This is a genomic window from Ureibacillus massiliensis 4400831 = CIP 108448 = CCUG 49529, from assembly GCF_000772965.1.
Taxonomy (GTDB): Bacteria; Bacillota; Bacilli; order Bacillales_A; family Planococcaceae; genus Ureibacillus; species Ureibacillus massiliensis.
Genome location: NZ_JPVQ01000003.1, coordinates 1 through 57,671 on the forward strand (window position 1 = coordinate 1; position 57,671 = coordinate 57,671).

Consider the following 57,671-nt stretch of genomic DNA (forward strand, 5'->3'; position numbering starts at 1 on the left):
TAGAAACGTTTAATTCATTAACGTTTTGTTGTTCAGTTTTCAAGGTTCAATGCGTCACCTCTTGGCGACTTAATTATCTTATCAATTTCCAATTGAAATGTCAACATATTTTTAAATAAAAATATTATTTTCTTCTTAATTATTTAAAAAGTTTTAAGATAATTTCTCGAATAAAAACCCAACAAATAGGCTGTTGGGTTTATAATTCTATATTATATTTATATAAAAATCAATAACATTTTTCAATTTGTTAAGATTCTTTCTATATATATTCCTCTGTTTTGAGATAAATCAATGATATTACCGGTATTAAGTAATTTTACTAAAGGGCGCGTCGGTGAAAATTGATTCACAAACATTACCTCGCCACGCTCAAAATTAGATAACTCTACTTTTGTACCAATCGGTAAATCAACAACAATATTCATTAAAGCAGATACTACTTTAATATTGAACTTACCAAATTCACTTTCTTTAATCATCTCTACAACTTTAAATGGTGATTCTTTTGAACGATATATACGTTCGCTTGTCATAGCGTGAAATGTATCTGCAATAGCAATTATTTGAGAATAAACTGATATATTATCTAATTTCAATCCTCTAGGATAACCACTTCCATCTAATCTTTCATGATGTTCTATAATCGCTTGCTTCATATCTTCTTTTAAAGCAGGTAAATCTTTTACTAATTGAAAGCTATAAATTGGATGTTTACGTATTTCATTAAATTCAGCTTGGTTTAGAGCTTGTTTTTTATCTCGAATTCGGGCTGGTATTTTTGCCATACCGCAATCCGCCAAAGACCCAGCTGTGGCCATTTGAAGAATTACTCCTTTATCAAATCCAAGCTTTTGAGCTATTACAGATGAAATTAGACCCGTTGCAACACAATGATGATACATATAATCTTTAGGATTTGAGTAACTATTTAAATCGAACATTATACTTCGATCAGCAAGTATTTTTTCGATTAATGGTAAAATAATTCCGCGAATTTTTACGATGTCAATTTTAGCACCAGATTCCCAATTCGAGAACTCCTTTTTATATTGAGAGACTGCTTCTTCATACTCTACTTGAAAAGCGTTCGTTTGAACCTCAAAAGTTTGCTTTTCAATCTCCTCTTCTATATTCTTTTTTGTGTTCTCTATTGAAACTACTTTTTTTCCGAAATCTTTATAAAGGAGTACCCTTGAAATTTGGAATACTTTTAATATATGAAAATGCTCTTCTGTTATAACAGTATCCTTTTTTAAAATTGGATATTGTGTATTGGCAAATATATCTTGGGCAACTGTTTTTCCTATATAACTCTCATCTATATTTACATATGTAGCTTCCAATTTATAAACCCCCTTCGATTATTTTTAATATCATGAATATGGAAATGTAAAATTTATACTTTATAGATAATTTTAAATTATGTTTTGTAAATATTAAATACAATTTAGTAAGTCTTTAGAAAATGATAACAAAGTAATAATAAAATTTCACTTTAAGCAAAAAATAGCACAAACCCTTTTTAGATTTGTGCTACTTTTATTAATTATTCTTCATTATCTTGGTTTTCAGTTTCTAATTCTTGAATATTTTCTGATGTTTCAATTGATTCACTTTCTTCATCTTCATCTAAGGAATCGTCTTGCTCATCCTTTTTCACTCTAGCAACTGTCGCTACAAATTCATCTTCACCTAATCGAATTAATCTGACACCTTGTGTAGATCGGCCAATTACTGAAATATCATTAACATCCATACGAATGAGGATACCATTAATCGTAATCAACATGATGTCTTCAGTTCCATCAACTGTTTTCACAGCACATAATGGTCCATTTTTCTCAGTGATATGGATTGTTTTAAGACCTACGCCACCACGGCTTTGCAAACGGTACTCTGACTCTGGTGTACGTTTACCATATCCTTTTTCAGTGACAACTAAAATTTCTTGACCTTCTTCTATAATTTCCATACCCACTACATAATCGCCTTCACGGAGTTTAATACCGCGTACTCCTGCAGCTGTACGACCCATAGAACGAATATCTTCTTCTTTAAAACGAATAAGCATCCCTTCACGTGTACCAATAATAACATCCTTATTGCCATCTGTTAGACGAACTGAAATTAACTCATCATCATCATGCAGACTAATAGCAATCAGACCATTTTTACGGATATTTGCAAATTGAGAAAGAGGTGTACGTTTTGTAATACCTGTTTTTGTAGTAAAGATGAAATAAGCATCTTCTTGATATAACTCTGAACGAATCATTGCAGTTACTTTTTCTTCTTTATCTAAATTTAACAGGTTAACAATTGGTAGCCCTTTTGCTGTACGACCGTATTCAGGAATTTCATAACCTTTTGTTAAGAATACTTTTCCTTTAGAAGTAAAGAATAAAATAGCATCGTGCGTTGAAGTGAATAGTAAATGTTCTACGAAATCATCTTCATGTGTGCCCATACCTTGCACACCACGACCTCCACGTTTTTGGCTTCTATATGTATTAGAAGCTAGTCTCTTAATGTAACCATTATGGGTTAATGTTACAACAGAGTCTTCCCGTGGTATTAAATCTTCATCTTCAATCATTTCGAAACCGCCTGCAGCAATTTCTGTACGGCGCGTATCATTATATTTCTCTTTTATTTCATTCATTTCATCACGGATAATTTGAACTAACTTTCCTTCATCCGCTAATATTGCTTTTAATTCACCAATTAATACTTGAAGCTCATTATATTCGTTTTCAATTTTTTCACGTTCTAGTCCACTTAAACGTACAAGGCGCATATCTAAAATCGCTTGCGCTTGTCTTTCTGATAAACTAAAGCGTTCCATTAATATCGGCTTTGCTTCTTCACCAGTTCTTGAAGAACGAATAATACTGATAATCTCATCAATGTGATCAAGCGCAATACGTAAACCTTCTAAAATGTGCGCACGATCTTCAGCTTTTTTCAATTCAAATTGAGTACGACGAGTAATCACTATTTTTTGGTGTTCTAAATAGTGATATAAAACTTGTTTTAAACCTAATACTTTCGGTTGCCCATCAACTAATGCAAGCATATTAACACCGAAGTTTGTTTGCATAGCTGTTTGTTTAAATAAGTTATTTAAAATAACATTTGCATTAGCATCTCTACGTACTTCAATTACAATTCGCATTCCTCGACGGTCAGATTCATCACGTAACGCAGTGATTCCATCAATTCTTTTATCACGTACTAATTCAGCAATTTTCTCTATTAGTTTTGCTTTATTTACTTGATAAGGAAGTTCACTAACAATAATTGTTTCTTTCCCATTAGATTGTGGTTCGATTTCCACTTTTGCACGAACAATAATAGATCCACGACCAGTTTCATAAGCACGACGAATACCACTGCGTCCTAAAATAACTCCCCCAGTAGGGAAGTCGGGACCAGGGATAATTTCCATTAATTCCTCTGTAGTAATATCAGGATTTTCTGATAATGCTATAACTGCATCAATGGTTTCCCCTAATTGATGTGGGGGAATGTTTGTTGCCATACCTACCGCAATACCAGAAGCACCATTTAACAAAAGATTAGGAATACGTGCCGGTAGCACAAGTGGTTCTTTTTCATTGCCATCATAGTTTGGTTGATAGTCAATGGTATCTTTATTGATATCCCTTAACATTTCCATCGCAATTTTAGACATACGGGATTCCGTATAACGCATAGCAGCGGCTCCATCACCGTCTACAGAACCAAAGTTACCATGACCATCTACAAGCATATAACGATAACTAAAATCTTGAGCCATACGTACCATCGCGTCATATATCGAAGAGTCACCATGAGGGTGATATTTCCCCATTACGTCCCCTACGATACGCGCACTCTTTTTGTATGGTTTATCAGAATAATTCCCAAGCTCATGCATTCCATATAAAATACGACGATGTACTGGTTTTAAACCGTCTCTTACATCTGGTAATGCACGGGAAACGATTACGCTCATTGCATAACTTAAAAATGATTTTTGTACTTCATCACTAATTTTTATTCCTTTAACGCCTTGTTGTTCACTTTCAGCCAAAATAGAAACCTCCCTTCATCACACGATTAAATATCTAATTCAGCATAAACGGCATTTTTTTCGATAAATTGTCTACGAGGTTCTACCTCATCTCCCATTAATTGTTGGAAGATTTGATCTGCTCTCATCGCATCATCTAATTCGACTTGAAGAAGTGTACGATGTTCAGGATCCATTGTTGTTTCCCAAAGCTGTTCTGCATTCATTTCCCCTAAACCTTTATATCGTTGGATTGCAGGTTTCGGGTTTTGTGGTAAACGTTCTAAAATTTCTTGTAACTCTTCATCAGAATAACAATATTCCACATGTTTACCTTGTTTGATTTGGTAAAGTGGCGGTTGAGCGGCATAGACATATCCTGCTTCAATTAACGGTCTCATAAAACGGAAGAAGAACGTTAAAAGCAATATACGAATATGTGCACCATCCACATCGGCATCGGTCATAATAATAATTTTATGGTAGCGAGCTTTTTCTAAATCAAATTCCTCACCAATACCAGTACCAAAAGCTGTGATCATTGCTCGTATCTCTGCATTAGATAAAATACGATTTAAATTTGCTTTTTCGACATTTAAAATTTTACCGCGCAATGGAAGAATTGCTTGGAAATAACGGTCACGCCCAGACTTTGCAGAACCACCCGCAGAGTCACCCTCAACGATATAAATTTCAGATTCTGCTGGATTTGTTGATGTGCAATCCGCTAATTTACCAGGGAGACTCGATACCTCAAGTACAGATTTTCGTCTTGTAAACTCACGTGCCTTTTTCGCAGCAACACGAGCTCTTGCAGCCATCAGACCTTTATCGATAATTTTCCTTGCAACTGTTGGATTTTCTAATAAAAATCTTTCAAAGCCATCAGAAAATAAAGAATTCGTAATAGCACTTACTTCCGAATTCCCTAATTTAGTTTTTGTTTGACCTTCAAATTGTGGATCTGGATGTTTTACAGAAACGATAGCCGTTAATCCTTCACGAACATCTTCACCAGTTAAATTTGCATCATTATCTTTTAACAGATTAGATTTACGAGCATAATCGTTAATCACACGAGTTAAGGCTGTTTTAAAGCCTGATTCGTGGGTACCACCTTCATAAGTATTAATATTATTAGCGAAGGAATATATGTTTGAAGAATAGCCATCGTTATATTGCATTGCAATTTCAACAGAAATGCCATCTTTTTCGCCTCTTATATCAATTGGTTCATGAATTGGTTCTTTTGATTCGTTTAAATGCTCAACATATTCACGAATTCCGCCTTCGAAATGGTATGAATCTCTACGGATTTCTTCTTCACGTTCGTCCATAATCGTAATTCGAATGCCGCGATTTAAGTAAGCTAACTCACGTACACGAGTAGCTAAAATATCGTATTCATAAACAGTTGTTTCTTTAAAAATTTCAGGATCAGCTTTAAAGCGTGTTGTCGTTCCTGTTTCATCAGACTCACCGACAATTGTTAGTGGCTGAACTGTTTTACCACGTTCAAATTTAATCGAATGAATATGACCATCACGTCTTACATAAACCTCAGTAAATTCTGATAAAGCGTTTACTACAGATGCACCAACACCATGTAGACCACCAGATACTTTGTATCCGCCACCGCCAAATTTACCTCCTGCATGTAAAACAGTCATGATAACTTCAACAGCTGGCATTCCCATTTTTTCTTGGATATTTACTGGTATTCCTCGTCCGTTATCCTCTACTCGGATCCAGTTATCTTTTTCAATAGCAACTATAATTTCAGAACAATATCCCGCCAAAGCTTCATCAATACTATTATCTACGATTTCCCAAACTAAATGGTGTAATCCTTTAGAGCTTGTTGATCCAATATACATCCCTGGACGCTTACGCACTGCTTCTAAGCCTTCTAAAACTTGTATCTGTTCAGCATCATAAGCATGTTGAACTTTTCCCTCTTCTAAAGTCACCATGTTCACCTACTCTTTCATAACTTCAGTATGTGTTAAATTTACAAAGCTTTATCAATATAACTAAAACTTTCTATTCTGAAATCAATCCCATTTTATTGTTCGATTGTCCCATGTTTCACATGGAACATTTTTGCATGTTTAATTGTATCGTGATGAATGCCATCGACGCTTGTTGTCGTAACAAATGTTTGTACTTCACCTTGAATGGTATTTAACAAATGAGATTGTCTATAATCATCCAATTCAGATAAAACATCATCCAAAAGTAAAATGGGTGTTTCTTTTGTTTCTTGCTTGATTAATTCAATCTCAGCAAGTTTTAAAGAAAGTGCTGTTGTACGTTGTTGTCCTTGTGAGCCATATGTTTGAACGTCGTAATCATTTACAAGAAATTGTAAATCGTCACGATGCGGTCCAACTAATGTTACGCCTCTTTCCAATTCCTTTTGTTTAACTTCACTTAGTTTTTTTTGCAAATATGTAGTCATTTCATCTTGAGTCCAATTAGAGTCTAGACCAGATATAGGTTGATACTTTATCTTCAATTTTTCAAGACCACGAGAAATACCCGAATGTATAGGTTCTGCCCATTCTTGCAAAAGTTCAACAAATTGAAACCTTTTACGAATAATTTGAACAGCTGCCTGAATATATTGCTCAGTATAAATATCAAATAACATATCGTTCATATTTGATTTACCTTGATTCATCTTTAACAAATGATTTCTTTGTTTTAAAACTTTTTGAAAAGATAATAAATCATGTAAATAGACAGGCGAAATTTGACCAATTTCCATGTCAATAAAACGTCTTCTCACTTGAGGACTTCCTTTTACAACATTTAAATCCTCTGGTGCAAACATGACGACATTCATTTGGCCAATATAATTACTTAATTTTGTTTGTTCGATATGGTTTACTTTTCCTTTTTTACCCTTTTTAGTAATTGTTAATTCCATTGGAAAATTTCCGTAACGATTTTGTACAACACCTTCTATTTTACCATAATCAGCAGTCCAACGTATTAATTCTTTATCATTGCTTGTGCGATGGGATTTTGCCATCGCTAAAACATAAATGGACTCCATTACATTTGTTTTTCCTTGTGCATTTTCACCAATGAACACATTTATTTTTGAAGAAAAATCAAGTGTTAACGACTCATAATTCCGATAATTCGTAAGGGATAAATTGTCAATGAACATCAGTTGTCACCGTTCGTATTTACAATAACGTATCGCCCAGTACCAGGAATATTGATAACGTCTCCATGATATAATTTCCGTCCCCGTCGATTATCAATTTCCCCATTCACATATACATCATTTTCTTGTAAAAACCATTTGGCCATACCGCCTGAACTTATGGAATCAGTTAGCTTTAATGCTTGACCTAATGTAATAAATTCAGTATCGATTACTAATTCATTCAAGGTTGTTTCTCCTCCGATTACAATACATCTATCTATATATGATACCTAATTTTATAAAAATTCGCCAAGATTAGCTTAAAACAAAAAAATCCTGCGTATTAGACTAAACTTTCTAAACGGCCTTCTTAAAAGGATTTTAACTAAAAAAGGTGTCCAGAAAATAATAATTTCCTGACACCCTTTTTAACGATTTATTCAATTGCACAAATATTATTCATTCACAGCTAAACGTGAATTTATCACCATTGTTTATAACTTTATTTTTACTAATTTATCCACATGTTAATAAGTTCTAACTGGTAAGATCAATTGTAAAATTGCATCATCATGAACTGAACGTAAAATAAATGGTCTCATTGCTCCAGTAAATTCAATTACAACATCTTGACCATCAATTGCTTTTAGTGCCTCCATCATATATTTTGCACTAAAGGAAATTTTTATATTTTCACCAGTTAAAGATTCAACTTGAATTTGCTCTTCAACTTTACCAATTTCCGGTGAATTAGATGAAATTTCAACAATGTTACTTTCTAATGTTTCAAATCGAACGACATTATTACGATCTTCGCGAGCAAGAAGTGATGCACGGTCGATCGCTTGTAATAATTGTTTACCGTTTATCGTAATATTTGTTTTAAATTCTTCAGGTATTAAACGTGAAGTGTCCGGATAATTGCCTTCTAATAAACGTGAGAAGAATAAGATATTTTCGGCTTTAAATAGCACTTGTTGACTTGTAATCACAATTTGAACAGGTTCAGTTGTTTCGCCAAGTACTTTGTTTAATTCATTTAAACTTTTACCAGGAATAACAACTGAATGTACATCTGTAGGAAGTTGTTCAAGTTTCGTTTTTCTTTGAGCTAAACGATGACTATCTGTTGCAACACAAATCAATTCTTCATCTTTAATTTGCCAATTAACACCTGTTAATACTGGGCGACTTTCAGATGTTGCCACAGCAAATACGGTTTCACGGATAATCGATTTTAATAAATCTGCAGGAATAGCAAATTGACGGTCCATTGCAATTTCAGGTAATGATGGATATTCCGTTGGATCTAAACCAATTAAGTGGAATTCTGATTTTCCTGAACGAATATGAGTTTGGAAACCGTTAGATACTTCTATTTCAACATCATTTGTAGGTAATTTACGAACGATTTCATTGAACATACGAGCTTGTAAAACGATAGATCCAGTTTCAGCAATATTTATAACTTGATCACCATTTTCTTCAATAGGGATAAATGTTTGAATCGTTATATCAGCATCGCTACCTGTTAAACGCATTCCTTCTTCAGTCACGTCAATTTTAATACCAGTTAAAATAGGAATAGTCGTTTTTGAACTTACTGCTTTCATGACATCATTTAACCCATCTAACAATCGGTCTCGCATAATATCAAATTTCATTAATAATACCTCTCTTATTATTATATTATTTTAAAAGAATTTAATAGATATAGTAATAGGCGCTGTGGATTTGTGGATAAATGTATTTTTCTATTGATAAATCTATCTATCCACATGTTGATAAGCTGTGTGTAAACCTGTGCGAAATTTTCGCATTTATCCACAGTTTTATTTTCCTAACATACTACGTATTTGTTTAATATCTTGTTGCAATTGTTGATCGTCTTTTAATAAAGAGGCGATTTTTTCATGTGCATGAATTACCGTTGTATGATCACGCCCACCAAATTCCTCTCCTATTTTCGGTAAAGAGAAGTCTGTAAGTTCTCTAGATAAATACATTGCAACTTGACGTGGGAACGCGATTTGCTTCGTTCGTCTTTTTGCCGAAAAGTCCTCAAGCTTAATATGATAATGTTCTCCAACAGCCTGCTTAATATCAAGAATTGTAATAATTCTCGGTTTTGAATTAGGAATGATATCTTTTAATGCTTCAGCTGCTAGTTCTGTTGTAATATCTTTATTTACCAATGAAGAATAAGCAACTACTCGAATCAATGCTCCCTCTAATTCACGTATATTTGTATCGATTTGATTAGCGATATAATGCATCACTTCATTAGGGATATCAAGGCCATCTGCTTTTGCCTTTTTTCTTAAGATAGCAATTCGAGTTTCTAAATCAGGAGGAGTAATATCCGTGATTAGGCCCCATTCGAATCGGGAACGAAGGCGATCTTCAAGAGTTGGAATTTCCTTAGGTGGTCGGTCACTTGAAATAACGATTTGTTTTGATTCTGTGTGTAATGTATTAAAAGTATGGAAAAATTCTTCTTGTGTTGATTCTTTTCCGGCCAAAAATTGAATATCATCAATTAGTAGAACATCTACATTTCGATATTTATTACGAAAATCTACTGCTTTATTGTCTCGAATAGAATTTATAAACTCATTTGTAAATTTTTCAGATGATAAATAAACAACCTTTGCATCTGGATTATGCTCAAGAACATAATGACCTATCGCATGCATTAAATGGGTTTTACCTAATCCAACTCCACCATATATAAAGAACGGATTATAGGCTTTAGCTGGAGCTTCAGCAACTGCTAGCGATGCAGCGTGGGCGAATCTGTTACCAGAACCAATTACAAATGTATCAAAGGTATACTTTGGGTTTAACATTCCTGCCGAATTATCATAATGCTGTGTATCTTTTGCTTGGATAATCGGTGCTGGTAATTCAAAATCATCATCGTCCTGATCCTTTTGAACAACAAATTTAATCATCAAGTCTTCGCCAGTTAACTCAGTTAAAATGCCCGCTATTAAATGTACATAGTGGTTTTCTAACCAATCACGAGCAAATGAAGTCGGTGCGGCAATAATTACATTAGATCCTTTATAAGAAAGTAATTTTGTCGATTTTAGCCACGTTTCAAAGCTTGGTTTTGAAATTTTTTGTTCTACTTGAGCCAGGACATTGTTCCATAATTCTTCTAAATGTTCCAAGCTTTAGTCTCCTTTACGTATTTTTATCTTCATTATTTTAATGATAGAAATTTAAAATTATTATATATTACACATAATCACAAGTTGTGGATAAATGTTATCCAACCATAGTGTAAAACTTTGTCCACAGGTTATTAACATCTGTGGATAATTTTATTTCAAGTAAATAATTCCACAAGAGAAAACACATTAATCGTAACAAAAAAATATTGTCATTTCAATAGCTCATGAAACTTATCCACACAATGTATATTTATACACTTTAAACTTTTCCACAGCAAGTGATTATGTGCAAAAGTTGTCGATAACTGTTGTGGATAGAAAAAAATATTAATTTCATTATCCACAGTGAGTTTTAAAGTTGAAAAAAATTTGTGGATAATTAGATTCGTAGCATTTTTCATGGAATTAAATCAGTGATTGACATTAGCAATAGAATTTATATATAATATTTAGGTCTGTATGTTAAATAGAGATTAACTTTCATCTGGAGGTGTTATATATATGAAACGCACATATCAACCGAAAAAACGTAAACATAGTAAAGTACATGGTTTCCGTGCACGTATGAGTACTAAAAATGGTCGTAAAGTTTTAGCAGCTCGTCGTCGTAAAGGAAGAAAAGTATTATCAGCATAAGTCCACTGAGCTTTATCAGTGGTCTTTTTTTCTTTATTATGGTTTAACTTAGTAGAGAAAACGTTTTCAGTTTTACTTGAAGATTGAGTAGGGTGATCGAATGAAAAAAAGTCAGCGTGTTAAGAAAAACGAGGATTTCCAAAAGATTTTTAAAAAGGGAAAATCCTTTGCGAATCGCCAATTTGTTGTTTATTTACTGCAAAAAGAGGGACAAGCTGAATTTCGTATCGGATTATCTGTAAGCAAAAAAATCGGTAAGGCGGTTACCCGAGTACAAATAAAACGATATATTAGGCAAGCGTTCCTTGAACTAAAGGATCAAATAAGACAAGATATGGATTATGTTATCATCGCCCGAAATCCGGCGGCCAATTTAGATTTTCATGAAACAAAAAAAAGTATAGAACATGTGTTGAAAATAGCAAAAGTGTTAAAAAAATAGCTATTTTTAAGACTGAATAAAGAATCTATAGTAGAGTGAATTCCATTCACATGGTAAAATAGCTAAAATAAACAAACTGAAATTGAATAGTTGCTTTAGGAGGAAGAAGGTTGAGGAAAAATCTTTGGGTTATTCTGTCACTTGTATCAGTAGCACTGCTGCTATCTGGGTGTACAGAATTTAATAAGCCGATCTCGGCTGAAAGCACAGGATTTTGGAACGAATTTATCGTATGGCCATTAGTTTCAATTATTAAATACTTTGCGGATTTATTAGGATCTTATGGTTTGGGAATTATTGTTGTTACAATTATCATTCGATTAGCAATACTTCCATTAACAATTAAACAAGTTAAAAGTTCTAAAAAAATGCAAGAAATACAACCTAAAATGAAAGAATTACAACAGAAATATGCATCGAAGGACGCTATTACACAGCAAAAGTATCAACAAGAAATGATGACTTTAATGCAAACAGCTGGTGTTAATCCACTTGCAGGTTGTTTACCAATTTTAATTCAAATGCCAATATTAATCGGTATCTACCACGCAATTAGCCGAATGGATGCTACAGGTCCAGAAGTGTTTAATTTAGGTACATTTATCATTTTCCCGTTAGCTGATACAAGTATTGTATTAGCGGTTATCGCTGGTTTAATGCAATATGTTGTATTAATGACAGGCCCAGCAATGGACAACCCACAAATGAAAGTGATGATGTATATTATGCCGTTAATGATTGTTGGTTTTGGTGCAGTAGTGCCAGCAGCATTATCATTATATTGGGTAGTAGGAAATATTGTATCAGTAGTACAAAACCTTTTGATTTACAAACCTTGGAATAGAAATAAAGAAGCTGCTACTATAGGAGGAGCGAAAAAGTGAAACAAATTACGCAAATAGGAGCGAGCGTTGATGAAGCGCTTCACTTAGCGTTACAGAAACTTGGAGTTACTAGACAACAAGTAGAAGTTGAAGTTTTACAAGAAGGTAAAAAAGGATTTTTAGGTTTTGGAGCAAAACAAGCAGAAATACGCGTTACTTTAAAAGAAGAACAAGAGCAATCAAATACACCAAATGTTGAAGCAACTGAAGTAATAGAGTTAGTAGAAAATTTAGCGAATGCTTCAGACTTAAAAGAAGACAAAGAGTTCCAACAAGTTGAAGGTAATGACAATAATGAATTACTAGAAGATGTAAACGTCATTCAAAATGTCGATCCAATTGAAAAAGCGAAGGAATATGTAACAAATATTGCAAGAGAAATGGGTATACAAGATTTAAAAATAGAGGTTGAAAATAAAGGAAAACGTCTACTATTTAAGCTTGATAGTGAAAAAGCTGCTCTCTTAATAGGAAAACATGGGGCTACTTTAAATGCTTTACAGCAATTAACTCAACTTGTAGTAAATAATACAGCTAAAACCTTCATCTCAGTTACTCTGGATGTTGAAAATTATCGTGATCGTAGGCAAGCAACATTAGAACAACTAGCAGACCGTATGGCAGATAAAGCGGTGCGTACTGGACGAAAAGTTGTGCTTGAACCAATGCCATCCTACGAACGAAAAGTGATTCATAATGCGTTAGCCAATCGAATTGATATTGAAACATACTCAGAAGGAACTGAGCCAAACCGCTATTTAGTGATTGAACCACTTAAGTAAAACATATAGCAACCATAAAAGGCAAAATTACTTGTTTTTAAGTAATTTTGCCTTTTTATTTTATAAAGAATGGCTAGTAATTCAATGGTTTTTCACTTTAAACAATATGAAAAATTAAATCCTAGTTCACATTAAAGTAAGTTCGTTTTCGATTGTGTATAACAAAGTAAATAACAAAAAAAACTGTTATCCACATGTGAATAACTCAATTACTTTCGTATTTTATAAAAATATGGTACCCTAAATTGTTAGTAATTATTGTCCGATGAACTTATTCCGTTGTGGATAAAAATGACGATGAAAATTAACAATAAAGAAAATGAAAATTCCTATTGTGGATTTTAATAGATACCGGATGTAGAGGAAGTAGATTTAGGAGGAGCAAATAATGGATTACGATACAATTGCTGCGATCTCCACTCCGATGGGTGAAGGAGCCATTGCCATTGTACGATTAAGTGGTGATGAAGCGGTTCAAATAACGGATAAAATATTCCAGTCGCCAAATGGAAAAAAGCTAAGTGAAGTAAAAACCCATACAATACACTATGGTCATTTAATCGATCCAAAATCTGATGAAGTGGTTGAGGAAGTAATGGTTTCATTAATGAGAGGACCGAAAACCTTCACTAGAGAAGATGTTGTTGAAATCAATTGTCATGGTGGTATCGTATCAGTAAATCGAGTATTGCAGCTTGTATTAAGAAACGGTGCAAGGTTAGCAGAGCCAGGAGAATTTACAAAACGAGCATTTTTAAACGGACGCATCGATTTATCTCAGGCTGAAGCAGTAATGGACTTAATTCGTGCGAAAACGGATAAGGCGATGAATGTTGCACTTGGTCAAATGGATGGGAAATTATCGAAATTGATTGGCCAATTGCGACAAGCCTTAATTGAGACATTAGCACAAGTTGAAGTTAATATAGATTACCCGGAGTATGATGATGTAGAAGAAATGACAATTCCTGTACTTTTAGAAAAATGTACATGGGTAAAGGAAGAAATAAAAAAACTATTACAGACTTCCTCACAGGGTAAAATTTTACGTGAAGGCTTATCAACTGTAATACTAGGAAGACCAAATGTAGGGAAGTCTTCATTATTAAATAGCTTAGTTCACGAAAATAAAGCCATTGTAACTGATATAGCAGGGACAACACGTGATATTATAGAAGAGTATGTCAATGTGCGCGGAGTACCATTAAGGTTAGTTGATACAGCTGGTATACGTGAAACGGAAGATATCGTTGAACGAATTGGTGTAGAAAGGTCACGACAAGTATTAAAAGAAGCAGATTTAATTTTACTTGTGATAAATGCTTCAGAAGAATTGTCCGAGGAAGATGAAAGACTTTTTGAAACCATTCAAAATATGGATTTTATAGTTGTCGTTAATAAAACAGATTTACCTCAAAAAGTGGATCTAGAGAAAGTAAAAGAATTAGCAAATGGTCGACGGGTCGTAACAACTTCCTTATTAAAAGAAGAAGGTGTTATTGAACTTGAAGAAGCAATTGCTGCATTATTCTTTGAAGGACAAATAGAAGCGGATGATTTGACGTATGTTTCAAATTCACGACATATTACATTGTTGCACCAAGCATTAGATACAATTAGTGATGCGATTGAAGGTGCTGAAAATGATGTGCCAGTCGATATCGTTCAAATTGATGTAACAAGAACGTGGGAAATACTAGGTGAAATCATCGGCGATACAGTTCAAGAAAGTTTAATTAACCAGTTATTCTCCCAATTCTGTTTAGGAAAATAACTTCCATATTTATTAGTGCGATAGATTGAAATGATAATGATAATTTAGAGAGGAAGATAGGCATGACAACAACAACATATGAAGCTGGCACGTTTGATTGTGTAGTAATCGGTGCCGGTCATGCTGGTGTAGAAGCAGCGTATGCTTCCGCACAAATGGGTGCTAAAACCCTAATGTTAACAATAAGTCTTGATATGATCGCTTATATGCCATGTAACCCATCAGTTGGTGGTCCTGCGAAAGGGATAGTAGTACGTGAAATAGATGCATTGGGCGGATTAATGGGAAGAGTTATCGATAAAACACATATTCAAATGCGAATGTTAAACACAGGGAAAGGTCCTGCAGTACGTGCCCTAAGAGCACAAGCAGATAAAGTACTTTACCAACGTGAGATGAAGCGCGTATTAGAAGAACAAGATAACTTAACCATTTATCAAGGAATGGTTGAAGAGTTAATCGTTGAAGATGGTATTGTAAGTGGCGTAATTACCCAAACGGGAGCAATATATCGTGCAAAAACAGTTATCGTAACAACTGGTACGTATTTGCGCGGTGAAATTATTATCGGAGACTTGAAATATTCAAGTGGTCCAAATAATCAAAGACCGTCCATTAAACTTGCTGATAATTTAAAGGACCTTGGTTTTGATTTAGTACGATTTAAAACAGGGACACCTCCACGGGTAAACAGTAAGTCAATCGACTATAGTAAAACAGAAATTCAACCTGGTGATGATGAGCCTCGTGCATTCAGTTTTGAAACAACGGAGTTTATTATGGATCAAATTCCGTGCTGGTTAACGTATACAAGTGCAGAAACACACCAAATTATTAATGATAATTTAGATAAAGCACCAATGTTTACAGGATTAATTACTGGTCCAGGACCGCGTTATTGTCCGTCTATTGAAACAAAAATTGTGCGCTTTAATGATAAGCCACGACATCAGCTGTTCTTAGAGCCAGAAGGTCGTGAAACAGAAGAAGTATATGTTCAAGGACTTTCTACAAGTTTACCTGAACATATCCAACGTGAAATGCTTCGTACAATTCCAGGCTTAGAAAATGCGGAAATGATGCGTGCGGGATATGCGATCGAATATGATGCAGTAGTACCTACACAACTTTGGCCAACTTTAGAAACAAAACGTATTAAAAACCTATATACTGCTGGTCAAATAAACGGAACAAGCGGTTATGAAGAGGCGGCAGGGCAAGGAATCATGGCTGGTATTAATGCTGCTGCAAGAGCACTAGGAAAAGAAGAAGTAATATTAAAACGATCTGAAGCGTATATCGGGGTTTTAATTGATGATTTAGTAACAAAAGGAACAAATGAACCATATCGATTATTAACTTCACGTGCAGAATATCGTTTATTACTACGTCATGATAATGCTGATTTACGTTTAACTGAAATTGGCTATAAATTAGGTTTAATTTCAGAAGAACGTTATCAAAAATATTTAACGAAAAAAGAACAAATTGAAAATGAAATTGCCCGACTTCGTGAAGTGATTATTAAACCTAACGAAAAAACACAGGAAGTAATACGTTCTGTAGGTGGAACAGAATTAAAAGATGGAATTCGTGGTGCTGATTTAGTTAAACGAACAGAAATGACGTATGATTTAGTTGCTTCGTTAACACCGCCAGGAATTGAATTAAGTGATGAAGTAAAAGAACAAATCGAAATTCAATTGAAATATGAAGGTTATATTCAAAAGGCATTAAGCCAAGTAGAGAAGCTTCATAAAATGGAAGATAAAAAAATTCCTGAGGATATTGATTATGATGAAATTTCAAGCTTAGCTACCGAAGCTCGTGAAAAATTAAAAGAAGTTCGACCATTATCTATCGCACAGGCATCTCGTATATCTGGTGTAAATCCAGCAGATATATCAATACTACTTGTTTATATAGAGCAAGGTAAAATTGCACGTGTAAGCAACGATTAAAAATTGAGCGTTCGAGTGCTATTTCGTTACTCGGGCGCCTTTTTTTAATTATAGTAATAATAAGTAAATCTCTTATTAGTAAAAGGAGAATAAAATGAACGAACAACAGTTTATCGAAGCTTTAAAAGAAAAAGGTATCGAACTATCGGAAACACAAATAGCACAATTCAAAACATATTTTGAGCTTCTTGTTGAATGGAATGAAAAAATGAACTTAACTGCAATAACGGACTTAGAGGGAGTTTATTTAAAACATTTTTATGATTCCATCAGTGCTAGTTTTTATTTTGACTTTACGAAGGTTTCATCTGTTTGTGATGTAGGGGCAGGCGCTGGTTTCCCAAGCTTGCCAATTAAAATTTGCTTCCCAGATTTACATGTTACGATCGTGGACTCGTTAAACAAACGTATTACATTTTTAAATCATCTTAGTGAGCAATTAAATTTAAAGAATGTTGAATTTGTTCATTCTCGCGCAGAGGAATTTGGTCAAAATGTAAAATATCGTGAAAAATTTGATGTAGCAACAGCGCGCGCGGTAGCCCGTTTATCTGTACTATCAGAATTTTGTCTTCCTTTAGTGAAAAAGGGAGGTAATTTTGTTGCATTAAAAGCAGCCGCAGGTCCAGAGGAGTTAAAGGAAGCAAATAAAGCAATTAACACTTTAGGTGGATCACTGAAAGAAGAGTTTGCTTATCAATTACCAATTGAAGATAGTGAGCGAACAATTTACATTATTAATAAAATAAAGGAAACACCTAAGAAATATCCTAGAAAACCAGGAGTGCCAAATAAAAGTCCAATTCAATAACGGATAAGCATGTCCTAGAAATTGTTTCACGTGAAACATTAATTGAAAATTCAAAAAACGTTTCGCGTGAAACTTCATAATTATTCCCGATTATATAAAATGTTTCACATGAAACATTTTATAGGAAAAAACATCAAATAAATTTGCTTTTCTTAACATACATATTTTATATTAAAAACAGTTTAGTAGATTTAATATTTAATAGAGTACTGTACATTTTCTATTTTATATTTAATAATAGAATATAGTGAGCAAGAAAGTTTCAAAAAGGTGGTGCCATTGGATGAAAAGTCCTTTTTCACGTTTTTTCGGAGGCGGGGATAAACTAGAATCTGAGGTTAAAAGCGATGTAGGTGTTGCAGAGAGTAGGGCAACGGAAGAAGTCGTAAAAATACCAATCGAAAAAATCGTTCCGAATCGTTACCAACCTCGAACTGTTTTTGATGAAGAAAAAATTGAAGAATTAGCTAGAACAATTCATACCCATGGTGTGATTCAACCAATTGTCGTTAGAAAGTTTGACGAAAATCAGTATGAGATCATTGCCGGAGAACGTCGATATAGAGCAATGAAAAAACTGAATTGGTCTGAAGTTCCTGCTATTGTGCGTAGTTTAAGTGATAAAGAGACTGCTTCAATTGCTTTAATTGAAAATCTTCAACGAGAAGAATTAACTGCAATAGAAGAAGCAATGGCTTATCAGCAATTATTAGAACTCCATTCATTGACACAAGAAGCACTTGCTCAACGTCTAGGAAAAGGTCAGTCAACCATTGCAAATAAGATAAGATTATTAAAACTACCACAAAATGTACAAGATGCTATATTAAATAGAGAAATATCTGAAAGACACGCACGTGCATTAATTACAGTAAAAGATGAGGCAACTCAAGGGAAGTTAGTTGAATTAATTAAAGAATATGATTGGAATGTTCGTCAGCTTGAAGATTATATTCAACAGTTATTAACTCCTAAAGAAGAAGAAAGTGTCAAAAAGGAAAAATCAAAACGTAAAGCAATTAGTAAAGATATCCGAATTGCTGTAAATACGATTCGTCAGTCTTTATCAATGGTTTCGAAAAGCGGTATTAACGTGAAAACAGAGGAAGAAGATACTGAAGATTTCTACCAAATCACTGTAAAAATACCTAAGAAAAAGAATTAACAATGAAAATGGTTCCTTTTTTCAAAAATAGGAACCATTTTTTCTATCAATATTTTAACTTTATTTATTATTTTTTGTTAGAATAGTAGAAGTAGATGAAAAAATACAATCTCTTTTTATTTTAATGAAAATAATAGCTACGATGATGATTGAAAGCAGGTGCAAAAAATCTTGGGAAGAATTATTGCTATTACTAACCAAAAAGGTGGTGTTGGTAAAACGACAACATCTGTTAATTTAAGCGCTTGTCTTGCATACTTAGGAAAAAAAGTATTATTAATAGATATTGATCCACAAGGTAATGCGACAAGTGGAATTGGTATAAACAAAGGGGAAACTCAACATTGTATTTATGATGTGTTAATCGATGATGAGAGCCTTGAAAATGTTATACAACAAACAAAAGTTGAAAACTTAGATGCTGTGCCTGCAACAATCTCATTAGCAGGGGCAGAAGTAGAACTGGTTTCAACTATTTCACGTGAAGTCAGATTAAAGCATGCAATAGAAAATATTAAAGAAAAATATGATTACATTATTATTGATTGTCCGCCATCACTTGGGTTATTAACAATTAATGCATTAACGGCATCAGATGCGGTAATCATTCCTGTACAATGTGAATTTTATGCATTAGAAGGCTTAAGTCAGCTTTTATCAACAGTGCGATTAGTTCAAAAGCATTTAAATCAAGAATTATATATTGATGGTGTTGTATTAACAATGCTTGATGCAAGAACAAACTTAGGGATTCAAGTAATTGAGGAAGTAAAAAAATACTTCCAAGATAAAGTATTTAAATCAATTATTCCACGTAATGTTCGTCTGAGTGAGGCTCCAAGTCATGGAGAGCCTATTATTATTTATGATCCAAAATCAAGAGGTGCGGAAATCTATTTAGAGTTGGCAAGGGAAGTGATTAAAAATGGCTAAAGGATTAGGTAAAGGAATAAGTGCATTGTTTCCAACTGAGCCGTTGAAAAATGATGATTCTATAGAAAAAATTTCTATCCAAAAACTAGTAGCCAACCCTTATCAACCACGTAAATTATTTGATGATGAAGCAATTGAAGAATTAGCTCAATCTATAAAAGAACATGGAATTATCCAGCCAATAGTCGTCCGTAAAAAAGGCTCGAAATATGAAATAGTTGTAGGTGAAAGACGCTATAGAGCCGCAAAACTAGCAAATCTTGAAGAAGTTCCAGCCATTGTAAAAGAAATGTCTGATGAACAAATGATGGAAGTAGCTATTTTAGAAAACTTACAGCGTGAAGATTTAACACCAATTGAAGAGGCTGAAGCATATCAAAGTTTAATTGAAAAATTAAATTTTACTCAAGAAGATTTAGCAAAAAGATTAGGGAAAAGTCGTCCTCATATTACAAATCATATTCGATTGCTACAATTACCAGAAGAAGTGAGAAAACTAGTAAACGATGGATCTCTTTCAATGGGACACGGAAGAACTTTGCTTGGTTTAAAAAATAAACGAAGAATACCAGAATTAGCAAATAAAGTGATTAAACATTCATTAAATGTTCGTCAATTAGAAAATTTAATAAAAGAGTATAATTCAGAAGTTTCACGTGAAACATCAAAAAAAGTAAACAAAGATATATTTGTACAAGCAAAGGAAACTCAGTTAAGAGAGTACTTTGGTACAAATGTACAGATCAGAAAATCGAAAAACAAAGGTAAAATTGAAATTGAATTTTATTCTGAGGAAGATTTAGAAAGAATATTAGAAATATTAAAAGTTGAAGAGGAATAATATAACGAGCGCCATAACTTGGCGCTCGATTTTAATGAGTACGAAAAATAATGTGAAAAAAATAGGATGACCATTTGTATACAGTCTTGGATATTACATAGGAATTATCTTTCCTTCAATTGATTTAAGGAATATTTTCTGTGAATTAGTGGGTTAGAAAATGACTAAGTGTATATATTGAAAACAGGTGGATTTGAGTTTAAAAGGGGTAGAATGGTGGCTTTAATTAAAATTTGAGTAATTTATTCTGTCACCAAAGTGATCGTAGCTGTTATGATTGTTTGTATTATATTTTCCTTTCAATGAATAACGCTGCCAAGCTAATAATAATGCTCTAGCAATTTTATCACTCATTGAATATGTTGTTTTTAAACGAGTATTTTGTAAGACAAGCATTTCCATAAAACCGCCAACATTTACAATGCCCTTCACAGAAATATTTCCGATTGCTGGTAATTCCTTTTTTACTGCTTTTCCTGGTAAAAGGGGACCTTGATGAACAATAATTTGTCCAATATTATCTTCAGCCCCGAGACAAGCATCTATTGCTACTACAAAAGGAGCTGTTCTTGATTGTTGTAACTCTTCTACTGTTGATGGTAAATTGACAGCGTGAAGAGGGTTTTCTAAAGTTCCAATTACTCGAAACGGAAAAGAATGATAGCTGGCTAAAAAGCTTCCTGTCAATGGACCTAGGGAATCTCCAGTGGAACGATCTGTTCCGATACAACAAAAGATGATTTGTTCATGATCAAATGGAATATGGTTTAAAAATATATCGCTTAAACGCCAAACCGCACCAGATTGCTCATGATGAACAAATGATTTTTTTACAGTTTCATTAGTTTCATTAATATTTTGCATACGAAATCTCTCTTTCTTTTAGTTTAAAAAAATTTGAATAAGAAAAACTAAAGTTATATTTTTATGCAGTATATTCAAAATTTTAGATACTTATACAAGAGGTGGGAAAATGACTGAAGAAAATATTGAAATTAATCCAGAATCAATAGCTAAAACTACTGGAAGGTTTTGGAGTTACTTTACAAGTGAAGAATTATGGGATTATGTCATTGCATCATCGATTAAGATTATTTCTATTCTTCTTATATCCTATTTAGTCATTTTTATAGGAAAAAAAATTATCACAAGATTATTTACTTTAAGGTTTAAAACACCTTTAAAACAATCCGAGCGACGTCAAACGACACTCGTGAAGCTGCTTCATAGTGTGCTTACCTATGTAGTTTATTTTTCAGCTATTATAGCTGTCTTATCTGCATTAAAAATAGAGGTAATGGGGTTATTAGCAGGAGCAGGAATTGCAGGGTTAGCCATCGGTTTTGGTGCACAAAGCTTAGTGAAGGATGTTATAACAGGATTTTTCATTATATTGGAGGATCAATTTGCGGTAGGTGACTATGTGAAATTAACGACATCCAATGTTGCCGAAGGGACAGTTTCAGAAATTGGATTAAGGACAACAAAATTAGTTGCCTTCACAGGAGAATTGTATATTATTCCAAATGGTCAAATTATGGATGTTGTGAACTATTCTATCAATAACTCAAAAGGTATTATTGATTTACAAGTAGGTATTGAAGCGGACATTGAGAAAATAGAGAGACTTGTAACGGATTACTTGCAAACATTACCTGCAAAGTATGAAGAATTAGTGAGTGTTCCTATTTTTGTGGGGGTACAAAATATTGTAGGAACCGAAGTAACCGTTCGAATTGTTGTCGAGACACAACCATACCAACATTTTGCAATCTCAAGAATTATTAAAAGGGATGTAAAAGATATTTTTGAGAAAAATGGTATACCTATGCCATATCAAAAAATGATGGTTTATAATCAAGATAGTAACAAAAATGGGGGAGATGATGCATAGTGGAATCTAAAACATTTCATTTAAATGATATCGTTGAGATGAAAAAACAACATCCTTGCGGGACAAACGCTTGGAAAATCATAAGATTGGGTGCAGATATCCGCATTAAATGTGAAGGGTGCGGCCATAGTGTTCTAATTCCTCGAAGAGAATTTGAAAAGAAAATGAAAAAAATCATTGTAAAAGCAGAAGCAGAATAGAAATGAACAATTTTAACATAGATAGACTTTTATATGACTTATCCATATAATAAACACGGGTCTAATATAAAGAAATAGTTTGAATTGAAAAAGAGAAAGGTCGTGTCAACCAATGTCACTAACAGCTGGTATCGTAGGTTTACCGAATGTAGGGAAATCTACTTTATTTAATGCAATAACAAAAGCAGGCGCACTTGCAGCCAATTATCCATTCGCAACAATCGATCCAAATGTAGGTGTTGTAGAAGTACCAGATGCACGTTTAGCAAAATTAACAGAATTAGTCGTACCAAAGAAAACAGTACCAACTGCATTTGAATTTACTGATATTGCAGGGATCGTTAAAGGCGCTTCAAAGGGTGAAGGATTAGGGAACAAATTCCTATCTCATATCCGTGAAGTAGATGCAATTTGCCAAGTAGTACGCTGTTTTGAAGATGAAAATATTACACACGTGTCAGGCTCTGTTAACCCAATTGATGATATTGAAGTAATCAATTTAGAGTTAATTTTAGCTGATATGGAATCTGTGGAAAAACGTCTTCAACGAGTAAGTAAAATGGCGAAACAAAAGGATAAAGAAGCACTAATTGAAGAACCGGTTCTAATTAAAATTAAAGAAGCATTAGAAAATGAGAAACCAGCTCGTTCAGTCGATTTATCAGATGATGAATTAAAAGTAATTAAGGGCTTGCACTTATTGACAATTAAGCCAATGCTATACGTTGCAAATGTTTCGGAAGATGAAGTTGCCGATGCGGAAAATAACGAATATGTTAAACAAGTAAAAGAATATGCAGCAAATGAGGGTGCACGAGTTATTACAGTTTGTGCAAAAATCGAAGAAGAAATTTCGGAGCTTGATGATGAAGAGAAAACAATGTTCCTCCAAGAATTAGGTATTGAGGAATCTGGTTTAGATCAATTGATTAAAGCCTCATATGATTTATTAGGTTTGGCAACATACTTTACAGCAGGTGTTCAAGAAGTTCGTGCATGGACTTTCCGCAAAGGGATGAAAGCACCACAATGTGCTGGAATTATTCATACTGATTTTGAACGTGGTTTTATTCGTGCAGAAACGGTTGCATACGATGATTTAGTGGAAGCCGGTTCAATGGCAGCTGCAAAAGAAGCTGGAAAAGTCCGATTAGAAGGTAAAGAATATATCGTACAAGACGGAGATGTTATGTTATTCCGTTTTAATGTATAAATAAGCGAAACTGCTATCATTTTTTTGGTAGCAGTTTTTTTGTTATTGATTTTATCTTTAAATTACGCAACTATATTTTAAAAGGGGGAATGGAAATGTTTACAGAAAATGAAATGAAAAGAATAACTCAGTTGTCTAAACAGATGGAAGAGGCGCAAACTATCTTACCTGAAATATTAGAAATTCTTTACGAGCATAAATTATTTAAAGTATTTGCACCGAATGCTTTAGGTGGATTAGAGCTTTCACTTATTGATGGATTAAAAACATTTCAACAAGCAGGTGTTATTGATGGAAATGTAGGATGGGCTGTGACAATTGGTTCTGGAGGGAATATGTTTATCCCACTTTTTAATGAAAAAGTTTGCGAGTCATATTTTATACATAAAGAAGCTGTCATAGCGGGAAGTGGTAAGTTTGGTGTTGCGAAAAAGGGGAATGGTGGCTATTTTATTGCTGGGCAATGGAAATATTGTAGTGGAGCCGATTATGCTACATTATTTACCATGAATTGTCGTGTCGAGGGAAATGATGAAATCGTGACTTGTAGTGTTCCACGTGAAATGGTAGAAGTTATTCCAGATTGGAATGCATTTGGCTTAAAAGCAACATCTAGTCACTCCATGAAGGTGGAAAATGTATTTGTAAAGGAAGAAGAGACATTTAAATTTGGTAGCTTTCAAAATAAGTATGAATTACCTGTTCATAGCTTCCCATTTATGACTTTTTCAGAAGCATCTTTTTTCTCACTTTGTTTGGGATTAACAGAGAATCTCATGCATGAAGCAAAAACGACTCTAGAACGAAAAAAAGAACAATTAACTTTAGAACGATATAAAGTAGTAAAGGATAAGTGGACTTTCTTTTACGAAAAAGAAAAGAATATTGAACAACAGTTTTATCCTTTGGTTTCTGATTTATGGGAAAAACATAAAAAGGGTAGCGAGCTTCAAGAAGATGAACTAACTCATTTTACTGCCTTTTGTAAAGAACAATCAGGTGAGTTATTACAGTCTGCCCATATCCTTATGCGTTATTTTGGTATGGAAGCAATTATGGAAAAGTCCCCATTAAATCGCGCATGGCGTAATTTATGTACGGCAAGTCAACATGCAATGTTAACACCTTAATATAAAATACAATACTAGAACCTATTTAAAAACACCGTAAATGAAAGAAAAATGACTCTCATTTACGGTGTTTTTATTTATTTGTGTCAGTATAAACATATAGCCTAGGTAAATTAGGATCATCTTTTATAAGTGCATTTTTAGGAAACTTTAAAAGCTCTTTGTACATATATATATCACCTGCTGCACCAGCAATAAGAAATGCGCCTAGAAGAACGACTAAATTTGAGTCTATGATAATGCCTAAAATTGTTGGTAAAACACCAGTTGTCCATAAAGGTAATAATAAAGCTTTCTTCATCGCACTGTTTTTTAAAGGTTTAGTTGTTGTAGCATAAGCAACACCAAGCTTTAAATTTACACCATAATCAAGCTCTTTGATTTTTACTTTACCAAATATTACGAAACCAATCAGATGAAAAATTTCATGTAATACAATTAAAAAAATGTAACCAATGATAAAGATAAGGAAACTCCAAAATGTAATGGTTATTGTTAAATGTTGATGAATAAGACCATTGGCAATGATGAAAAGTACAGAAAGTAATAAAGTCGCCCATAAATTAACTTTTGCAATTTGTTTCATATTTAATTCGATAATGATTGGATTAGTATGATTTTCCAAAAAAATCACGTCCTTTTTTCCATTATATCTGAGTTTATTAGGAAAGTGGAAGGGATATTCTTTGTTGCAAACATTATAGAATTATGATACAATTCAACGATGTGAGTAATAGAATTATTCACTCCTTGCTCGCTCATGAAGTGAGCCAAAGTCCATAAGGAGGTGCAAAATTAGATGAGAAAGTATGAATTAATGTACATCGTTCGCCCAAACATTGAAGAAGAAGCTAAAAAAGCTTTAGTTGAACGCTTCAACGAAGTATTAACTTCAAATGGTGCTGAAATCATCGAGTCAAAAGAATGGGGCAAACGCCGCCTTGCTTACGAAATCAACGACTTCCGCGAAGGTTACTACCAAATCGTGAAAGTAAACGCTGGTACAGTAGCAATCGATGAGTACACTCGTTTAGCTAACATTAGTGAAGATATTATTCGTCACATCGCAGTTCGTGAAGAAGAATAATAATAAAAATTGAGATAAAAAAAGCTGAAAAGGAGGTTGTATTTGATGATTAACCGTGTTGTATTAGTTGGAAGACTAACAAAGGATCCAGAGCTTCGCTATACACCAAGTGGCATTCCGATGACTCGTTTTACAGTAGCTGTAAATAGAGCATTTTCGAATCAGTCAGGTGAACGTGAAGCTGATTTCATAAGCTGTGTGGCATGGAGAAAACAGGCTGAGAACTTAGCAAACTTCATGAAAAAAGGAAGTTTGATTGGTGTTGATGGTCGTATTCAAACAGGCAGTTTTGAAGGGCAAGACGGCAAACGTGTCTATACAACAGATGTAGTAGCAGATTCTGTGCAGTTCTTAGAGCCGCGCAGTGGAGGAGCTTCTCAAAACCAACAGTTTGGAGCACAGCCATCATATGGAAATCAGCCTGCATACAGTACAAGCCAACCACAGTATGGAAATCAACAGCAGGATTCGTTTGGTTCTTATCAACAACCTCAAAATCAGCAAAATTATACACGTGTAGATGAGGATCCATTTGCATCAAGCAAAGGTCCAATAGAAGTCTCTGAGGATGACTTACCATTCTAAAAAGCGTTAGAACGAAATAACGCTAAAAATAAACAAAAAGGAGGAGACTGTAAATGGCACAACGTCGCGGAGGCCGCAAACGCCGTAAAGTTTGCTACTTCACTTCAAACAACATTACTACAATCGACTATAAAGATGTAGATTTACTTAAAAAGTTCATTTCAGAACGCGGTAAAATTTTACCACGTCGTGTAACTGGTACAAGTGCAAAATATCAACGTAAATTAACTACAGCTATTAAACGTTCACGTATTATGGCATTATTACCATTCGTAGCTGAAGATAAATAAGCTATTAAAATAAAGCGCAACAAGGGTTTAACGACCTTTGTTGTGTTTTTTTATTTTTGTGAAGTTTGTATAATTACTTTAAAAATATTCAAAAAAGTTAGTGAATATTGCATATTAAAAACTTGGAATATATGTTCCTATCAGATACATTGACAGTAGAAAAACATCAGAGAAAGTTTCGCCAGCTACACTTATAGCTACCTTGCCATCAAAAGTTCATTTTTCAGACATTTAGAAGCTATTGGAGGATTTTTAGAAGAATCACCATTAGTTAATGCCTTTGAAAATTTAGCTATTGCTATCGCTTTTGGTTGTGCTATGGATAGTCCTTCTAGTAACCAGCACAATTCTTGTTGTGTTAAGTTTTGAACTTTTACTTCATTTTTCGGCCATTGTAGCTTCCCATTATCAATAAGTTTATAAAGTAATGCGAATCCATCACGATCAAAATATAAACACTTATAGCGATCACGACTCCATCCAGAGAAAAGAAAAACTGCATCGCTATATGGATCAAGTTGAAATGTATCCTGTACAAGTGTTGCTAGTCCATCAATGCCTTTTCTCATATCCGTTCGGCCACAAATGATGTAGATATTTTTTACCTTAGTAAAATCATGAATCATGATTACGCAATTCCTTAATAACCGTTTGAATGACGTAATTCTTAACGTCAGGGTAGAAGGAGATTTTTAAATGATTTGCTTGAATAACGCAAATAGGTTTTGCTGGTGTACGACCAGAAGAAGTAGTTTGAATGGCTTCCAATTTGACTGGAACGATTGATACTTTGTCCGTTGACATCAAAAAGCACCTCCCTTTAATTTGAACTGCACCCCGTCAAGTAGACAATGGAAATAATAAAAAGCTTTAGGCGGCTGGAGCTCTATATTCTAAAGGGCTTAAGCCGTTTAATGTTTCTTGATAACGTTCGTTATTATAGAACGTAATGTAGGTATTAACCGCTTCTTTTAACGCTTCGTATGACTCGAATTTATGTAAATAATACTTCTCTACTTTCAAAGTACCCCAAAATGCCTCAATTGGTCCGTTATCAATGCAGCGGCACACTCTTGACATACTATGACTCATTTTTGCTTCTTCCATGATTCGCTTAAACTGCTTTGATGTATATTGATAGCCACGATCACTATGTAAATTTTATTGTATCGCGATGAACATTAAAAATTTCCGCTACTTCATTTAATGTATAGCGCCCCTCGTGGTAAAACTTAATAATCTCTAATTTCTCTTCTTTAGAGAAGAAAAACTTTGACATAAAAAACTCCCCATTTGATAAACAGATTTTATTTTTTAATCTGTCTACCTAATAGGGAGCATATCAATTGATACCTTAATAGTACCGAGAGGTGCGATTAGAAAATATGCGTTATTTGATTTCGGGCTTACCTCCGATTTTTTAGTTAAGTATTTTATAATGTTATATAAATTTTGGAGGGTTATATTCTTTTCTTTAGTACTCTTTCCAATTGGAATCCCTTTACTAAAAAAAGATAGGAATATTGACGAGCCTATGAGGATTATATTTTTTACTATTAAGCGGCTATTAATTCGCTTTTTAAAAGATTCTTATTTCAACTAATAACAATTTAGTTTAAAAACGAGTAACGTATAATGATATTTCACGTCAAATTGTAAAGGGGGATATTCAATGAAAATAATCTTCTTGTTTTTCGGAATACTAATTTGTTCCTTACTAATGACTTCTTGTAATTCAGAAACAAATGAACAAAGAATCAGTGAAATAACAGCTAACGAACGAATAATTATTAATGGGAACCCAACTCCTGAAGAAATATTAGCAAACGATAAGGACGCAGATATTTTTCTAATTGGTGATGTTGTATATAAAAATGCAGAAGATATTGAGTGGGTTAGGGAACTCGATTTAACTTTAGGTGAGAAGTCGGGTGAAATTAGGGAAATTACAAATATTAGTAGTGAATTTGAGAGTTATACTGCTACTAAACTTCCTATTGGTACAGTTATATATACACCAGTTGAATCAAAAGGTCCGATAAAGATAGTGTTTATTGATAATAAAGAAATTCGTTATTTAGGAATGATAGAAGGATAATAATTTATTATTCAACAAACTGGACCTTTATCTGCTACGAACTTTCCCGACTCAAACAAGATGTGGTTAACACAATCTTGGTAAAGGCTAGGCAATTTATGATTTAAGGATATTATCAAGAAGTTGAATGAGGAGGTAACGCTATGAAGACCTCCCAATGGGGTGATGTAAATCATGGCACAAAAAAATGAAAAATAGGATAATTATAGAGTTATTAGAGAAGTGAATGTGGATTCTATTTATTCCACTTTCACAAATGTTTAGAAAAGTACTATGATAATTTTAAGAAGAAGTCTATAAATGTCAAAGGCTATGTTTAAGGAGATACTAATGACAAACTATACCCACCTAGAAGATGAAGAAATTATTTACTATGTATTTAATCTCAATTGGTTCCTTCCTAAGGAAATCCAAGAAGAGTCTATAGCAATCCTTTCCCAACTACCACCTGATAAAGTAGATATGTTGATTCCAAAGTATGGTAAAGAATGTTGGAAAAACGCAGTATCGATATTAATTAAAATGGGTTATCCAAGAAATAAAAGGGCTTTACCAAAGTTAGCACGTTTATTACAGGATAGAAATTGGCCAGGCGCGTTAGAGGCAATAGAGATATTTAGGAGGATAGGCAAGGAAATAAGCACTCCTTATATTGAAAGGGAATGTAAAGAGGCATTACGATGTAAGGATATTGATTGGCTAGAACATTTATCTTTTGCTTGCAATAGTTTGGGTTTAACGAAAGAGGACTTTAACAATGAGAGTATTTATGAACAGATGGAAAAGGTAGTGGAAGAATAATCTCATCTAAGGCATAGAAAAATGATTCCTCGTTACATAAATCGTAATAGTCAGCAAGCAAGTAATTAGCTTGTCTTAAAAATAGGGATTCATATTATAGGGTAATTACTATCAAAAGAAGAGATTGAATACAATTGTTAAAAAGTCGACAAAAACTAAAATAGGTTTGTCGGCTCTTTATCTTTTATTAACTTTTGAGTTTTTACATTAAAAATGCCCCTTTTATGTCTTACTGCTTTTTTGTCCAATAGACCAAAAAATGATACAATAGACGAATGAAAACATTTCTGAACTAGTATAAAGGAAGGTTACAGATGCCGAATAATCAAACAAAAGCTCTTGCACATGGTGCAATGATGATAGCACTATTTGGAGTAATCATGCTGATTATTTTATATGTACCACTGCTAAGCCTGATTGCAACAATATTTGCACCACTTCCAATTGCGTGGTATAGCGCTAATTATAATCGTACAATGTCTATTTTCGTGGCATTACTGGCATGTGTGATAACATTCATTTTTGGCGGTTTACTTGTTATACCAGCTGCCTTAATATTTTCCGCAATGGGTTTAGTCATCGGGATTAATATACAGCTCAAGAAAAGCAAGTTGTTCTTATTAATGACAACTGGACTCACAATGCTATTAGCATTTGCTGTTCTGTATGTTGTATCATTGCAGTTATTTGGAATAGATTTTATTAAAGATTCGATTGAATTCACAAGGACTAGTTACGATAGCTATTTGGAACTCACAAAAACTCTAACAGGGCAGACGCCACCAGTAAAAATGGAAGATTTAGAATTAATGTTTGCTATGATAGAGTCAACAATTCCAGCGGCAGTGACGCTTGGAGCCTTTGGGTTTGCATTTCTCATCATTTCAGTAAACTTACCAATTTTAAAAAGACTTAAAGTAGACGTACCAAAGTTTAGTGCATTTAAGGATTTAAGAATGCCGAAATCCATTCTTTGGTATTATTTAATTGTATTAACGATTAATTTGTTTGTAAGACCTGAAATTGGTACGACATTATATGTTATTATTTTAAATTTCTCTATGATTTTATGGGTATTATTAACAATACAAGGGTTATCGTTTATTCATTATTTCTTAGACAAAAAGTTTAAATTATCAAATTTTGTAAAAGTACTTGTCACAATTATGGCTATTCCGATATATTCCTTTGTAATTCTAATAGGAATATTTGATTTAGGATTTAATATTCGCTCACTAGTGAAGGATAAGATTCAGAAGTAAGGGGCTGATAATATGGATACTTACAGGAAAAGACCAATACGACATCCACTTTTGTATCTATCGATTATTGGACTAGTGGGGATTTCACTATTATTCATTTGGAATATCTGGCTTGGTTTAGGCTTTGCACTAGTCATGATGATTGGACTCGTGTATGCGTGGAAAGTGGAAAGAGCCTCATATATCCAAATCGAAAAGTATATCGAAACACTCTCTTATCGTATGAAGCGAGTTGGCGAAGAAGCATTGCTGGAAATGCCTATAGGGATAATACTTATTAATGACAAATTTATCATTGAATGGGCCAATCCGTTTATGTTACAAATTCTAGGTGTCGATAGTTTGTTAGGTGAGGAACTATTTGTTTTATCGGATGAGTTGTTTGAATTAACAAAATCGGATGAAAAAAGTGACCTAACCATTACAATTGGCGAGAAAAAATATCGTGTAATATTTAAACAAACTGAAAGACTTCTTTACTTTTTTGATGTAACTGAACAAGTCGAAATTAAAACACAATATTATGCTGATCGAACGGTTGTAGCCATCCTGTTTATTGACAATTACGATGAAATCACACAAGGTATGGACGACCAAACAAGGAGTTTAACGAATACACTTATCACTTCAATCATTAATGAATGGTCCGAAAATCATGGGATTTTTTCAAAACGTATATCCTCAGATAGGTTTTTATCTATTTTAAATGAATCGATTTTAAGTGAACTTGAAAAAGGGAAATTCGCTATTTTAGATGATATCCGTGAAAAAACAGCTCAAAAAAATCTCTCTTTAACACTTAGTATTGGCGTAGGAGCAGGTTCCTCTTCACTTATTAAGCTTGGAGAACTGGCGCAATCCAGTCTAGATCTTGTTTTGGGACGTGGTGGAGATCAGGTTGCCATCAAACAACCTGATGGGAAACTGAAGTTCTATGGTGGTAAAACTAACCCTGTTGAGAAGCGTACTCGAGTAAGAGCGAGAGTTATTTCCCATGCATTACAAGATTTAATACAAGAAAGTGATCAAGTCTTTATTATGGGACATAAAAACCCTGATATGGACGCTATTGGAGCCGGTATCGGTGTCCGTAAAATGGTTGAAAAAAACAAAATTAAAGGCTACATCATTGTCGACTTTAACGAATTAAATGGTAGTGTAAGCCGCTTAATGCAAGAAATTGAGAAAAATTCTGATATCTATCAATATTTTATAACGCCTGAAGAAGCGAAATTGAAAATGACAGAGAAATCATTACTTGTTATAGTGGATACACATAAACCATCCTTAGTCATTGACGAGCAACTATTAAATATATGTGACAAAATTGTAGTAATCGACCATCATAGACGAGGTGAGGATTTTATATCGAATACAACGCTTGTCTATATGGAACCATATGCATCTTCAACCTCTGAGTTAGTAACAGAGTTAATAGAGTATCAGCCAGAAAATGATAAAATTTCGAAGCTAGAAGCAACAGCTCTTTTATCGGGTATTATCGTTGATACAAAAAGTTTTACATTGCGAACGGGAGCAAGAACCTTTGAGGCCGCTTCGTATCTGCGAACTTACGGTGCTGACACAATATTAGTTCAACGGTTATTAAAAGAAGATATAAATACTTATATAGAGCGATCGAAAATTATTCAAACAGTGGAATTTGTACAACGCGGTATTGCTATTGCCCATGGTGAAGATCATCGACAATACGATTCCGTCATCATTGCACAAACTGCTGACATCTTACTAGCAATGAAGGATGTTTCAGCTTCCTTCGTCATTGCACATCGTCCAGATGGTTTAATTGGAATTAGTGCAAGGTCTTTAGGCGAAATCAACGTTCAGTTGATAATGGAAAAACTAGGTGGTGGTGGGCATTTAACCAATGCAGCATGCCAAATAGAAGCTGATACAATTTCAGAAGCTCAACAGATGTTGAAAAAAGCAATTATGGAAACGTTTGAAGGGAGTAATGAAGAATGAAAGTAGTATTCTTAAAAGATGTTAAAGGTAAAGGCAAAAAAGGTGAAATAAAAAATGTCGCTGACGGATACGCGCAAAACTTTTTAATTAAAAATGGTTATGCAGTCGAAGCATCTAAACAGGCATTAAGTCAATTAGAAGGACAAAAGAAATTAGAAGAAAAAAATGCAGCAGCTGAATTACAAGCAGCAAAAGATTTAAAAGAAAAAATTGAACAATTAACAGTGGAAATTAAAGCTAAATCAGGTGAAGGTGGAAGATTATTCGGTTCTGTATCAACAAAGCAAATTGCAGAAGCTCTTCAAAAGGCTTATGGTATTAAAATCGATAAGCGTAAAATGGAGAGTGAAGGAATTAGATCCTTAGGATATTCAAATATACCTGTTAAACTTCACAATGAAGTAAAGGCAACTTTAAAAGTACATGTTGTTGAAGAATCGTAAGGAGAGAAGGCCATGACTGATAACATCATGGACCGTGTCCCACCCCATAACCATGAAGCTGAGCAATCCGTTATTGGAGCCATATTCTTAGAACCAACTGCATTAATCACAGCTTCTGAAATATTATTACCAGATGATTTCTATCGTGTAAGTCATCAAAAGATATTTCAGACGATGCTTGATTTAAGTGATCAAGGAAAGCCAATTGATGTAGTAACCGTAACGGAAGAGCTATCGAGTAAAAAAGAGCTTGAGGATGTTGGGGGTCTATCCTATTTAACAGAATTAGCGAATGCTGTGCCAACTGCTGCAAATATTGGCCACTATGCGAAAATCGTAGAAGAAAAAGCAATTTTAAGACGTTTAATCCGTGTAGCAACAGGTATTGTTGAAGACGGATTTACAAGAGAAGATGAAGTCGAAGCTTTATTATCTGAAGCCGAGAAGAAAGTAATGGAAGTTTCCAATCGAAAAAACGCGGGAGACTTCAAACATATTAAAGATGTCCTTGTTCATACCTATGATAATATTGAACAACTTCAAACTCGTAAAGGTGATGTAACAGGGATTCCAACAGGCTTTAGAGATTTAGATAAAATGACTGCTGGTTTCCAACGAAACGATTTAATTATTGTAGCAGCCAGACCATCTGTAGGGAAAACAGCATTTGCATTAAATATTGCTCAAAATGTAGCGATAAAAGCACGAGAAAACGTAGCAATCTTTTCTCTTGAAATGGGTGCAGAACAGTTGGTAATGCGTATGCTTTGTGCGGAGGGTAATATTGATGCACAAGTATTACGTACAGGTGCTCTCACAACGGAAGACTGGGGTAAATTAACGATGGCGATGGGAAGTCTGTCCAATTCGGGTATTTATATTGATGATACGCCAGGTGTTCGTATAAGTGAAATTCGGGCAAAATGCAGACGTTTAGCACAAGAAAATGGATTAGGAATGATTTTAATCGACTATTTACAGCTGATCCAAGGTAATGGACGACCAGGAGAAAACCGTCAGCAGGAAGTATCTGAAATTTCCCGTTCCTTAAAAGCACTTGCTCGTGAATTAAAAGTTCCTGTTATTGCCTTATCACAGTTATCGCGCGGTGTAGAACAAAGACAAGATAAACGACCTATGATGAGTGATATTCGTGAATCAGGAAGTATTGAGCAAGATGCCGATATCGTTGCCTTCCTATATCGTGATGATTACTACGATAAAGAAACAGAAAACAAGAATATGATCGAAATCATTATCGCAAAGCAACGTAATGGTCCAACAGGTACAGTGACGCTTGCATTTAAAAAAGAGTTTAATAAGTTTATAAATATTGATTGGTCACAGCAACCAATGGCACAGCCTCAAGCTTAAAAATACAGAACACGAACATTTATTGGAAAATAACAATAATATGTTCGTGTTTTTTCATTTTCTTCATTGACTATACTAGTAATCATTGTTACAATAGTTCTGTTTGATAAATGAACTGTACTTAAATGAACGGTTTAGCACATACTAAAATAAAATGACTGTTATTTAAAACGGGATAAAGGGCGCAGCAAGCGTCTAGCGGAGGTGCTGATATGACATCAGTTGTAGTTGTGGGGACACAATGGGGAGACGAAGGTAAAGGGAAAATTACGGACTTCTTATCTAAAAAAGCAGATGTAATCGCTCGTTTTTCTGGCGGAGATAACGCTGGTCATACAATTAAAATTGGCGACGAAACTTACAAATTACATTTAATTCCATCAGGTATTTTTTATACAGAAAAAACTTCAGTTATGGGTAACGGAATGGTTATCAATCCGAAATCTTTAGTAACTGAATTAAAAGGGTTACAAGAACGTGGTATTGATACTTCAAATCTACGTATTTCGAATCGTGCACAAGTAATCCTTCCATATCATATCTACCAAGATAAAGTAGACGAAGCATCACGTGGAGATAAAAAAATCGGTACGACTTGTAAAGGTATTGGCCCATGCTACCAAGACAAAATTGCACGTATGGGTATCCGCATTGCGGATTTACTAGATCGCGAAGTATTCGAACAAAAACTACGTGAAAACCTAGAAAAGAAAAATCGTCTATTCGAAAAATATTACGAAGTAGAAGGATTAAAATTTGAAGATATCTTTGAAGAATATTACGCTTTCGGTCAAGAAATCGCAAAATACGTAACAGATACTTCTAAGGTTTTAAACGATGTATTAGATGAAGGCGGCCGTGTACTATTCGAAGGTGCACAAGGGGTAATGTTAGACGTTGACCATGGTACTTATCCATTTGTTACATCTTCAAACCCTGTTGCAGGCGGAGTAACAACTGGTACAGGTATCGGTCCATCTCACGTTTCTCGTGTTGTTGGTGTATGTAAAGCATATACGTCTCGTGTTGGCGATGGTCCATTCCCAACGGAATTATTTGATGAAATTGGTCATCACATTCGTGAAGTAGGTCGTGAATACGGTACAACAACAGGTCGTCCGCGTCGAGTTGGTTGGTTTGATTCAGTAGTAGTACGCCATTCTCGTCGAGTAAGTGGTATTACAGATCTAGCATTAAATTCAATTGATGTATTATCTGGACTTGAAACGGTAAAAATTTGTACAGCTTACGAATATAAAGGTGAAATCATTACTGAATATCCAGCAAGCTTACATGTTCTTGAAGAATGTAAACCAGTTTATGAAGAGCTTCCAGGCTGGTCAGAAGACATTACGGCTGTTCGTACATTAGAAGAGCTACCAGAAAACGCTCGTAAATATGTTGAACGTGTTGTTGAACTAACGGGAATTGATTTAATGACATTCTCAGTAGGCCCTGCTCGTGAACAAACAAATGTAGTAAATGCAATTTGGGAATAAGATTAAGCTCCTGAAGGATTGTCGTCCTTTAGGAGTTTTTTTATTGATAAATATTACTAAATAATGTTTTTAATTTCCAATTTAAAACCAATTGTGAAGAAATTTTGAAAATTTGGGTATTTCATTTTCATAACAAATAAATTTATACTATAATAAATATAAATTTACTAGAAAAGTATTTTTACCTCTAAATTCTAATCTTTAGAAAACTCCCTATGGAAATAAAGCGCTTACATTTCCCTGTCACATTATTCAAAAGCCATTAAGTTATTCGCATACAAAATACGAATCACAATGTTAGGTGTATTATGTATGTTTATATAAAAAATAAGGAAGGAAGGGTAATTATTTGAATGTATTAATAGAGAAAATAAAAGAGGTAGTTTACGCTGTTCTCCCCATTACCATCATTGTTTTAATATTAAATTTTACTATAACACCTTTGGAAACCCCATTAATCGTTCGGTTTATATTAGGAGCCATTTTAATCATAATTGGATTAGCCATCTTTTTAATAGGAGTAGACATAGGTATTACACCAATTGGACAAACGATGGGGAAAGCCATTGCAAAATCTAATAAACTATGGATTGTTGCAATTGCGGGCTTATTATTAGGATTTTTCATCTCCATTGCAGAACCTGATCTACATATTTTAGCGGGCCAAATTGAATTAGTAACATCCGGTGTTATTTCGAAAACATTGATTGTTGTGGTCGTATCAATTGGGATCGCTGCACTTATTGCCATCGGATTAATAAGAATTGTTTACAATTTCCCACTATATAAATTATTATCTATTCTTTATTTTGTAATATTAATTCTTGCTATATTTACTTCACCAGAGTTTTTAGCTATCTCCTTTGATGCATCTGGAGCTACGACGGGGGCATTAACAGTACCGTTTATATTAGCACTTGCTTTGGGGGTTTCATTATTAAAGAAAGATTCTAAAGCTTCTGAGAAAGATAGTTTTGGATTGGTTGCTATTGCTTCAACAGGCGCTATCATCTCCGTCATGATCATGAATATTATTTCTGGGACAGATGAGATGTCAGGAAGCTTAGAACAACATGAAGTATCACAATCTATCATCTCTCCCTTCTTATATAAATTACCAATCATAGCACAAGAAATATTTATTGCTTTAATGCCAATTTTGATTGCCTTTTTAATCTTTCAAAAGATTTCCTTTAAAATGTCAAAGAAATCTGTTAAAAAGATTTTAATGGGTTTATTATTTACATTTTTAGGTCTAGTACTGTTTTTAGTTGGAGTCAATGCTGGATTCATGGATGTTGGTGCTGCAGTAGGCTTTAATATCGCATCATTAGATAACAAAGCATATGTTATCATTGTAGGTTTTATTTTAGGATTAGTAACAATTTTGGCTGAGCCAGCAGTGCACGTGTTAACACACCAAATCGAGGATGTAACAAGTGGATATGTAAAGAGAAAAGTCGTGATATTCTCACTTTCCATTGGTGTAGGTCTAGCTATTGCTTTATCTGTTATAAGGGTCCTTGTGCCTGAACTTCAATTATGGCATTATTTATTACCGGGTTATGTAATCGCAGTAGCAATGACTTATTTTGTACCTAAATTGTTTGTTGGGATTGCCTTTGATTCTGGAGGAGTGGCATCTGGACCGATGACTGCAACCTTTGTACTAGCATTTGTTCAAGGTGCAGCAGAAGCTGTGGAAGGTGCAAACGTGTTAGTGGATGGATTTGGTATGATTGCTATGGTAGCCTTAACACCTTTAATCGCCTTACAGGTTTTAGGTTTAGTCTTTAAACTTAAATCGAAAAAGGAGGGATTAGAAAATGACTTCTAATTCGAATATTCCTGATTTCGAACTAGCGTGTGTCATCGTAAACTTTGGATTAGGAAGTAAAATTTTAAGAGCAGCAAAAAAAGCAGGCATTTCAGGAGGAACTGTCCTTATAGGTAGGGGAACAGTAAAAAATCGACTTCTTGAATTATTATCATTAACAGATGTAAAAAAAGAAATTGTTCTCATGGTTTCAAGTAAAGAGGTAGTTGAACATGTACTTGAAGAAATTAGTGAAAAATTTCATTTTGAAAAACCGAATAGTGGTATCGCCTATACTACATCCGTTTTACAAGTTATAGGCGCTAGAAGTTGTAAGAGCGAGCAGGTAAATGAGGAAAGAGGTGCTGATAACTCAATGTACGAGGCGATTACAGTAATTGTAGAACGTGGAAATGCTGAACTTGTAATAGATGCAGCAACTGAGGCAGGTTCTAAAGGTGGAACGATTATTAATGGGCGAGGTTCTGGCATTCACGAACGAAGTAAATTGTTTTCAATGGAAATAGAGCCTGAAAAGGAAATCGTATTAATTCTTTCACACAAAGACAGCACAGAGAATATTGTTTCAGCGATTAGAGAAAAAATAAAAATTGATGAACCTGGAAACGGGATTATCTTTATACAAGATGTAAGTAAAACATATGGATTATATAAATAATAAGTAAATAAAAAGTGATTGCAGGAATGTTAAACTGCAATCACTTTTGTTTTACATAATGGATTAATGGATAGCTTTCTTTTTAAAGCGTCCACCCTTAACCTCACTAATATTCCCAATAGCAAGAAAAGCTTGAGTATCTATACTTCTTACAATCTCCTTCATTTTCGACTCTTCCAGTCTTGTAATAATACAGAAAATCACTTTTTTATTATTTCCTGTATAAGCACCTTCTCCATGTAAATATGTAACACCACGACCAAGCCGATCCATGATAGCTTGTCCAATTTCCTCAATCTGCTCACTTATGATATAAATCGATTTTGACTCCTCCATACCAAGCACAACAATATCAATTACCTTTGATGCAATATAATAGGCGACTACGGAATACATTGCCTGTTCCCAGGTGAAGACGAAGCCAGCAGCAGTAAAGATAATGACATTTATAAATAAAATAACTTCCCCTACTGAAAACGGCGTCTTTTTGTTAAATAGAATTGCCAAGACTTCTGTGCCATCAAGACAGCCCCCATAACGTATTACAATACCTACGCCAATACCGAGTAAAATTCCGCCGAAAATTGTAGCTAATAATAAGTCTTTTGTAAAAGGATGCAAATGGTGCATAAGAACAGTTGACACTGAAAGAATAGAAATTCCTAAAGTAGTTGTTAGGGCAAAAGTTTTCCCAATTTGTTTATAACCAATGAAGATAAAAGGAAGATTAATAATGAAGATAAATACACCAATTGGTAATCCGAGAAAATGTGAGAGGATAATGGATATCCCAACGATTCCACCATCCATAATGTTATTTGGGACTAAGAATAACTCTAAGCCTGCACCGAATATCAATGCGCCAATAATGACCATGATAATTCGGAAACTTATTTGCCCAAAAGTAAGTTTTGAGGCTTTTACAGCACTTTGAACCATATAGTCTCCCCAATCTTGAAAATTTGTATTTCTATTTTAATTTTATATGATAGGTACTTGTATAACAAAAATTTTTACATTTTATTTCAAAATATTCTTTCATTTTATTTACTATTTTATAAAATTTTCAATCCATGAATATACTTTTTAAGTGTAAAAAGCCCCTATAATAATGGTTTTCTTTATCAAAAAATATAAAAAAAGTACTATAAATAAAAACTAACTATTAAAAATAACAAGAAAAATGTATAAATATCTCAAAATTTGAATATTAATAATAAAAATAGTTTCCATAATAAGGGTTAGTAGTATCTTTGATTCTCTCTTTTGTAACAAAAAATGTGCAAATAATACATTTTCATTACAAAAGACTCAAACTATACCACTCAAATTAGTATTATGGTACATTGTTAAAGTGAGAAATTATACATGGTAAATTTAACTATTTATTTATAGCGGACTTTGGAAGGGGCTTTATTTATGAGTTCGAATTGGAACAATAAAAAAGACTTTACAAAGCAAGAAACTTTTAGTCTTTTTCAACATCATAAAGGAATGTTAAAAACAGCTGCCGTATCAGCCATACTACTTTCAAGTGTAACATTCAATTTAGTATTTGCTACTGGCTCTGAGGATAGAAGCACGATCGATAAAATTTACCATATTTATGTAGGTAAGGATTATGTTGGGGCAGTTTCAAATGTCGCTTCAGTACAAAAAATTGTTGAAGTGAAAGAAAAAGAAGCCAAAACACAATTTAAAGAATTGTCAGTTGACGCGGAATCAAGTATTTCATTGGTACCTGAACAAGTGTATTCTTACCAAACAAATGATACAGAAGTATTGTCGCTTCTCAATGAACAGTTAGTTGCAAAAGCAGATGCTTATGCTTTAAATGTTGATGGTCAGCCAGTTGTTTATTTAAAAAATAAAGAAGATTACGAAGAAACACTTCGTTTATTAAAGCTAGAATATGTAACAGAAAAACAATTAGCAGAGTTAGAGGCTAATGAAATTACTAGTGGTTCGCTACCAGAATTAGAAGTTAATCAAACAAGAATATTAGAAATAAAGATAGAAGATGTTTCAGGTAAAGAAGCAAAAATTATCCCTTCTAAAATTTTAACTCCTGAAGATGCAGTTCAGTATTTACAAACTGGTACTTTAGAAAAAGAGTTATATACAGTTAAAGCAGGCGATGTATTAGGTTCTATTGCAATGAATCATGATTTAACAACTAAAGAATTACTTGCTTTAAACCCAGATTTAACAGAAGAGTCGGTTTTACAAATCGGTCAAGAAATAAACGTAACAGTTGAAAAACCATTAGTTAATGTTCAAGTCGTTTTAGAAAAATTAAAACGTGAAAAAATTGATTATGAGAAAATTATTGAACAAGACGAAAATATGTACAAAGGTGAGCAAGTCGTTAAGCAAGAGGGTTCTTTTGGTAAAAAAGAAGTTTCATATTTAATCACTGAAGTAAATGGCCAAGTGGAAGAAAAAGCTGTTACAAACGAAGTTATTCTTGAAGAGCCAGTTGATCATATTGTTAAGGTTGGTACAAAAGTTATCTCTTCCCGTGGTACAGGTGACTTTGCATGGCCAACTAATGGCGGTTATATTTCTAGTACGATGGGAACAAGATGGGGTGAATTCCATAGAGGAATTGATATCGCTCGTCCATCTAACTACAATATAAAAGCTGCTGATAATGGTGTTGTTACTGCTGCAGGTTGGGATGGTACATACGGTTATCGAATTATCATCAATCATAATAATGGATATGAGACATTATATGCACATTTATCAAGAATAGACGTAAATATTGGACAAGTAATTCCAAAAGGTTCTGTTATTGGAATTATGGGGTCAACGGGTAATTCAACAGGAACACACCTACATTTTGAAGTTCATAAAAATGGAGCTATTGTTAATCCACTAGCATATTTTTAAACTCTGGTAGAATTTAATTGTTAAATTCTAAATTTGGGACAGTCCAATCTATGGGCTGTCTTTTTTCATCTGAAAAAATTATTCCTTAATTTCGGGAAATGAAAGAGGTTTTCATTTTATCTACTGCGAATATAAATGATAAAATTAATAGAAGTTTCTTTTTTTCTAAAAGGTATTCGGGCAATTATTTCCCAGAAAATGATTTTCGTTAGTTTGTTATAATGATGTAAGTGATTTCTTTCATATATATTTTAAAAGGATAAAAAAATACGACTAGAAGAGTATAACGATATATAACTATATAAAAAGGAGAAATAGAATATGACAAAGACAATATTAGTTGTTGACGATGAGAAGCCAATTGCAGATATTTTGCAATTCAATTTAGTTAAAGAAGGATATCAAGTAATCTGTGCTTATGATGGGGATGAGGCACTTCAAAAGGTGGAAGAATCTCAGCCAGATTTAATGCTATTAGATATTATGCTTCCAAAAAGAGATGGTATGGAAGTATGTCGAGAAATTCGAAAAAAATATGATTTCCCAATTATAATGCTTACAGCAAAAGGCTCTGAAATTGATAAAGTTCTGGGGCTTGAAATGGGAGCTGACGATTATGTAACAAAACCATTTAGTACACGTGAGTTAATTGCGCGAGTAAAAGCAAATATGCGACGCCTTCAAACAAATTCAAATGTAGAAGATGAAAAAGAAGAGTCAAATGATATTGTTATTGGGTCATTAGTGATTCAACCAGATGCATATTTAGTTTTAAAACGTGGAGAAGCAATTGAATTAACTCATCGTGAATTTGAGTTAGTTCATTATTTAGCGAAACATATTGGTCAAGTGATGACAAGGGAACATCTTCTTCAAACTGTATGGGGTTATGATTACTTTGGAGACGTACGTACAGTTGATGTGACAATTAGACGTTTACGCGAAAAGATAGAAGATAATCCAAGTCATCCGAATTGGATTGTGACTCGCCGAGGTGTAGGTTATTATTTGCGAAACCCTGAGCAGGAGTAAATTAAATGCATAGAGTTAACTTTTTCAAATCGATCCACGTTAAACTTGTATTAATATATGTCTTATTAATCATTATTGCACTGCAAATCATTGGATTATATTTTTCACAGGAATTAGAGGAAAATCTAAAATACAATTTCCAAGAATCGATCAATCAAAGAATAGATTTAGTTCAGTATAGCATTCGAGAAGAAATGTTAAGAGAAAGAGATGAGCAATCGCCATCTCTTGAGCAAAGCTTGAGTTTAATTTTACGTGAATTTGCGACGGGAGATATTAATGCAATTCGAGTAATCGACAATCGTAATCGTGTCTTAGCAACTTCAGAAACAAATAACCAATCTATTATCGGTCAAAGAGCGAATTACGATATTGTAAATCAATCCATTGCAGCCCAAACATCTATCGATAAGATTGCCTTAAGTGCAGAAACACAAAGTCGAGTATGGGTTTTAGCGACACCGATTTTTAATTCACTTGGGCCAAATGGTGAAATCATTGGCACGATTTATATTGAGTCAAATATCGAAAATGTATTTGACCAGGTGAATGAAATCAATCAAATATTTGCTGTTGGTACGGCAATGTCACTAGTTATTACCATTATCCTAGGGATATTAATTGCTCGAACGATTACCCGACCTATTTCAGATATGCGTAAACAAGCACAAGCAATGTCACGAGGTAATTTCTCGCGTAAAGTTCGTGTTTATGGGAACGATGAAATTGGTCAATTAGCTATTTCATTTAATCATCTAACAAATCGTCTTCAGGAAGCAACTGCTACAACAGAGGCAGAGCGAAGAAAACTATCCTCTGTTTTAACGAATATGACAGATGGCGTTATTGCAACTGATCGCAAGGGGAAAGTTATTTTGATTAATGACCCAGCCCTTAATTTCTTAAATACTTCAAGAGAGGCGACGCTCAACCGCCCCATCGCTTCTGTGTTAGGACTTGAACAGGATTATAGTTTTGAAGATTTATTAAATATGAAGGATTCGGTCAACTTAGACTTTAGTTCGCCAGAAAATCGGTTAATTTTGCGTGCGAATTTTTCTGTCATTCAAAAGGAGACTGGCTTTGTAAATGGTTTAATCACGGTGCTACATGATATTACTGAACAAGAAAAGATTGAAATGGAGCGACGTGAATTTGTCGCAAACGTATCTCATGAGCTACGTACACCTTTAACAACAATGCGCAGCTACCTAGAGGCACTAGCAGATGGTGCATGGAGAGATGAAGCTATTGCACCGACTTTCCTGAATGTAACGCAAACAGAAACAGAACGAATGATTCGACTAGTAAATGATTTATTGCAATTATCGAAAATGGATAGTCGCGATTATAAGTTAAACAAGGAAATTGTTGAGTTTAATACATTCTTTAACCGAATTATCGATCGATTCGAAATGTCAAAATCCCAACATGTTGAGTTTAAAAGATACTTACCGGAATCTTCTTATTTTGTTGAGATTGACACAGATAAGCTAACGCAGGTAATTGATAATATCATTTCAAATGCATTGAAATATTCGCCTGATGGTGGAAATATTCGATTCGGTGTTACCGTTCAAGAAAGCGTATTAAAAGTAATGATTTCTGATGATGGTATGGGAATACCAAAAGAAAATGTCACAAAAATTTTCGATCGCTTTTATCGAGTGGATCGCGCAAGGTCGCGTGCGATGGGCGGTACAGGTTTAGGACTAGCTATTGCTAAAGAGATGATTGAAGCACATGGCGGAAAAATTTGGGCGGAAAGTGAGGAAGGTGTTGGTACGACAATTTTCTTCACATTACCGTATGAATTGGACGAGGCGGGTGAATGGGATTGAAATATATTGAACATATAAAATCAATTGCATTAACGATCCTAGTTTTATTAAGCCTTTTGTTGACTTTTTCAATATGGAGCTATACGCCAAATTTGCAAATTATTGAGGAAACACCTGTTAATCAAATTTCTGTGGGTTCTGAAAAAGTAATAGAGGACGTGATTAAGCCTTATCGAATTCTTTTTCATGAAGGAGATAATTTTTTTGGAACTGTAACATCTACAGAAATCGATGAAATTATGGGAAAAATATCAAATTGGAAATCATCGGGTTTCCAATTTGTGCAAAGTAATCTAACCGATGAAAAATTAAATAACCTTTTAAAAAATGATAAGCGAATTACACTCTTTTATGAATCTGAAGTACCTTTAAATGCCATTAATTCGGTGATGTTTTTTTCTGAGCAAGAGATACCTAATATTTCGTTTAATCGATTAATCATCGACTGGAATAAACTTTCCGTAAACAACACGATTACGATTTATTTAGCTAGTAGAGAGAATGGTACGTTGTATAGTACGGATATACATGTCAGTGAAGAGCAATTTGTGAATTCAATTGTTGTTCCATCACGAAATCTAGGAACGTATCAAGAAGTAGAACGCGCTAAAGGATTATCGCTATATGTACCTACTAATGAATTTGATTTGTTGAAATATACGTATTATATAGACGAGATTTCACCTGAAACATTTAAAAATATATTATTTGTGGAGCCAAGTATTGTACAACGAAATATAGAAAGCCCAATATCCGAAAGATATATTGATAGTATGGCACTTATGACGGTTGATACAAATAGTAAGATTTTTAATTATGTATACCCAGCTTCTGAAAGCTATGAAGATATTTCACCTTCCAAGTTATTAAAAAATAGCTTTGAATTTGTCAATGAGCATGGTGGATTTACAGGTGACTATCGATATAAAAATATGAATGCACCAAGACATCTAGTTGAATATCAGCTTTATCTACAGGGGCTACCAGTATATAGCAATGTTACACTGACAAGGATTTCAATCACGTGGGGAGAAAAACAAATTTTCCGTTACAGAAGACCGTATTACTTATTAGATATGGACATATCTTCAGAGAAATATTTAACAAGTTTACCTTCTGGGACTGAAATGATCGAAAGAATTAGCCAGTCACAAAATATCCAATTGGCTAATATTGATGAGCTATATATCGGATATTACTTAACTCAAAATGATAATAAACTTTTATACACACTTGAACCAAGTTGGATTGCAATCATTAATGGGGTTTGGACACGATTGACACCGGAAGTATTAGGAGGCGATGAATATGGATTGGAGTAAATCAAAATCGATATTCATCTTCGTGTTTCTAATATTGGATATATTTTTATACTCACTCTATTTAAATCGTCTAACAGAGGCTCAAAAGGTTGAAGTATTGGGAGAAAAGACAATTGAAGCACGATTAAACGATGACAATATTACTTTTAATACATTGCCTATTGTAGAGACTGCCCCATACTTGTCTGGTAGTGTGAAAAAGTTTGAAGAAGACGATATTAACCTATTTAATGATCAAAGTGTTTCCGTCGAAAATGACTCGAAATTAGTTGTTACTTTGCAGGAGCCTATAGCTATCAAAAATATTAATAATCCAACAAGCTATGCAGAGTTTATTCAGGCATATGTGTTTGATGGAACGTCTTACACTCTTTGGGATATCGATGAAAATAATCGCACTGCTACATTTTTTCAGCGTGTCAATGACCGAACAATCTATTACAATATAAATGGAATGGTAAAAGTCTATTTAAATAGCGATAATGAAATCTATATGTACGAACAAACGCTGTTAGAAGATTTTGAAGTATACGAAGAAGAAAATCTACTAACACCAATTCAAATTATACAAATCCTCTATTCAAGAGGTTTACTAAAGCCAGATTCACAAATTACACAAGTCAAACTGGGGTATTCAACTCTAGTTCAATTAACACAAACACAAGTATTCGTACCAACTTGGGAAATAAAAGTAACAACTGCTGATGACGAGGAAGAAGAATATTTTGCGAATGCAATTGAAGGACAAGTAATCGATGTAAAACTCGATCAAACAAATGTAGAAGTAGAAGAATAGGGAGTAATAGTATGCGATTTAGTGTTTTAGCAAGTGGCAGTACTGGAAATGCCGTATATGTAGAAAATGATGAACATGCATTTTTAGTAGACGTAGGTTTAAGTGGTAAAAAGATGGAGCAACTATTTGCTAAAATCGATCGTGATATGAGTAAATTATCAGGTATTCTTGTCACTCATGAGCACAGTGATCATATAAAAGGGCTTGGCGTGGTTGCTCGTAAATATAAAATCCCCGTCTTTGCCAACGAAAAAACATGGCAAGCAATGGACGGTCATATTGGTAACATACCTACTGAGCAACGTTTTCATTTTGATATGGAAGCAGTTCAATCCTTTGGGTCCCTAAGTATTGAATCCTTCGCAGTATCTCATGATGCTATTGATCCAATGTTTTACGTTTTCCACGAAGGTGATCGCAAGCTGGTCATCATTACTGATACAGGATATGTTAGTGATCGCATGAAGGGGATAATACGTGGAGCAGATACCTTTGTGTTCGAAAGTAATCATGATATAGGCATGCTGCAAATGGGACGCTATCCATGGTCGATTAAACGACGCATTCTAAGTGATGTTGGACATGTTTCCAATGAAGATGCCGCCATTGCCATGAGTGAAGTAGTTTTTGAAAAACCGACTCATATTTATTTATCACATTTAAGTAAAGATAATAATATGAAAGATTTAGCGCGGATGAGTGTAACTCAAACATTACAGTCAAATGGTATTATTACAGGAGAATTTGTACACCTGCATGATACAGATGCAGAAGAACCAACTTTATTAGTAACTGTATAAAATTTGATGAAATAACTAAGAACTTTGTTATCAAGCAAAGTTCTTTTTTTATTTTTACTTTATTTCATTTTCATGTAATTTTAATGTTTGATTTGTATCATAATGACAAAAGAAAGGAAGGATGAGTGATTTATGAGTTATTTTAACGATGATGAAAACAGACAAAATGAAATGAATACTCCAAATAATACTCCATATAATCCGAACAGTTCATATTCAAATGAACCGAATACCATGAATACTCACTATTCTCCATTACAAGAGCGGCTTAAGAAGGAAGAAGAAGAGAATAAACGTAAGGCAAATCGTAAAGGTGGAAACAAAGGTGGCTATTTTGTTAGTGCATTGGCAGGTGTGATTGCTGGTGCATTAATTATGTGGTTACTGCTTCCTTCACTAGTAGGACAGCTTCCTAGTAGCTCAGCCGCATCTGATGGAAATAACAAAATACAAACTTCCATTGATCAAACCGCTACAGAAGTAACAACAGATATTACCAAAGCAGTTGAGAAGGTATCGGATGCAGTTGTAGGAATTACGAATATACAGGAAGTAACAGATTTTTGGAATCAACAATCTATGGAGCAAGAAGCAGGTAGTGGGTCAGGAGTTATATACAAGGTGGAAGGAGACAAAGCATTCGTTATTACGAACTATCATGTTGTGGAAAACGCAAAGCAACTAGAGGTTACATTAGCTGATGGGACGAAAGAAAAAGCTTCTCTTGTTGGTAGTGATATTTGGACAGATTTAGCCGTTGTATCAATTAGTAGTGAGCATGTAGATACAGTTGCAGAATTTGGTGATTCCGATGTTTTAAAACAAGGAGAGACAGTAATTGCTATTGGGAACCCATTAGGCTTAGATTTCTACGGTTCAGTCACAACAGGTGTCATTTCTGGTAAGGATCGAGCAGTACCAGTGGATTTAAACGCTGATGGCTATGAAGATTGGGAAACAGAGGTACTACAAACAGATGCTGCGATCAACCCTGGGAATAGTGGTGGTGCGCTAATTAATATTGCAGGAGATTTAATAGGAATTAACTCTATGAAGATTGCAGAATCAACTATTGAAGGATTAGGCTTTGCAATTCCAATTAACACAGTAATTCCAATCATTGAAGAGCTTGAACGAAATGGTGAAGTACGCAGACCTACAATGGGTATCGGTTTATTAGACTTAACAGATGTTCCAGCATTTTATCAACAACAAACATTGCAATTACCTGAAGAAGTTACAACAGGTGTTGTCGTATCCGAAGTTGTTCAAGGATCACCTGCATACCGCGCGGGTGTAAAACAATATGATGTGGTCATTGAAATGGACGGTGTAAAAATCGAGAACTCCATTGATTTGCGACAACATTTATACAACGAAACGGAAATTGGCGATACAATCCAAATGAAAGTATATCGTCAGGGTAAAATCGTTGAATTGAATTTAAAATTAACAGAAGGTACAAATGTATAATAAATAGTATAAATTTGATGATTAGTTATCGACAATAATCACAGATCAAATGTGGATAACTATAGGTTATAAACAAAGTTTTTACACAGTGAGTAGTGGAAGAAAATCTATTTCTTTCCTACTCCTTTTTTGTTTGCTACAATGGTTTGTGGATAAAATGAGAAAAATGTGAATAACTTTGTGGAAATTTTCAAACAAAAAGGAGTTATAGTAAATGGAGAAATATAGCTGTGAAACACATATAGATCACGCTTTAGATATGTTTGTAGCAGAAACAAAAGAGTTTCCTATTATGGATAAATTGAAAGAGGAAGAAAAGTTATCCACAAAATGTTCCTACTGTGATGCACCTGCAACATATATTGTATCAAGTAAATAACTTTACACAATATGTAGGTTGCATCTGTGAGTAGTGTGGATAACTTTGTGGATAAAATGTTTGTAAACAAAATGTAAATGTGTATAAACTGTGTATAGCAACTTAAGTGGTAATGAAAATAGATAGAAATTCAAGTATCACGTGGTTTGAAAATAGAGTGGTAAAATATACCCTTTCTATTTCCACTTTGTGGATTGTTTTTTGTGAAAGAATTGTAAAGGTGGATAAGCTGTGAATATCTCAATCATTTCGGTTGGTAAGTTAAAAGAGAAATATTTAAAAATGGGAATCGACGAATATGTGAAACGTCTAGGTGCCTATGCAAAGATAGATATCATCGAGGTGCCAGACGAAAAAGCACCTGAACAATTAAGTCAAGCCGAAATGGAAATCGTAAAGCAAAAAGAGGGAGAACGAATTTTAGCAAAGGTTAGCGATGGCATGCACGTCATCGCCCTAGCTATAGACGGTAAAATGAAATCCTCGGAAGAACTAGCAGCAGGTTTAGAATCACTCATGACCTATGGAACGAGCAAAATCACTTTTGTCATCGGCGGATCTCTCGGCCTACATGAAGACGTATTAAAACGCGCGGACGAAAAACTAAGCTTCGGCCGCATGACATTACCCCACCAATTGATGAAGCTCGTATTAGTGGAGCAGATTTATAGGAGTTTTCGGATTATTAAGGGAGAACCATATCATAAGTAAATGAGGTTTAAATAGGAATTTAAGAACAGTCTAATTTTAAAATAGATTAGACTGTTTATTTTTCTTAAAATATACTATTAATGGATGGAATGTTTATTAGGGGGATATACTAATGAATCTAGATATTATAAGTATTGACGAGTTAAACTTAGAAGTAGAACGTGAAAAAATATGTATCAAATATGAAGAAAAAGATAATCTTGATTTGCAGAAAGTTAGAATATTTAAATCTACTTTTTCGAATGTTGGTCTAAAAAAAGCTCAATTTAACAGTTGTAGTATAAATAATTCATTGTTTGAAAATTGTTATTTAAGATATGCAATATTTAATAATGTGGATTTAACAGGTTCGACTTTTATAAATTGTGACTTATCAAATGTGAAACTTAATTCCTGCAACATCAGATATGTTGAATTTAGAAATTGTCAAATAAATTTAAAAGAAGTATTGGGCTGTTTACCACAGGAAACAAATTTAAAAATACAATTATTAAAAGAATTAAGATTAAATCAAATAAGTATTGGTGATAACAAGGGTGCGGACGATTTACTAATAAAAATTCTAGATGCTGAAAAGGCTTTATTAATGGAGCGTGTAAAATGTGAAACAAGTTATCATCAAGAGAGAGAAGATTTTGTTTCTAGAGTTAAAGCATACTTTAATTATATTTTATTAAGTCTGAATGATTTAATATGGGGATATGGTGTAAAATTATCCAGACTTTTTAGAATAGCGCTTACTATAATTTTTATATTTGCTATTCTAATTTACTTATGTACTGATGCTGAATATATCTCTACAACTATAGCAGGTAATGTTTTAGAAGATTTGAGCTTTTGGGATTCTTTATACGTTAGTTATACTAATTTTATAACAATTGGATATGGAAATTATATTCCCAACTCTACAGTTACTAAAATTATTTTTGTTACTGAGAATACTCTAGGATATATATTTTTAGGCTTCCTAGTATCGGGAGTTTATAGGAGAATAGCAAAATGATTGAAGAATATAATTTTAATTATATAAAAGGCCTTGAGATTGTAATTATATATGGCTCAATGGCAAGAAATGAAGCTGATAATAATTCTGATATAGATATTTTTGCTTTAGTAGAAGATTCGCTTACAGAATTCGAGAAAGAAAAGGTAATTGATAAAATTTGTTCTCTAATTTCTAGTAAAGAAGTTAACGTCTCTTTATATACAAAAGAGGTATTCAACAAAATGTCTAAAGATGGATCTCTGTTTTTATGGCATTTAAAGAAGGAAGGTAAATATCTTTTTAATAAAAATAATGAAGATATTTTTATAAATCTTGCAAATTTTGATGCCTATCAAAAAAATATGGAATTGTATAGAGATTTATTCAACAGTGTTCAGGAGAGCTTTGATGAAAATGGTATAAATAGTTATGACTTATCAATGTTATTTTTCTTATGTAGAAATATGAGTATATTAACTTGTTTTAGAATAGGTAAGCCTAATTTCGGACGTTATTCTGCATATGAAACCCTTATAAAATATTTAAATTATGAACCCATAAGTTATTTAGACTTCATCTATTTATCTAAATGGAGAATCGATTATACTAGAGGTATTGAAGAAGAATTGGTTTATCCTACTAGAGATGAATTAATAAAGATTATAAAAAAAATATCTATATTATTTGATGTATGTGAGAACATTATTAATAGTGAGGGTAAAAATGAAAAATATTGACATTTTAAAATCTTTTTATGAAAAAATCAGTAATGATAAATCTATGATTTTTAATTATTCAAAAGTTAGCGAATTTGAAAGAAATTTATTTATATCAATATCAAATTTTATCAATGATAAATATGGCTATCAATTGAAGGGATTAACTAAATTACATTTTAGTCGATTAAAAAATGCTATTGATATAGAGAATGATGATAAAGCTTTAATACAAAACGCTTTTAAATTAAATTCAATGATAGCTAAACGGACTGTTACTATGGGTTACGGTGGCTATGCTGAAAAGAAGATTATAAAAAATTACAAATTAGAGATATTTATTGAAGATTTGAAAGAGTATATAGAGGAATATGAAAGAAAAAACCTCACTTAGATACATTACGGTGAACCGTATGGTCTACCCGTCATTACCTTCACCAGATACTGAAAAGAAAAGATAGCCATTCGTTGTGCGTACCGTAAAGGTGCGCTTATTTTTATATTTCGGGCGTGCTCATAAAGTAGGTGAAATTTCTTTGGTCGGTAGAAATAATTCCAAGACTTTTTTATTTTCGGAATAAAGTCACAGAAGCAATGTTGAAGATATTGAAAAAAATTCCACAAAAAGTTAAAATAAGAACAAAAGTTCTGACTTTTGTTATTTATAAATTTTGGAGGTGCATTGATAAGTAATGAGCTTAAAATACCGAATAGGTAAGCTAAAACCGTTCTTCGAGTTTATTCAAAAGAATACTAATGAAATAATTGATGAAAGTTCCACTGTTATTATAAAAACTGTAATTACTAGCTTTATTGGTTCTTCCAATTGAAAATTGGAATATATTCGTAGTTTTAAATAAATTACCAAATAGAATTATTTAGATGAAATGAGGATAAATATGGAAATTATATATTTAGTAGTATTTTTTTTATTATTACCAATAATACTAATTGGATTAATTTATGTTGATAGTAAGAGTAGTTATAATGAAATATCGATTGAAATGTGGACTAAAGAGAGTGGGGAGTTCTATTTCTCAGTTCCTTGTTATATTTGGCAAGAAAGTAAAAAGAGAAGAGCTAAAGAAATTTATTCACAAAATACAATTCTAGATTTTGATGGGTATAAATATGGAATTACTAATTTAGGTGGGGTATTTCCTAGAACAAATGGAGGTTTATTTTTTGAAAGAGAACTACGGTTTTGGGGGATTCCTTTACATGTATTACAGTCAGTTAGAAATACATATTTAACAATAAATCAGTATGGATCAGGAATTATAAATATTGAAGTAAATAATAACGAAATTATTAATGAAATTATTAGTATTAAAGAGTATATTTCCAATGATACGCTTATTAATGGAATCGATAAAGAAGTAATGAATAACTTTTTAAGCAAGATTTTAAGTGGAGAAAGAATGGAAAGGGGGGAAGCAAAGGCTGCTTATGATACTTTTTTAAAATATGAACCTTTACTTAGTTTGTCAGTAAATATTATATCTATTATTAAGGATTTTTTTAGTAAATAAATTTCATTGAAAACCGCACTTACACAGGTTACGGTGAACCGTAACCTGTGTAAGTGCGGTTTTCTCACTAATGATAATAATCTTTCAAATAGATAAACAGCATTCTATAGTAAACAGCGTAGTATATAAATTTAAACTACGCTGTTTTTTATTATAAGCAATTTAGTTAGTGACCATTTTGCGGATGTCAACAAAATGGTCTAGCTCGGCTCGGGTACAGAACGTGAAATTGAAGATATTTTTCTTTCAAGATATCTTGTTATCTAATGGTGTAAAATGTGGATTCAATTAAAGAAGTAGTGGCTTAAGTCATCTCTAAAAAAACGTATATTACATTACGCAATTCAAATTAAGTATAAAGATAAATTGAACATATCAAACAATGATGTTCTAAGATAAATAAGGATATAGGGAGGAAAACCATTGAACAATGAAACCAATATCTTGATTTATCAAACGGAGGAAGGCAATACAAAAATAGATGTTCGTTTAGAAAATGAGACAGTATGGATGACACAAAAGGCAATTGCCGAACTTTATCAAAAAGGTGTTAATACAATAAACGAACACATAAAGAATATCTATGCAGAAGGAGAACTACAGGAATCGGCAACTATTCGGAAAAACCGAATAGTTCAAACTGAGGGTAAACGTGAGATATCTTTTTACAACCTCGAAATGATTATCGCTATAGGCTATCGTAATTTACTGCCGAGTGGCGTGCTGTAACTAGTTGTTGAAAGTCCATCATGTATACCTCCTTAAAAACCATATATCTCGAATTTGAGATATTAAATTTAGTATATACTATTTCCATATAAAAACAACTAAGTAATATCGACGTAAATAGATTTATATTTTAACTAGACTGCTTTTGTGTAGGAATTTTCATCTTTTATTTCATTTGAATGAACTCCCCCAATAATACTTCTTAACCTTCCGTTTATAAAATTCGATGCCCAACTAGCTTTGATGCAGGAAGCATCCCAGCTTTGGCTTCACCAATCATATTGTTTCCATTTATAGAGACGTTAAATTTTAAGTTAAGACGCATTGGTTTAGATACCTTCATGGACCACTTTAATTGATTACCTTCTATTATTAGATTGTCTAAAGTGACAATATCTCCTCCTTGCTTTGCAGTTCCTATTATTTGTCCATCTATATTTGTTAAGTTAATTAAAACAGAGAGTTTCCCAATAGGGGTGGAGATTGTAGTATCCCATTCTCCTTGAAAATCCTCTGTTTTATTGGTTTGAGAAGACTGATGACTTGTCTCCTCAGCTTGAGTTTCTTCTTGGTTTTCTTTTGGTGAATTTCCTTCTGCTTTCCAAACTGTACCCCTGCGTTCGTACTCGAAAAGTTGCTCCACTGCATGTGCTATACGGGGACCCAATTCTCGCTCAACTAAGTAAAGGGCAACATCGAGCCCCGAAGTAACACCACCACCAGTAACAAGATTCCCGTCATCCACAATTCGTGCATTGACTGGAATAGCATTAGTAGCACCTAAAAGCCCCATTCCCATGTGGTGAGTAACAGCATGTCGGCCTTCTAATAAGCCACCCATTGCTAAAATGAGAGAACCGCCGCAAACTGTAGATAGCAAAATAGCTTGCTTTTGCATCGCTTCATTCAGTAAATTACCTAATTCAGTTTCTGCTGCTTGTCGTAATCTAACAGGTACTGAATCGGGTCCATTATCATGAACAGACCCAGATGCACCGGGGATAAGAATAATTCCGTTGCTTGTTAAGTCGAGTTTACCATTTGCTTGAATTTGTAAATGATTTACTCCACTTGTCACCATTCGTTCGCCTTCAGCAGAAACGAGTTTAACGGTAATGTCTTCATTTGAGTACATCGCAGCAGCATTAAATACTTCATAAGGTGCGATAGCGTCTAACAGATCAAATCCATCAAACAACACAATTTGAATATGCATTTATATTCACTCCATTCAAAATGATTTGATTATGTCTTATTTTGTAAGTAGATTTTTCAGTTTTTGATAATCCGCCTCGCTCAGTTCCCCGGTGATTACTAGATCTTTAAGACGGTCCATTTGCTTGGTATGCATATAACGAGAGCGTATTGCGTATATGCGAACCGCTACAAAACAAAATAATGTAAGGCAAAACAAAGCTCCGAATGGAAAGAATGAGAAAATTTTATCTTCAATACCCATTTTTAAATCCTCCTGTAAAGTTGTTAATGTGTGAAGTAATATGATTGTTTCACAATTAAAGATTAATCTTTGAATATCTCAAAAGAGGCTATAAAACAATCACAAAATAATCACAATTCATCATAAAACTTATTTTTCATTGAAAAAATGATAAACTAAATTTGAAATTTTATTGTTGTTAGGTTTGTATCTAGGGGTGTGTTACCTGAGGAAAGGTGGAATTTCCGTGAACAAAGGACAGAGAATTCTAGTCGTTGACGATGATAAAAATATAGTAGAACTACTGAGGGATTTCTTAGAAAATGAAGGTTTTTATGTGGAAACTGCTTATGAAACTGCTCAGGCACTTGTCATCTTGAAACAAAGTACAATTGAATGCATCATTTTGGATATAATGATGCCGGGACAAAACGGTTTTGAGTTATGTAGGCAGATTCGCATGGAAAGTAATATCCCAATTCTTTTTTTGAGTGCTCTTAGTGATGATGTAGATAAGATTCGCGGACTAGCCCTAGGAGGAGATGATTATATAGTCAAAACTGCTTCGCCGGGTGAGATTGTTGCAAGAGTGAAGGCTGTATTAAGGCGTTCGAGTTCTAAACAAACATCCAGGAAGGTTTTGGATTATGGGCGTCTATCGTTGGATTTATCTACTAGGGAAGTATTTATAAAAGGGGAGCCCATTTCACTGACACCTAAAGAGTATGATTTGCTGCAATTGTTTGCGGAACATCCTAAATACATTTTTACATATGACCAATTACTTGAAAGGTTTTGGGAAGGAATTGGTGATAAACATACTATTCGTGTGCATCTAAGCCGGCTCCGTGAGAAAATTGAGGCTGATCCGAATAATCCGCAATTTATTGTGAACGTATGGGGGATAGGCTATCGCTTTAAAGGAGAAGAAAATGAAAACCATTCGCATTCGTAAATTCACCATTTTTAGTTTATTTATTATACTTATTTTTCCGTGGATTTTTTATGTAGGTGCGCATTATTTTGAAACAAAGTCATTTAATCTTGGAATTTCAACTGATTCAAAAGTGACTCAAGTAGTGGCGGGAATTACTGGGCTACTATTATCTTTTTTGATTGTGGCTTATATAATGCGAAGATATATTCTTCTTCCTCTTGAGAAAATGAGTCTTTGTGCTCGGCAAATTGCAGAAGGAGATTTGGATACCAATATTCCTTCTTCGAGAATTTTTGAGATAGCTGAAGTCCATGATGGTTTTAACGTTATGGTAGATAGTTTAACAAGGTCTTTTCAGAAGCAGATTGAATTGGAAGAAGAACGGAGATTTGTAATTGCTGCTGTTGCCCATGACTTACGGACACCATTATTTGCCTTACGGGGTTATTTAGACGGCTTAGAGCAAGGTATTGCTAATTCGCCTGAAAAGAGAGCAAAGTATTTGGCTGTTTGTAAGGAGAAGTCGGCTCAGTTGGACCGACTTGTAGAGGATCTTTTCACGTTTGCGAAGACAGAGTACCAAGAAATGATACTAAGCGAAAATATTATTGACCTGAGTCTTGTTATCAAGAACTCGATTGAAAGTTTAAGTCCACAGGCTGAGCAAAAGGATATCTCTATTATTACAGATAATTTGACAAGGGATTGCAATATAAAGGGCGATTCACACCTATTAGAACGAGCCATGAATAACTTAATTGATAATGCGGTCAGACATACACCTAGGGGAGGCAAAATTATCATTAATTGCAATAAAGATGAAACCTATGTGATTTTTACGATACAAGATACAGGAGGGGGATTCTCTGCGGAGGATATTCAAAAAGTATTTGAACCACTATACCGAGGGGAAGCATCAAGAAATCGCTCAACTGGAGGAGCAGGTTTAGGGTTAACTATTTCAAGACGAATTTTTAGACAACATGGTGGAGATTTAGTTGTAGGCAATCACCCAGATGGTGGTGCATTCTTAAAAGGTTGGATACCCTTAATACTCTAAGAGGAATGCATGCATTTACTATACTTTAAGCTTAGTTACACTA

General features: G+C 33.8%; 57 protein-coding genes and 1 pseudogene. 42 read left to right on the plus strand and 16 right to left on the minus strand.

Features of this window, described 5'->3' with window-relative positions:
• Positions 1 to 242: 242 nt before the first annotated feature.
• From CD30_RS02645 to dnaA, 7 genes are all read right to left on the minus strand, one after another.
• Positions 243 to 1,346: an HD-GYP domain-containing protein gene (locus tag CD30_RS02645; protein WP_036172180.1), complete on the minus strand. Its 1,104-nt coding sequence runs from the start codon at positions 1,344 to 1,346 to the stop codon at positions 243 to 245.
• A gap of 203 nt (positions 1,347 to 1,549) precedes the next feature.
• Positions 1,550 to 4,078: a DNA gyrase subunit A gene (gene gyrA, locus CD30_RS02650; RefSeq protein WP_036172182.1), complete on the minus strand. Its 2,529-nt coding sequence runs from the start codon at positions 4,076 to 4,078 to the stop codon at positions 1,550 to 1,552.
• A gap of 26 nt (positions 4,079 to 4,104) precedes the next feature.
• A complete protein-coding gene (gene gyrB / locus CD30_RS02655) occupies positions 4,105 to 6,030 on the minus strand; it encodes a DNA topoisomerase (ATP-hydrolyzing) subunit B (protein WP_036172184.1) in 1,926 nt (641 codons plus the stop codon).
• 92 nt (positions 6,031 to 6,122) lie between these two features.
• Positions 6,123 to 7,235, minus strand: coding sequence for a DNA replication/repair protein RecF (recF, locus tag CD30_RS02660; RefSeq protein WP_036172186.1), 1,113 nt, complete (start codon positions 7,233 to 7,235; stop codon positions 6,123 to 6,125).
• Positions 7,235 to 7,462 carry a S4 domain-containing protein YaaA gene (gene yaaA, locus CD30_RS02665; protein WP_036172188.1) on the minus strand — a complete coding sequence of 76 codons (228 nt, stop codon included), beginning with the start codon at positions 7,460 to 7,462 and terminating at the stop codon, positions 7,235 to 7,237. The genes recF and yaaA overlap by 1 nt, the downstream gene beginning before the upstream one ends.
• A gap of 282 nt (positions 7,463 to 7,744) precedes the next feature.
• On the minus strand, positions 7,745 to 8,881 hold the full coding sequence (gene dnaN, locus CD30_RS02670) for a DNA polymerase III subunit beta (RefSeq protein WP_036172189.1): 1,137 nt from the start codon (positions 8,879 to 8,881) through the stop codon (positions 7,745 to 7,747).
• A gap of 168 nt (positions 8,882 to 9,049) precedes the next feature.
• Complete coding sequence (dnaA, locus tag CD30_RS02675) at positions 9,050 to 10,393, minus strand: chromosomal replication initiator protein DnaA (protein ID WP_036172191.1); 1,344 nt, start codon at positions 10,391 to 10,393, stop codon at positions 9,050 to 9,052.
• A gap of 504 nt (positions 10,394 to 10,897) precedes the next feature.
• On the opposite strand from dnaA, the gene rpmH reads away from it, so the two are divergent.
• The 10 genes from rpmH to CD30_RS02725 all read left to right on the plus strand — a co-directional run bounded on the left by rpmH (position 10,898) and on the right by CD30_RS02725 (position 20,625).
• Complete coding sequence (gene rpmH, locus CD30_RS02680; RefSeq protein WP_004233310.1) at positions 10,898 to 11,032, plus strand: 50S ribosomal protein L34; 135 nt, start codon at positions 10,898 to 10,900, stop codon at positions 11,030 to 11,032.
• Positions 11,033 to 11,132: 100 nt separating this feature from the next.
• Positions 11,133 to 11,474 (plus strand): ribonuclease P protein component, encoded by a 342-nt coding sequence (gene rnpA / locus CD30_RS02685; protein WP_036172193.1) that lies wholly within the window; start codon positions 11,133 to 11,135, stop codon positions 11,472 to 11,474.
• A 110-nt stretch (positions 11,475 to 11,584) separates the two neighbouring features.
• A complete protein-coding gene (gene yidC / locus CD30_RS02690) occupies positions 11,585 to 12,358 on the plus strand; it encodes a membrane protein insertase YidC (protein WP_036172195.1) in 774 nt (257 codons plus the stop codon).
• Positions 12,355 to 13,140 carry an RNA-binding cell elongation regulator Jag/EloR gene (gene jag / locus CD30_RS02695; RefSeq protein ID WP_036172196.1) on the plus strand — a complete coding sequence of 262 codons (786 nt, stop codon included), beginning with the start codon at positions 12,355 to 12,357 and terminating at the stop codon, positions 13,138 to 13,140. The genes yidC and jag overlap by 4 nt, the downstream gene beginning before the upstream one ends.
• Before the next feature lie 388 nt (positions 13,141 to 13,528).
• On the plus strand, positions 13,529 to 14,914 hold the full coding sequence (mnmE, locus tag CD30_RS02700) for a tRNA uridine-5-carboxymethylaminomethyl(34) synthesis GTPase MnmE (RefSeq protein ID WP_036172197.1): 1,386 nt from the start codon (positions 13,529 to 13,531) through the stop codon (positions 14,912 to 14,914).
• A 62-nt stretch (positions 14,915 to 14,976) separates the two neighbouring features.
• Positions 14,977 to 16,875, plus strand: a complete 1,899-nt coding sequence (mnmG, locus tag CD30_RS02705) for a tRNA uridine-5-carboxymethylaminomethyl(34) synthesis enzyme MnmG (RefSeq protein WP_036172199.1) — start codon at positions 14,977 to 14,979, stop codon at positions 16,873 to 16,875.
• A gap of 94 nt (positions 16,876 to 16,969) precedes the next feature.
• Positions 16,970 to 17,686 (plus strand): 16S rRNA (guanine(527)-N(7))-methyltransferase RsmG, encoded by a 717-nt coding sequence (rsmG, locus tag CD30_RS02710; RefSeq protein WP_036172201.1) that lies wholly within the window; start codon positions 16,970 to 16,972, stop codon positions 17,684 to 17,686.
• A gap of 283 nt (positions 17,687 to 17,969) precedes the next feature.
• Complete coding sequence (gene noc, locus CD30_RS02715) at positions 17,970 to 18,851, plus strand: nucleoid occlusion protein (RefSeq protein WP_036172203.1); 882 nt, start codon at positions 17,970 to 17,972, stop codon at positions 18,849 to 18,851.
• 171 nt (positions 18,852 to 19,022) lie between these two features.
• Complete coding sequence (locus tag CD30_RS02720; protein ID WP_036172205.1) at positions 19,023 to 19,784, plus strand: ParA family protein; 762 nt, start codon at positions 19,023 to 19,025, stop codon at positions 19,782 to 19,784.
• On the plus strand, positions 19,777 to 20,625 hold the full coding sequence (locus CD30_RS02725) for a ParB/RepB/Spo0J family partition protein (protein ID WP_036172207.1): 849 nt from the start codon (positions 19,777 to 19,779) through the stop codon (positions 20,623 to 20,625). The genes CD30_RS02720 and CD30_RS02725 overlap by 8 nt, the downstream gene beginning before the upstream one ends.
• 222 nt (positions 20,626 to 20,847) lie before the next feature.
• Here CD30_RS02725 and yyaC read toward each other — a convergent pair whose 3' ends face one another.
• Complete coding sequence (gene yyaC, locus CD30_RS02730; RefSeq protein ID WP_036172209.1) at positions 20,848 to 21,489, minus strand: spore protease YyaC; 642 nt, start codon at positions 21,487 to 21,489, stop codon at positions 20,848 to 20,850.
• A gap of 109 nt (positions 21,490 to 21,598) precedes the next feature.
• Here yyaC and CD30_RS02735 point away from each other — a divergent pair, with 109 nt between their 5' ends.
• The 4 genes from CD30_RS02735 to CD30_RS02750 all read left to right on the plus strand — a co-directional run bounded on the left by CD30_RS02735 (position 21,599) and on the right by CD30_RS02750 (position 25,062).
• Positions 21,599 to 22,519: a mechanosensitive ion channel family protein gene (locus CD30_RS02735; protein ID WP_036172211.1), complete on the plus strand. Its 921-nt coding sequence runs from the start codon at positions 21,599 to 21,601 to the stop codon at positions 22,517 to 22,519.
• A complete protein-coding gene (locus tag CD30_RS02740; protein WP_036172213.1) occupies positions 22,519 to 22,719 on the plus strand; it encodes a DUF951 domain-containing protein in 201 nt (66 codons plus the stop codon). Before CD30_RS02735 ends, CD30_RS02740 begins: the two co-directional genes overlap by 1 nt.
• Before the next feature lie 112 nt (positions 22,720 to 22,831).
• Positions 22,832 to 23,932, plus strand: a complete 1,101-nt coding sequence (gene ychF / locus CD30_RS02745) for a redox-regulated ATPase YchF (RefSeq protein WP_036172215.1) — start codon at positions 22,832 to 22,834, stop codon at positions 23,930 to 23,932.
• A gap of 95 nt (positions 23,933 to 24,027) precedes the next feature.
• Positions 24,028 to 25,062: an acyl-CoA dehydrogenase family protein gene (locus CD30_RS02750; protein WP_052126023.1), complete on the plus strand. Its 1,035-nt coding sequence runs from the start codon at positions 24,028 to 24,030 to the stop codon at positions 25,060 to 25,062.
• A 73-nt stretch (positions 25,063 to 25,135) separates the two neighbouring features.
• Here CD30_RS02750 and CD30_RS02755 read toward each other — a convergent pair whose 3' ends face one another.
• The gene (locus CD30_RS02755; protein WP_408056720.1) at positions 25,136 to 25,696 is read right to left on the minus strand and encodes a DUF3267 domain-containing protein; all 561 of its coding nucleotides are present in this window, start codon (positions 25,694 to 25,696) and stop codon (positions 25,136 to 25,138) included.
• 165 nt (positions 25,697 to 25,861) lie between these two features.
• On the opposite strand from CD30_RS02755, the gene rpsF reads away from it, so the two are divergent.
• The 3 genes from rpsF to rpsR are packed head-to-tail and all read left to right on the plus strand — an operon-like array spanning position 25,862 to position 27,024.
• Positions 25,862 to 26,149 (plus strand): 30S ribosomal protein S6, encoded by a 288-nt coding sequence (rpsF, locus tag CD30_RS02760; RefSeq protein WP_036172218.1) that lies wholly within the window; start codon positions 25,862 to 25,864, stop codon positions 26,147 to 26,149.
• Between the two features lie 45 nt (positions 26,150 to 26,194).
• On the plus strand, positions 26,195 to 26,734 hold the full coding sequence (gene ssb / locus CD30_RS02765; RefSeq protein ID WP_036172220.1) for a single-stranded DNA-binding protein: 540 nt from the start codon (positions 26,195 to 26,197) through the stop codon (positions 26,732 to 26,734).
• A gap of 53 nt (positions 26,735 to 26,787) precedes the next feature.
• Positions 26,788 to 27,024, plus strand: coding sequence for a 30S ribosomal protein S18 (gene rpsR, locus CD30_RS02770; protein ID WP_036172223.1), 237 nt, complete (start codon positions 26,788 to 26,790; stop codon positions 27,022 to 27,024).
• Between the two features lie 197 nt (positions 27,025 to 27,221).
• Here the strand turns inward: rpsR and tnpB are convergent, their stop codons facing one another.
• The 4 genes and pseudogenes from tnpB to CD30_RS19700 form a co-directional block, all read right to left on the minus strand.
• The gene (gene tnpB, locus CD30_RS20010) at positions 27,222 to 27,650 is read right to left on the minus strand and encodes an IS66 family insertion sequence element accessory protein TnpB (protein ID WP_141096027.1); all 429 of its coding nucleotides are present in this window, start codon (positions 27,648 to 27,650) and stop codon (positions 27,222 to 27,224) included.
• On the minus strand, positions 27,640 to 27,828 hold the full coding sequence (locus CD30_RS02780; protein WP_036172224.1) for a hypothetical protein: 189 nt from the start codon (positions 27,826 to 27,828) through the stop codon (positions 27,640 to 27,642). The genes tnpB and CD30_RS02780 overlap by 11 nt, the downstream gene beginning before the upstream one ends.
• A gap of 66 nt (positions 27,829 to 27,894) precedes the next feature.
• Positions 27,895 to 28,182 (minus strand): annotated as a pseudogene (locus CD30_RS02785) (transposase); the annotation flags it as partial.
• The gene (locus CD30_RS19700; RefSeq protein WP_084077605.1) at positions 28,175 to 28,303 is read right to left on the minus strand and encodes a helix-turn-helix domain-containing protein; all 129 of its coding nucleotides are present in this window, start codon (positions 28,301 to 28,303) and stop codon (positions 28,175 to 28,177) included. The gene CD30_RS19700 and the pseudogene CD30_RS02785, both read right to left, overlap by 8 nt.
• A 393-nt stretch (positions 28,304 to 28,696) precedes the next feature.
• Here CD30_RS19700 and CD30_RS02790 point away from each other — a divergent pair, with 393 nt between their 5' ends.
• The 9 genes from CD30_RS02790 (at position 28,697) to CD30_RS02830 (ending at position 38,982) form a co-directional block, all read left to right on the plus strand.
• Positions 28,697 to 29,122: a hypothetical protein gene (locus tag CD30_RS02790; protein ID WP_036172226.1), complete on the plus strand. Its 426-nt coding sequence runs from the start codon at positions 28,697 to 28,699 to the stop codon at positions 29,120 to 29,122.
• 330 nt (positions 29,123 to 29,452) lie between these two features.
• On the plus strand, positions 29,453 to 29,923 hold the full coding sequence (locus CD30_RS02795) for a hypothetical protein (protein WP_036172543.1): 471 nt from the start codon (positions 29,453 to 29,455) through the stop codon (positions 29,921 to 29,923).
• A gap of 314 nt (positions 29,924 to 30,237) precedes the next feature.
• Positions 30,238 to 31,185 carry a YybS family protein gene (locus CD30_RS02800; RefSeq protein WP_036172228.1) on the plus strand — a complete coding sequence of 316 codons (948 nt, stop codon included), beginning with the start codon at positions 30,238 to 30,240 and terminating at the stop codon, positions 31,183 to 31,185.
• 12 nt (positions 31,186 to 31,197) lie between these two features.
• On the plus strand, positions 31,198 to 33,171 hold the full coding sequence (locus CD30_RS02805; protein ID WP_036172229.1) for a DHH family phosphoesterase: 1,974 nt from the start codon (positions 31,198 to 31,200) through the stop codon (positions 33,169 to 33,171).
• Positions 33,168 to 33,614 (plus strand): 50S ribosomal protein L9, encoded by a 447-nt coding sequence (rplI, locus tag CD30_RS02810; RefSeq protein ID WP_036172231.1) that lies wholly within the window; start codon positions 33,168 to 33,170, stop codon positions 33,612 to 33,614. Before CD30_RS02805 ends, rplI begins: the two co-directional genes overlap by 4 nt.
• Before the next feature lie 12 nt (positions 33,615 to 33,626).
• A complete protein-coding gene (gene dnaB, locus CD30_RS02815) occupies positions 33,627 to 34,988 on the plus strand; it encodes a replicative DNA helicase (RefSeq protein WP_036172233.1) in 1,362 nt (453 codons plus the stop codon).
• A gap of 212 nt (positions 34,989 to 35,200) precedes the next feature.
• Positions 35,201 to 36,487, plus strand: coding sequence for an adenylosuccinate synthase (locus tag CD30_RS02820; RefSeq protein ID WP_036172235.1), 1,287 nt, complete (start codon positions 35,201 to 35,203; stop codon positions 36,485 to 36,487).
• Positions 36,488 to 36,836: 349 nt separating this feature from the next.
• The gene (locus CD30_RS02825) at positions 36,837 to 38,324 is read left to right on the plus strand and encodes a DUF1538 domain-containing protein (protein ID WP_036172237.1); all 1,488 of its coding nucleotides are present in this window, start codon (positions 36,837 to 36,839) and stop codon (positions 38,322 to 38,324) included.
• A complete protein-coding gene (locus tag CD30_RS02830; RefSeq protein ID WP_036172239.1) occupies positions 38,314 to 38,982 on the plus strand; it encodes a P-II family nitrogen regulator in 669 nt (222 codons plus the stop codon). Before CD30_RS02825 ends, CD30_RS02830 begins: the two co-directional genes overlap by 11 nt.
• 63 nt (positions 38,983 to 39,045) lie before the next feature.
• On the opposite strand, the gene CD30_RS02835 is transcribed toward CD30_RS02830, so the two are convergent.
• The gene (locus CD30_RS02835; protein WP_036172241.1) at positions 39,046 to 39,921 is read right to left on the minus strand and encodes a YitT family protein; all 876 of its coding nucleotides are present in this window, start codon (positions 39,919 to 39,921) and stop codon (positions 39,046 to 39,048) included.
• Positions 39,922 to 40,401: 480 nt separating this feature from the next.
• On the opposite strand from CD30_RS02835, the gene CD30_RS02840 reads away from it, so the two are divergent.
• The 14 genes from CD30_RS02840 (at position 40,402) to CD30_RS02905 (ending at position 54,193) form a co-directional block, all read left to right on the plus strand.
• Positions 40,402 to 41,877 carry a peptidoglycan DD-metalloendopeptidase family protein gene (locus CD30_RS02840; protein WP_036172243.1) on the plus strand — a complete coding sequence of 492 codons (1,476 nt, stop codon included), beginning with the start codon at positions 40,402 to 40,404 and terminating at the stop codon, positions 41,875 to 41,877.
• Positions 41,878 to 42,198: 321 nt separating this feature from the next.
• Complete coding sequence (gene yycF / locus CD30_RS02845; RefSeq protein WP_036172245.1) at positions 42,199 to 42,909, plus strand: response regulator YycF; 711 nt, start codon at positions 42,199 to 42,201, stop codon at positions 42,907 to 42,909.
• Positions 42,910 to 42,914: 5 nt separating this feature from the next.
• Positions 42,915 to 44,750, plus strand: a complete 1,836-nt coding sequence (gene walK / locus CD30_RS02850) for a cell wall metabolism sensor histidine kinase WalK (RefSeq protein WP_036172247.1) — start codon at positions 42,915 to 42,917, stop codon at positions 44,748 to 44,750.
• Positions 44,741 to 46,072, plus strand: coding sequence for a YycH family regulatory protein (locus tag CD30_RS02855; protein ID WP_052126024.1), 1,332 nt, complete (start codon positions 44,741 to 44,743; stop codon positions 46,070 to 46,072). The genes walK and CD30_RS02855 overlap by 10 nt, the downstream gene beginning before the upstream one ends.
• The gene (locus CD30_RS02860) at positions 46,059 to 46,868 is read left to right on the plus strand and encodes a two-component system regulatory protein YycI (RefSeq protein WP_036172249.1); all 810 of its coding nucleotides are present in this window, start codon (positions 46,059 to 46,061) and stop codon (positions 46,866 to 46,868) included. Before CD30_RS02855 ends, CD30_RS02860 begins: the two co-directional genes overlap by 14 nt.
• 11 nt (positions 46,869 to 46,879) lie before the next feature.
• Complete coding sequence (locus tag CD30_RS02865; protein WP_036172251.1) at positions 46,880 to 47,668, plus strand: MBL fold metallo-hydrolase; 789 nt, start codon at positions 46,880 to 46,882, stop codon at positions 47,666 to 47,668.
• 234 nt (positions 47,669 to 47,902) lie between these two features.
• Positions 47,903 to 49,141 carry a S1C family serine protease gene (locus CD30_RS02870; RefSeq protein ID WP_036172547.1) on the plus strand — a complete coding sequence of 413 codons (1,239 nt, stop codon included), beginning with the start codon at positions 47,903 to 47,905 and terminating at the stop codon, positions 49,139 to 49,141.
• Between the two features lie 214 nt (positions 49,142 to 49,355).
• Positions 49,356 to 49,520 (plus strand): CxxH/CxxC protein, encoded by a 165-nt coding sequence (locus CD30_RS19705; protein ID WP_036172253.1) that lies wholly within the window; start codon positions 49,356 to 49,358, stop codon positions 49,518 to 49,520.
• 231 nt (positions 49,521 to 49,751) lie between these two features.
• Complete coding sequence (gene rlmH / locus CD30_RS02880) at positions 49,752 to 50,231, plus strand: 23S rRNA (pseudouridine(1915)-N(3))-methyltransferase RlmH (protein WP_036172255.1); 480 nt, start codon at positions 49,752 to 49,754, stop codon at positions 50,229 to 50,231.
• Between the two features lie 112 nt (positions 50,232 to 50,343).
• Entirely contained in the window at positions 50,344 to 51,234 is an 891-nt protein-coding gene (locus tag CD30_RS02885) for a pentapeptide repeat-containing protein (protein WP_036172257.1), read from the plus strand.
• Positions 51,231 to 51,953, plus strand: a complete 723-nt coding sequence (locus CD30_RS02890) for a nucleotidyltransferase domain-containing protein (RefSeq protein ID WP_036172259.1) — start codon at positions 51,231 to 51,233, stop codon at positions 51,951 to 51,953. Before CD30_RS02885 ends, CD30_RS02890 begins: the two co-directional genes overlap by 4 nt.
• A complete protein-coding gene (locus tag CD30_RS02895) occupies positions 51,940 to 52,326 on the plus strand; it encodes a hypothetical protein (RefSeq protein WP_036172261.1) in 387 nt (128 codons plus the stop codon). The genes CD30_RS02890 and CD30_RS02895 overlap by 14 nt, the downstream gene beginning before the upstream one ends.
• Before the next feature lie 505 nt (positions 52,327 to 52,831).
• Complete coding sequence (locus tag CD30_RS02900; protein WP_036172263.1) at positions 52,832 to 53,464, plus strand: hypothetical protein; 633 nt, start codon at positions 52,832 to 52,834, stop codon at positions 53,462 to 53,464.
• Positions 53,465 to 53,887: 423 nt separating this feature from the next.
• A complete protein-coding gene (locus CD30_RS02905; RefSeq protein ID WP_036172266.1) occupies positions 53,888 to 54,193 on the plus strand; it encodes a hypothetical protein in 306 nt (101 codons plus the stop codon).
• A gap of 214 nt (positions 54,194 to 54,407) precedes the next feature.
• On the opposite strand, the gene CD30_RS02910 is transcribed toward CD30_RS02905, so the two are convergent.
• Complete coding sequence (locus CD30_RS02910; RefSeq protein WP_036172269.1) at positions 54,408 to 55,409, minus strand: DJ-1/PfpI family protein; 1,002 nt, start codon at positions 55,407 to 55,409, stop codon at positions 54,408 to 54,410.
• A gap of 36 nt (positions 55,410 to 55,445) precedes the next feature.
• The gene (locus tag CD30_RS02915; protein ID WP_036172271.1) at positions 55,446 to 55,652 is read right to left on the minus strand and encodes a hypothetical protein; all 207 of its coding nucleotides are present in this window, start codon (positions 55,650 to 55,652) and stop codon (positions 55,446 to 55,448) included.
• A gap of 226 nt (positions 55,653 to 55,878) precedes the next feature.
• Here CD30_RS02915 and CD30_RS02920 point away from each other — a divergent pair, with 226 nt between their 5' ends.
• Positions 55,879 to 56,586, plus strand: a complete 708-nt coding sequence (locus CD30_RS02920; RefSeq protein WP_036172273.1) for a response regulator transcription factor — start codon at positions 55,879 to 55,881, stop codon at positions 56,584 to 56,586.
• Positions 56,564 to 57,628 carry a HAMP domain-containing sensor histidine kinase gene (locus CD30_RS02925; protein ID WP_036172275.1) on the plus strand — a complete coding sequence of 355 codons (1,065 nt, stop codon included), beginning with the start codon at positions 56,564 to 56,566 and terminating at the stop codon, positions 57,626 to 57,628. The genes CD30_RS02920 and CD30_RS02925 overlap by 23 nt, the downstream gene beginning before the upstream one ends.
• The last annotated feature ends 43 nt before the right edge of the window (positions 57,629 to 57,671 follow it).

Coding starts and splice junctions, on each gene's coding strand:
- gyrB (WP_036172184.1), bottom strand. CDS start 6,030: ATGGTGACTTTAGAAGAGGGAAAAGTTCAACATGCTTATGATGCTGAA.
- recF (WP_036172186.1), bottom strand. CDS start 7,235: ATGTTCATTGACAATTTATCCCTTACGAATTATCGGAATTATGAGTCG.
- dnaN (WP_036172189.1), bottom strand. CDS start 8,881: ATGAAATTTGATATTATGCGAGACCGATTGTTAGATGGGTTAAATGAT.
- rpmH (WP_004233310.1), top strand. CDS start 10,898: ATGAAACGCACATATCAACCGAAAAAACGTAAACATAGTAAAGTACAT.
- rnpA (WP_036172193.1), top strand. CDS start 11,133: ATGAAAAAAAGTCAGCGTGTTAAGAAAAACGAGGATTTCCAAAAGATT.
- mnmE (WP_036172197.1), top strand. CDS start 13,529: ATGGATTACGATACAATTGCTGCGATCTCCACTCCGATGGGTGAAGGA.
- mnmG (WP_036172199.1), top strand. CDS start 14,977: ATGACAACAACAACATATGAAGCTGGCACGTTTGATTGTGTAGTAATC.
- rsmG (WP_036172201.1), top strand. CDS start 16,970: ATGAACGAACAACAGTTTATCGAAGCTTTAAAAGAAAAAGGTATCGAA.
- noc (WP_036172203.1), top strand. CDS start 17,970: ATGAAAAGTCCTTTTTCACGTTTTTTCGGAGGCGGGGATAAACTAGAA.
- CD30_RS02725 (WP_036172207.1), top strand. CDS start 19,777: ATGGCTAAAGGATTAGGTAAAGGAATAAGTGCATTGTTTCCAACTGAG.
- yyaC (WP_036172209.1), bottom strand. CDS start 21,489: ATGCAAAATATTAATGAAACTAATGAAACTGTAAAAAAATCATTTGTT.
- CD30_RS02735 (WP_036172211.1), top strand. CDS start 21,599: ATGACTGAAGAAAATATTGAAATTAATCCAGAATCAATAGCTAAAACT.
- ychF (WP_036172215.1), top strand. CDS start 22,832: ATGTCACTAACAGCTGGTATCGTAGGTTTACCGAATGTAGGGAAATCT.
- CD30_RS02750 (WP_052126023.1), top strand. CDS start 24,028: ATGTTTACAGAAAATGAAATGAAAAGAATAACTCAGTTGTCTAAACAG.
- rpsF (WP_036172218.1), top strand. CDS start 25,862: ATGAGAAAGTATGAATTAATGTACATCGTTCGCCCAAACATTGAAGAA.
- ssb (WP_036172220.1), top strand. CDS start 26,195: ATGATTAACCGTGTTGTATTAGTTGGAAGACTAACAAAGGATCCAGAG.
- rpsR (WP_036172223.1), top strand. CDS start 26,788: ATGGCACAACGTCGCGGAGGCCGCAAACGCCGTAAAGTTTGCTACTTC.
- tnpB (WP_141096027.1), bottom strand. CDS start 27,650: ATGATTCATGATTTTACTAAGGTAAAAAATATCTACATCATTTGTGGC.
- CD30_RS02780 (WP_036172224.1), bottom strand. CDS start 27,828: ATGTCAACGGACAAAGTATCAATCGTTCCAGTCAAATTGGAAGCCATT.
- CD30_RS19700 (WP_084077605.1), bottom strand. CDS start 28,303: ATGTCAAAGTTTTTCTTCTCTAAAGAAGAGAAATTAGAGATTATTAAG.
- CD30_RS02790 (WP_036172226.1), top strand. CDS start 28,697: ATGAAAATAATCTTCTTGTTTTTCGGAATACTAATTTGTTCCTTACTA.
- CD30_RS02795 (WP_036172543.1), top strand. CDS start 29,453: ATGACAAACTATACCCACCTAGAAGATGAAGAAATTATTTACTATGTA.
- CD30_RS02800 (WP_036172228.1), top strand. CDS start 30,238: ATGCCGAATAATCAAACAAAAGCTCTTGCACATGGTGCAATGATGATA.
- CD30_RS02805 (WP_036172229.1), top strand. CDS start 31,198: ATGGATACTTACAGGAAAAGACCAATACGACATCCACTTTTGTATCTA.
- rplI (WP_036172231.1), top strand. CDS start 33,168: ATGAAAGTAGTATTCTTAAAAGATGTTAAAGGTAAAGGCAAAAAAGGT.
- dnaB (WP_036172233.1), top strand. CDS start 33,627: ATGACTGATAACATCATGGACCGTGTCCCACCCCATAACCATGAAGCT.
- CD30_RS02820 (WP_036172235.1), top strand. CDS start 35,201: ATGACATCAGTTGTAGTTGTGGGGACACAATGGGGAGACGAAGGTAAA.
- CD30_RS02830 (WP_036172239.1), top strand. CDS start 38,314: ATGACTTCTAATTCGAATATTCCTGATTTCGAACTAGCGTGTGTCATC.
- CD30_RS02835 (WP_036172241.1), bottom strand. CDS start 39,921: ATGGTTCAAAGTGCTGTAAAAGCCTCAAAACTTACTTTTGGGCAAATA.
- CD30_RS02840 (WP_036172243.1), top strand. CDS start 40,402: ATGAGTTCGAATTGGAACAATAAAAAAGACTTTACAAAGCAAGAAACT.
- yycF (WP_036172245.1), top strand. CDS start 42,199: ATGACAAAGACAATATTAGTTGTTGACGATGAGAAGCCAATTGCAGAT.
- walK (WP_036172247.1), top strand. CDS start 42,915: ATGCATAGAGTTAACTTTTTCAAATCGATCCACGTTAAACTTGTATTA.
- CD30_RS02855 (WP_052126024.1), top strand. CDS start 44,741: ATGGGATTGAAATATATTGAACATATAAAATCAATTGCATTAACGATC.
- CD30_RS02860 (WP_036172249.1), top strand. CDS start 46,059: ATGGATTGGAGTAAATCAAAATCGATATTCATCTTCGTGTTTCTAATA.
- CD30_RS02865 (WP_036172251.1), top strand. CDS start 46,880: ATGCGATTTAGTGTTTTAGCAAGTGGCAGTACTGGAAATGCCGTATAT.
- CD30_RS02870 (WP_036172547.1), top strand. CDS start 47,903: ATGAATACTCACTATTCTCCATTACAAGAGCGGCTTAAGAAGGAAGAA.
- CD30_RS19705 (WP_036172253.1), top strand. CDS start 49,356: ATGGAGAAATATAGCTGTGAAACACATATAGATCACGCTTTAGATATG.
- CD30_RS02885 (WP_036172257.1), top strand. CDS start 50,344: ATGAATCTAGATATTATAAGTATTGACGAGTTAAACTTAGAAGTAGAA.
- CD30_RS02890 (WP_036172259.1), top strand. CDS start 51,231: ATGATTGAAGAATATAATTTTAATTATATAAAAGGCCTTGAGATTGTA.
- CD30_RS02895 (WP_036172261.1), top strand. CDS start 51,940: ATGAAAAATATTGACATTTTAAAATCTTTTTATGAAAAAATCAGTAAT.
- CD30_RS02900 (WP_036172263.1), top strand. CDS start 52,832: ATGGAAATTATATATTTAGTAGTATTTTTTTTATTATTACCAATAATA.
- CD30_RS02910 (WP_036172269.1), bottom strand. CDS start 55,409: ATGCATATTCAAATTGTGTTGTTTGATGGATTTGATCTGTTAGACGCT.
- CD30_RS02915 (WP_036172271.1), bottom strand. CDS start 55,652: ATGGGTATTGAAGATAAAATTTTCTCATTCTTTCCATTCGGAGCTTTG.
- CD30_RS02925 (WP_036172275.1), top strand. CDS start 56,564: ATGAAAACCATTCGCATTCGTAAATTCACCATTTTTAGTTTATTTATT.